This is a genomic window from Streptococcus sanguinis, from assembly GCF_020729725.1.
Classification (GTDB): domain Bacteria; phylum Bacillota; class Bacilli; order Lactobacillales; family Streptococcaceae; genus Streptococcus; species Streptococcus sanguinis_V.
This window is the reverse complement of the sequence record NZ_JAJEPA010000012.1, coordinates 115344-173014: the sequence shown is the minus strand read 5'-3', so window position 1 is coordinate 173014 and position 57671 is coordinate 115344. Positions and strand designations below refer to the sequence as shown.

Here is a 57671-nt window from a genome sequence, read left to right as displayed (position 1 = left end):
ATCTATAGTACACATCCGAGACTTTTTGCTTTCTGTATTATAAAAGAAAGTCTTTCTTTCTGCCGAAAATGGTTTGTGAAACCGATTACCGTATGATATACTTTACTTATAAATGTAACAGTTTATGTTGCTAGAATAAAGAGGAAAATCAAATGGTTGTAAAAACAGTTGTTGAAGCTCAAGATATTTTTGACAAAGCTTGGGAAGGCTTCAAAGGTGAAGACTGGAAAGAGAAAGCAAGTGTTTCTCGCTTCGTTCAAGCTAACTACACACCTTATGATGGAGATGAAAGCTTCTTGGCAGGTCCTACTGAGCGCTCACTCCACATCAAGAAAATCGTAGAAGAAACAAAAGCTCACTACGAAGAAACTCGTTTCCCAATGGACACTCGTCCAGCATCTATCGCTGATATTGACGCTGGTTACATTGACAAGGACAACGAACTGATTTACGGTATCCAAAACGACGAACTCTTCAAATTGAACTTCATGCCAAAAGGCGGTATCCGCATGGCTGAAACTACTTTGAAAGAAAATGGATACGAACCAGATCCTGCTGTTCATGAAATCTTTACTAAATATGTTACTACAGTAAATGACGGTATCTTCCGTGCTTACACTTCTAACATCCGCCGTGCTCGTCACGCCCACACTGTAACTGGTCTTCCAGATGCTTACTCACGCGGACGTATCATCGGGGTTTACGCACGTCTTGCTCTTTATGGAGCTGACTACCTCATGGCTGAAAAAGTTCGCGACTGGAATGGTTTGACTGATATTGACGAAGAAACAATCCGTCTGCGCGAAGAAATCAACCTGCAATACCAAGCACTTGGTGAAGTTGTAAAACTTGGTGACCTTTACGGAGTTGACGTTCGCCGTCCTGCTTTCGACGTTAAAGAAGCTATCCAATGGACTAACATCGCCTTCATGGCTGTCTGCCGTGTCATCAACGGTGCTGCTACTTCTCTCGGACGTGTGCCTATCGTTCTTGACATCTACGCAGAACGTGACTTGGCTCGCGGTACTTACACTGAATCAGAAATCCAAGAATTTGTTGATGATTTCGTTATGAAACTTCGTACAGTGAAGTTTGCTCGTACGAAAGCTTACGACCAACTTTACTCTGGTGACCCAACCTTCATCACTACTTCTATGGCAGGTATGGGTAACGACGGCCGTCACCGTGTTACAAAGATGGACTACCGTTTCCTTAACACACTTGACAACATTGGTAACTCTCCAGAGCCAAACTTGACCGTTCTCTGGACTGATAAACTTCCATACTCATTCCGTCGCTACTGTATGCACATGAGCCACAAGCACTCTTCTATCCAATACGAAGGTGTAACAACAATGGCTAAAGACGGCTACGGTGAAATGAGCTGTATCTCTTGCTGTGTGTCTCCACTTGACCCTGAAAATGAAGAACAACGCCACAACATCCAATACTTTGGTGCTCGTGTAAACGTACTTAAAGCCCTTCTGACAGGTCTCAACGGCGGTTACGACGATGTTCATAAAGACTACAAGGTATTTGACATCGAGCCTATCCGTGACGAAGTTCTTGAATTCGAATCAGTTAAAGCGAACTTTGAAAAATCACTCGACTGGTTGACTGACACTTACGTAGATGCCTTGAACATCATCCATTACATGACTGACAAGTACAACTACGAAGCTGTTCAAATGGCCTTCTTGCCAACTTACCAACGCGCTAACATGGGATTCGGTATCTGTGGATTTGCCAACACTGTTGATACCTTGTCTGCTATCAAGTACGCTACTGTTAAGCCAATCCGCGACGAAAACGGCTATATCTACGACTATGAAACAATCGGAGAATACCCACGTTGGGGTGAAGATGATCCTCGCTCAAACGAACTGGCTGAATGGTTGGTTGAAGCTTACACAACTCGTCTGCGCAGCCACAAACTTTACAAGAACGCTGAAGCAACAGTATCACTCTTGACTATCACATCTAACGTTGCTTACTCTAAACAAACTGGTAACTCACCAGTCCACAAAGGAGTGTACCTCAACGAAGATGGTAGCGTGAACTTGTCTAAATTGGAATTCTTCTCACCAGGTGCTAACCCATCTAACAAGGCAAAAGGTGGCTGGTTGCAAAACCTTAACTCACTTGCTAGCTTGGACTTCAGTTACGCAGCTGACGGTATCTCATTGACAACTCAAGTATCACCTCGTGCGCTTGGTAAGACTCACGATGAACAAGTAGACAACTTGGTTACTATCCTGGATGGCTACTTCGAAAACGGTGGTCAGCACGTTAACTTGAACGTTATGGACTTGAAGGACGTTTACGACAAGATTATGTCTGGCGAAGACGTTATCGTTCGTATCTCAGGTTACTGTGTAAACACTAAGTACTTGACTCCAGAGCAAAAGACTGAATTGACTCAACGTGTCTTCCACGAAGTGCTCTCTATGGACGATGCTTTGAGCTAATAAACGACTAAGGACTTACAAACCATTTGAAAGAAGATTGGGGATTTCCAATCTTCTTTTTTGTATTTCAGACTTCAAATGACTACTAACTTGATGAAATTTTTCAGAGGCTTTATGGTATAATGGTTCTATTGCTATACTAGGAAAAGGACTGGGGAAATGACAGAGAAAGGTATCAGGGAAGAAGCCAAAGATTTCAATCTGGCGGTAGATGTCATCATGCTGGCTGGGACACTGCTGCTACAGAGCGGATCCGAGACCTATCGGGTTGAAGATACCATGATTCGTATCGCTCATTCGCAAGGGATAATCGACTGCAATGCCTTAGCAATGCCAGTGGCTATTTTCTTTTCGATTGAAAATACAAATGTCTCACGGATGAAGCGTAATCTCAAGACCAACTACAATATCGAGAAGGTCTGTGATGTCAATCAGGTCTCCCGTCAGTTGGTAACAGGAGAAATCAGCCTTCAAGAGGCTTTTGATGAGCTGAATTGCCTCAAAGTTAAGGAGCTGCCCTATAACAACAAGCAACTGATTGCTGCCGCAACACTCAGTGCTCCCTTCTTCTCCATCATGTTTGGCGGAAACTTCTACGATGCTTTAGGCGCGGCCATTGCCACCTTCTTTGGCTTTGCTTTCTCTTTGTATGTTGACAAATATATCCGCATTCCTTTTGTGACAGCTTTTGCTGGAGCCTTCGTCTTCGGACTGCTGGCTCACATCTGGACGCGCTATTCCGGTTTTAACTCCACTGATGATTTGATTATTGCGGGTTCTGTCATGCCTTTTGTCCCTGGCATTGCTCTGACCAACTCTGTGCGTGACATCATGACTAACCATATCAACTCTGGGATGAGCAAGCTCTTTGAATCGCTCCTCATTACCCTTGCTCTCGGTGCAGGTACCTCTGTCGCCCTCCTTATTATGAAATAAGCCTATGACAATCTTGACATTCTTACTGCAAGCCGTTGCCAGTCTTCTGGCCATCATTACCTTTTTAATCGTTTTAAATGTCCAGCGCAGTATGCTGATTCCCGGCGGAGTGCTGGGCATGGCTATTTGGCTACTCTATCTCCTGCTCAAAGGACCGACCAATGTCATTATAGCAACCTTTGTGGCTGCTATCATTGGTTCCTGCGTCAGCCAAATTCTCAGCATCATCTACAAAACGCCTGCTGTTGTTTTTATTTTGGCTATTCTAGCCCCCTTGGTCCCAGGCTATATTTCCTATCGGACGACTGCTTTCTTTGTCACTGGTGACTATAGCCAGGCCATGATTCACGCCACTCTGGTAGTCATTCTAGCCTTGGTCATCTCGATCGGTATGGCCAGCGGCACTGTCGTACTCAAGCTCTATCACTACTTGAAAAAGCGCCAAACCAAACTCACAGCAAACAAACAGTAGAGCCATCTGCTGTTTTTATTTTGGAAAATACATCTTAAGCCTGATTTAGCTGAGATTAGATGTTTTTTGTAAGAGTTTTATTCCTAAGTATGGTAAAATAGTTTTCGGAATATACTAGAATAAAAGGATTTAAAGAGGTCTTATAATGACAATCGGAATCGACAAAATCGGTTTTGCGACCAGTAATTATGTTTTAAAATTAAATGATTTAGCTGCAGCCCGTGGGACTGATCCAGACAAGCTTAGCAAGGGACTTTTGCTCAAGGAACTTAGCATTGCTCCTCTGACTGAGGATATTGTTACCTTGGGAGCGGCGGCAGCAGACCCCATCCTGACAGCAGAGGACAAAGAAAAGATTGATATGGTCATCGTGGCTACTGAGTCAGGGATTGACCAGAGCAAGGCGGCAGCCGTTTTTGTCCACGGCCTTTTGGGCATCCAGCCTTTTGCCCGCAGCTTTGAAATTAAGGAAGCCTGCTATGGAGCTACTGCTGCACTGGACTATGCCAAGCTCCATATCGAAAAACATCCAGACAGCAAAGTTTTGGTATTAGCTAGCGACATTGCCAAATATGGCATTAACACACCTGGCGAACCAACTCAGGGAGCGGGAGCTATTTCTATGCTGATTAGCAGCAATCCTCGTATCCTCGCTTTCAATGATGATAATGTAGCTCAGACACGCGATGTCATGGATTTTTGGCGCCCAAATTACTCGGCAACACCTTATGTTAACGGGCTCTATTCAACCCAGCAGTATCTGGATAGCTTAAAGACAACTTGGACGGAATACCAGAAACGCCACAAGCTGGCTCTCAAAGATTTTGCGGCCTACTGCTTCCACCTGCCTTATCCAAAACTGGCCCTTAAAGGCCTCAATAAAATCATGGATAAAAGCCTACCTCAAGAGCAGCAAGACCAGCTTAAGGAAAACTTTGAAAAGTCAATCCTCTACAGCCAAAAAGTTGGAAATATCTATACAGGATCCCTCTTCCTAGGCCTCCTGTCTCTTTTAGAAAACTCTGACAACCTCAAGGCTGGCGATCGGATTGCTCTCTTTGGCTATGGCAGCGGAGCTGTCTCTGAAATCTTCAGTGCCAATTTGGTAGAGGGCTATGAAAAGCATCTATCCAAGACACGCCTAGAGGAATTAAACCAGCGTCAAGCTCTTTCCATCGCAGACTACGAGCGCATCTTTTTTGAAGAAGCTGAGCTGGATGCGGAAGGCAATGCCCGCTTCTCTGACTATGAAAACCAAAGCTTTGCTCTGGCGGAAATTGCAGAGCACCAGCGTAAGTACATCAAAGTTGAGAAATCATCATGAAAGTAAACTGGACTGGATTTTCCAAAAAAGCTCCTACTGAACGGCTGCAGATGTTGAAAGAAAAGGAACTTTTACAAGATGAACATTGGCAGCTGCTAGACAGTCAGCAGACTTTGCCTCTGGAAACAGCCAACCAGATGAGTGAAAATGTACTGGCCACTCTAGCCTTGCCCTACTCTCTAGTGCCAGACTTTTTGGTGGATGGCAAAAGCTATCAAGTTCCTTTTGTGACAGAAGAGCCATCTGTTGTAGCAGCGGCTAGCTTTGCGGCTAAAATTATCAAACGTTCAGGCGGATTTGAGACAGAGGTCCACAAACGCCAGATGATTGGGCAAATTGCCCTCTATCAGATTGATAATGCAGACCAAGCCATTAAAGATGTTCTCAGGAAAAAGAAAGAGTTACTGGAACAGGCCAACCAAGCCTATCCATCGATTGTTGCCCGTGGTGGCGGTGCTAGAGATCTTTGGCTGGAGCAAAAGGATGACTTCCTCATTTTCTATCTGTCTGTGGATACGCAGGAAGCCATGGGAGCCAATATGCTCAACACCATGCTAGAGGCTCTCACTCTTCCTCTGGAAGAGCTGACTGGCGGTAAGAGCCTGATGGCTATCCTATCAAACTATGCAACAGATAGCCTGGTAACAGCCCGCTGTGTCATCGACTATCGCTTTCTCAGTCGGGATAAGGCCGAGGCGGAACTTCTTGCGGATAAAATGCAGCTGGCTAGCAAGCTAGCCCAGGTCGATCCTTACCGGGCAGCTACCCACAATAAAGGCATCTTTAATGGTATTGATGCTTTGGTGCTGGCTACTGGAAATGACTGGAGGGCTATAGAAGCTGGCGCTCATGCCTATGCCAGCCGAGAAGGAAGCTACAGCGGCCTCTCTACTTGGACTGCGGATTCAGACAACCGACAGCTTCATGGTCAGATGACCCTGCCCATGCCCATTGCAACTAAGGGAGGCTCCATCGGCCTCAATCCCTCAGTGGCAGCCAGCTTTGACTTGCTGGGGCAGCCTCAGGCCAAGGATTTGGCTTCCCTCATCGTATCGGTCGGATTGGCACAAAACTTCGCTGCCCTCAAAGCCCTAGTCAGTACTGGCATCCAAGCCGGACACATGAAATTGCAAGCCAAATCTTTAGCATTACAAGCTGGAGCCCAAGGCGAAGAAATTGCTGCTGTAGCCAATCGCTTAACAGCCAAGAAGACTTTCAACCTCGCTACTGCTCAAGAAATCCTAGCTGACTTACGAAAACAGGACAAGTAAAAAGGCCATTGATGGCCTTTTTTGTATGACTTTATGCTATTTAATCTGTTCCTGAGCTTCTTTCAGCCGCCCGTAGAGTAGATAGGGTACATTCTTTAGTTCTTGCAAGTTTCGGCAGGACAGGGCGCACATGATGAGGCGCAGATCTGATTTCCAGCCTTCTACAATATCAATAACCTCTTCTACTGAGTGATTTTCCACCAAGTCCAGCATAGTGCGAGAGAGACCGACCGCCTTGGCTCCTAAGACCAGAGCTTTGACCATATCCAAAGGATGGCGGACACCTCCACTAGCCAAGAGTTCGACCTCATCACGCAATGGCTGAAGCACTAATAGGCTCTGCAGAGTAGATTGCCCCCAATCATTGAGGTAGTCACGATTGCCACCCCGCCGATTTTCAATATAGGCAAAGCTAGTGCCACCCCGGCCGGAAATATCAAAAGTCTGAATCCCCAAGGAGCGCGCTTCTTCGACAGTAGAGCGATCCATGCCAAAGCCAACTTCTTTAAGAATTAGAGGAAGATCCAGCCACTGACCATAATCAGTCAAGTGCTGGCGCCAAGAGCGAAATTCCCGCTCGCCCTCTGGCATCAGCAATTCCTGCATGAGATTGACATGGACCTGCAAAAAGAGGGGCTGCAAATCAGCTACTGCCTGCTGGGCGGCTTGAAAAGGCTTGTCCAAGCCGATATTGGTAGCCAGCAATAAATTAGGCCGACCAGTCGCCACCCGATAGGAAGAATCAGAAGGATTTTTCAAGGCTGCGCTGTAAGAGCCAGTTACAAAAAGAAGGCCGCAACTTTCAGCTACTTGAGCCAGCTTTTCATTGATTTGACCGCCTTTTTGGCTGCCGCCAGTCATGGCATTGATGTAAAAAGGAAACTCCCAGTCACAGCCTGCAAAGTGAGTAGATAGGTCAATCTCTGCCAAATCATACTTGGGCAGAGAACGGTGAACCAATTCCATTTCATCAAAACTGTTGTAACCCAGACGCTGCTCTAAGGCGTATTTGATATGGTCGTCCTTACGATTCTGGCTCATCATGGCCCATCCTTTCTCTGTATAATAGCTCAATGCCAGCTGCTTGCCAGGCTTGAATCAGTTGCTTGCTAGATGCGGCATCAAAGCTGAAAGCAATCCCGCAGTCGCCGCCACCGGCACCACTGCTCTTAGCCACACAGTCCAGTCCCTCTGCCGCTTCTTTTAAGACTTTCAGCCTGTCTGTATAAATAGCTGGACTGAGTGTTTCTAATAGCTGACTAGCCTTTTCCATACTAGACTGAATAGCGAACTTCTCTCCTGCTAATAAAGCTCTCTCCAAAGCATCAACCTGCGTCCTGCTTCCTGTCAAAAAGGACTCTGAAATAGCTGACTTGACCTGATTGACCAAGTCCTTAGAAATCGCTGGCTGCTTGGTCCAGCCAACTAGAAAATCCATGGCTAAGCAAGGCTTAATACTACGAATTTCAAAACCCCAATCCTCTGCTAGTAATTGCTGTAAATCAACTTTGCCCATACGCTTGCGGATCAGCTCTCTATCAAAAGACTGGTAGTAAATCAGATCTTCATAAGCAATGCAGGCTAGATCTCCCATGGAGCCATTGTCCCCTCGCTTTAGGAGGACGTAGGAAGCCAGTTTGAAGAGCAGCTCTGGCTCTAAGTCCAGCTCATAAAGTCCTGCCATGGCCTTGAGAGTCAGAATAACCACACTACCGCTGGAGCCAATCCCGAACTTCTTACCGTCCCTTTCCATTTTGCCACTAATCTTTAGAGAAAAAGGCTGAAGTTGGTAGCCTAAGGCTAGCAAATAAGTGTTCATAACCCCTACCGCCTCCTGAATCAAGGCATAATCAGGGTCTGACTCTAGGTTAGCGCTGTGTTCAAACATATCTGATGTCAAGCGATAGGCGGAGGCTGCCTGGATTTCCGCCGTCATATAGATAGGAATGGCCTTGATAATGGCCGGCTGACCGGTCGTCAGCACTGCATATTCACCCGCCAGATAAAGCTTGCCACAGGTTTGGACTCTTGCACTAGTTTTCATCAGACAAGTCCTTTGTTTTGGAGATAATAAGCCGGTAGTCTTTCTCAAATATAGCAACCAGATGGTCTAGGTCTTCCTCCAAGCAGAGGACCTTGACATTTGGCCCTGCGTCCATGGTAAAGTAGCAACGCTCGCCCAGCTCCCGTAGCTTTCTGACAGCATCCATAGCCTGATAAGACTCCTCTGTCAGATAAGAAAACGGCGGATAAGCTTTCTCTGTCGTAGCATGCATCCGAAGAGCATTTTCTTCAGTCAGCTGACCAACCTTGGCAAAATCATTGTCCCGCAAATAGCCTAGCATGGCCTGATAATCCAAGGCAGACTGGGCAATCCAATCTGGGAAAATGGTGGAAGTTTTGGCACAGAGCTCCATACCGTCGCGGCTGGAAATAGGCTTTTTCTCATCGTGCAGAACCAGCATAATCATGGCTAGCTTCAAATCCGTCTTGACTGGATAAATGGCCCCGCTGTCCTTATCCCAGGCCGCTAGCGGACCAAAGAAAGAGCGAGCAGAGGACCCTGAAGCAAACTTGGCCAGCTGAGCCAGCTCTTGCGTTTGATAGCCCGTCTGAAAATAAGCATTGCAGGCCTTGACTAGGGCAGATAGACCGCTGGAGCTGGAAGACAGACCCGCTGCAGTCGGCATATTGTTGCTGGTATCAACGCGGACAAAACCATCTTCTGGAGAGCGGAAACGGTCAATAATCTTACTGATTTTGGCATGTTCTGCCGGGCTTTGCAGCTGACCGTCAATATAAAACTCATCTCCAGTCGCTGAATCCGGCAAAGGACTCAGCTGCGTCTCGGTATACATATTTTCCAGTGTCAGCGAGATACTGCTGGTAGACGGAATCATCTTTTCTGCATCTTTCTTCCCCCAATATTTGACAATTGCAATATTGGCATAGGATTTGACACTTACAGGCTTTCGATCCATGTGTTAATGGCCCCTTTCTCTCTCAATAAGGCGGCTAAGGCCTCCGCCTGACTTTTTTCTCCTACAAGAGCAATGACACAGCCACCCAGACCGCCGCCGCTCATCTTAGCTCCCAAAGCTCCATTTTCAAGAGCTGCCGCTACCAGCTCATCTGCTTTCTGGCAAGAAACCCCTAGCTTGGCTAGCTTCTCATGAGCCTTGGTCATAGCTTGTCCCATTGTCATCAGGTCCTTGATAGAAATGGCCTTCTCAAGGATTTTCGTTAAATTCCCCAATTCCTGCAGCAAAGGCAGAGCCTTTTGGCCCTGACTTTCTACAGCACGGATGGCTTTGCGGGTATGACCGTGAATGCCCGTATCTGCAATGACTAAAAAGGCATCAAGATCCAGCTCAATTTCACTGAAATCAAAATTGCGGATGAATTTGATAGCCACATCGCTAAGGCAAGTCTTGGCATCAAGGCCACTGGGATTCATATGGGCAATCATCTCTGCCCGATTGGCTAGAATCTCTAGTGTCTGGTCATCTAGTTCTTCCTCAAAGTAGTCAAAGACTGCCCGAATGGCCGCAATACTAACTGCGGCTGAAGACCCCATTCCTCTCTTCTCAGGGACCATGGACTCCACCTGACAGCGAATCTTAGCCCCTTGCCGACCGAGATGTTCTAGACAGGCAAAAACAGCCATAGACAGTGTATCCTCAGCGTAGAGGGTCCAGGCCCGCTCAGATGAAAAGACCTGACAGGTCACTTCAATACGATTAAGAGGCAGGGATATGGCCGGATAGCCATAGACTACTGAATGCTCTCCCATTAAAATAATTTTACTATGTGCCTTGCCGACACCGATTTCTTTTGTCATATTCTTCTCTTGTCTGTAGATTCTCTCTATCTTATTTTAATATACTTTGGCAAAAAAAGCGATTTTTATTAAGAGAAAATCACTGGGGCTAGAGACCGATATTTATATAGGCAGACACGATAAAACTCCGGGGCTTGCAGCCGGAGTCTTTTAAAGTTCTCTTCTTATCAGGTCCATCAGCTGGTTACGATCCAAGATCCATTGAGCCCGCTCGTCTTTTTCATAGGTCCGGTTGGACAGGAAAATAGCCGCCTTTTGCTCCTTGCGATTATACATGATAAAGGTTCCCGTGTAGCCAGTGTGTTCCAGCCAGCAGCCCTCTAGATTCCAGGCTAGACTACGTCTTTTGCCTGGCTCTTTGGAAAAATTCTGGGTCAGATTGGCCGCAAAGTCATCCTGCAGATAATGTTCCAGAAATATTTCCAAATCCCTGAGACTTGAAAATAAGCCAGCACTACCAGAATGGATGCCTAGAACACGCGCCTTGGGATCATGAACCTGACCATCCTGGACACCGCGAACGGTCGGCACAGCTCCTAGAACTGGTCCAAAACTAGTCTCAGCCAAACTCCAAGGCTGGAAAATCTGACTTTGAAAAATCTGATCCAAGGCCTGACCGTAGATCTCTTCCAACATAAAGCCCAAGAGCAGAAAATTCACATCCGTATAGCGGAAGGTCTTATCTTCAAGCACTGTCAAATGATTGAGCGCTGCTTTCAACTCAGGAGCTGCCAGCTGATCACGATTGGGAATAAAGGGATCTAGTCCTGATGTGTGGGTCAAGAGCTGACGCAAGGTCACATCTTCTTGATGAAAGGCCGGATAATAATGCTGTAAGGGCAAATCCAGCTCTAGCTTCCCCTGCTCATACAAAAAGGCTGCCAGAGTACCAACTCCGACCACCTTGCTGACGCTAGCCAAGTCATAGACCAAACCCGCTTGAGTGGCCTTTCCTTCTTGCGGATCAGCTAGACCAAAGTAGAATTCCTGCCACCGGCCAGCTTGGTACAAAGCCAGACTAGCACCGGGATAGATACCGTCTTTCAGCTGTTCTTTGATTTTGCTGATGATTTTTTCTAGAGTCATGCTTCAAACCACAATTCAATCTTGCTCGAATCCTGACTCAGCAGGAACTTATCTGACTTAGGTACAAAGATTTCGTGCCCTTCAAAGACAGGACGCAGGGCAGCGGTTTCTAAACGATTGACCTGAGCTTTGAGCATGGTCAAGTCCCAAGTTAGGGCATTGTCAGTCTGCAAGTCTTGACCCTCTGCTTCTGTAAAGGTCAGAAAATCCAGCGCATTTTCAATCTTGCTGTAAAATTCTTGGGCTTCATTGGCATTAGGTACACGAATTTCTACTGTTTCTATCTCAAATTGGCTAAGGCCGATGAAGTCCTCTTGCTTTTCAAATTCAGGCGCCGCCGTGACCTCTTGCAGATTTGCTCTATTATCTTCAGCATGCAAGAGAACTAGGTCACCCTCTGGTGACAGAGCTTCAAAAGCATAGCCTTTCTCTCCTTGATACAGCTTAGTCCAAGCAGGCTTTTGGGCCAATAGAGACTCGATTTCTTTAGCATCTGCAACCTTGACAACGATTCTGGCTAATTTTTTAGGACCTTTGACTCGCCGAGACCGCATACTGGGTGATTCTTCCAGTTGCAGTTTCTCTGTCTTAGTCTGATCTCCTAAAGACAGAAAAGCCGCTTCCTCTAAAAGGGCCTTCATGCCCAGCTGATTGACAAAAAATTCTTGATTTAAATGACGATTATTGATCTTTAATACAGGGATAATTCTAATAATATGATTCGCGCTCATAATTCCTCCAAACCATTTTATTGTAATGGATTTTCATCTTTTTGACAAGAAATTATGCGCAAATAAACAATTTTTAAAACAAGAAGACCTTGGATTTATTGGTAAACGGTCTGAGCAATGACCAAACCCCTAGCGGACTCAAACTCGTACTGCAGATAGGACTGCTAGGTACCGGGCGCGATAATACCACGAATATCCAGAATATCTGTCCCAGTCTGCCCAATAATCGAATCTGCTAGCAGGCAACAGTTGGTCGACAGGACAAAATACGTCTTGAAACGACTGGTTTTAAACTTATACAGCTGCGCTCCTAGTTCATGCTTCAACTTGTAGGAGTATGTTGGCTGGCCATTTTTCAGTTCTGCTGGCGGCTCCCATTCTACTAACAGCTGATCAATTTCAGCCAGGCGCTTCTCAACCGCTTCCTTCTCCTTATCTGTCAAAGCCAGAGAATAACCAAAGAGCGTTTTCTTGCTTTCTTTTTTGCAAAGCTCAATATAGGCGTCTTTAGGAACCTTGAAGAGAACACCGTCTCCAATCATGCCCTTGCATCGCTCAGAAAAAACATCATAGCTGCCATAAGAAATCACTTGTCCCTGATAACAAATATCTACATGACCAATGCCCCCTAATAAACTTGTCTTTGAAGTATGGACCAAGACCTCCAAGTCCGCCTTTTTTTCTCTATTCTTAACAAGACTATAAACATTTTTACGATCAGAAGCTGCATCTCCCTGAATCAGTCGATTAAAGCGTTCCAGATTTTCTACCGGAATAAAGGCTGCAAAAATAATAGGTAGGTTAATACGAATTTGCCTACGCAGCCGATGTTTTTCACGGTCATTGTCGAAAAAGAGGCCATCCCGGATATTGGACATTCCCAGCATCATCAAATAGATTCCCAAAATCAAAAACTGCAAGTGTCCGTCAGTCGCAGGCGAAAGAATACTGGTCAGTCCAATCCCACCATAGAGAACGGTATCAAATAGATAGCGCAAGCCGCCCTTGACATGATTTTGCCGATAAAGCAGATAGGTCACTCCGTAAATACCGGCCGTCAAAATCTGGTAGCTACCCAAACTGATAATCACAATATTGACAGGCACATCACTGATTCGGTTAAGCCAGCTGATACCCATAGCGACTGCAATCTGAAGCAGACTATGCCAGACAGCCCCTTCTTTCTTGCGCGTAAAAACATGAAGAACAATATTTACCAAGCCAACAACTGTCAGATAAAGCGAAATAAAATCGAAGGCCAGCTGGGTAAATCTGAAGCCATTGACAATGATAATCAGGCCAAAAACAAGGGCTAAAAAACCAAAGAGTAAGGTTCTGCGGCCACTGATCTTATGATATTTTGATACTTGCATCTCCATCTTTACCTTCTCTTTCGTTCGAAAAAAGAGTTGAGGAAATCCCCCAACTCTGATCTTATGTGCTTATCCGTAGATTGTTTTAAACAAGAGGACTGCTGTGATACCTGCAAGAATCGGTGCCACAACTGGAACCCAAGAATACCACCATTTTGAATCACCCTTGTGTTTGCCCAAAACAGATTCTGGCAGGATGAAGTGGAGGATACGAGGTCCGAGGTCACGAGCTGGGTTCAGTCCAGGTCCAGTAGGGCCTCCCAGAGAGGTTACCAAAGCCATTACCAAGAAACCAAGTGCCAAGTGAGCGACTGAAAGGCTACCAACTTGGAATGGTGCAACTTGATCTTTAGCCTGAGATATTGCAGCAGCAATCTGTTCTTTAGGAACTGAAGTCCCTTGTGCTGCCATCTGAGCAGCTTGTGAATTGATAGTTGCTTCAGCTTTGCTCAACAATTCTGCTCCAAAGAAGTTCTTGGTCAAGCCCATAGCCGCAAAGAAAAGAACAAAAGAACCAACAAATTCATTGATAAAACCATTGAACAAGGCTGCTTTACGTGATTCAGGCGTGCCATGATCTAGACTAGAGATGGTAGAGAAAGTACCCAAAATATTATTAGGATTTTCTGTTCCCAAATAGTAAGGGCGATGAGTCGCAACGACCAAGGCCTGTCCGAAAATAGCTCCTAAAAGCTGGGCTGCAATGTATGGTGCAACCTGTGCCCAAGGGAAATAACCACTGACAGCAAGTCCCAAAGTAAAGGCAGGGTTGATATGGTTACCGGACACATTACCAAACATCAAAGCTGGAATCATAACCCCCATACCGTAACCGACAGCGATGACTAACCAACCGCTCTGATGTCCCTTAGTTCCTTTTAATTCAACGTTGGCAACAGCTCCGTTCCCCAAGACAATGAGGATAGCTGTTCCTAAAAATTCTGTGGCGTATTTAACGACCCATTCGAAATCCATTTAATGATACTCCTTAAATATTTTTTAGACAAAGTCTATTTTATCAAGTATAATGGATAATGTAAAGGTCATTTTTAATAAAAATAAGAAAAAGAGGGAAGAATATGCGTTTTAATCAGTATAGTTATGCAAAAACGAAACGGGAAAATATGTTGATAGAATTAGCTGAATTAGGCTTTTTTTATGACAGCAATCGCTCTGATAAGGAAAATCTTGAAGATTTTCTCCGCACCAGCTTTTTCACTTATAAAAATACAGATTATCCCTTGAAGTCCTGGGCTGCTGACAGCCAAACAGACCTGCTGAGCTTTTTCCAGTCTGACAGAGAACTGACAGCGTCTGTCTTTTACACTGTGGCCTTTCAGCTGCTTGAGTTCTCGCCCTTTATTGATTTTACAGATGTTGAGGCCTTTCGCAAAGAAACAGGCTTTCCAATTACATTTGGAGACTTGTTGGAAAATCTCTACCAGCTGCTCAACACTCGGACAAAAAATGGTAATTTGTTGATTGATAAGCTAGTCAGCGAGGGTTTGATTCCTGAGGACAATACCCACCACTGCTTCAACGGCAAGAGCCTAGCAACCTTTTCCAGCCATGATGCTATCCGAGAGGTAGTTTACGTGGAATCACGTGTGGACACTGATCGAGACGGCCGTCCGGACCTCATCAAAGTCAGCATTATCCGTCCTCGTTACCAAGGGAAAATTCCGGCCGTAATGACTGCTTCTCCTTATCATCAAGGAACCAATGACCCTGCCAGCAACAAGGCGCTTCATGATATGAATGTGGACTTAGTAAAAAAAGATCCTCATCAAATCACAGTACAAGATCCTGAGCTCAAATTGCTCCAGCTGGATTTGCCAGCTCCTACCCAAGAAGTCTCTGAAGCCGAGGAAAAATTAGGCCATATCGGCACCTACACGCTCAATGATTACTTACTGCCCCGCGGCTTTGCTAATCTCTATGTGTCTGGCGTGGGAACTAAAGACTCTGAAGGACTGATGACCAGCGGCGACTATCAGCAGATCGAAGCCTATAAGAACGTTATTGATTGGCTCAACGGCCGCTGCCGAGCCTTCACCGACCACACTCGCCAACGGGAAATCAAGGCCACTTGGTCCAACGGAAAAGTGGCTACGACCGGTATCTCCTATCTGGGCACCATGTCCAACGGGCTGGCAACGACTGGCGTAGATGGACTGGAGGTCATCATCGCTGAAGCAGGGATTTCTTCTTGGTACAACTACTATCGCGAAAACGGCCTTGTCACAAGTCCTGGCGGCTATCCAGGAGAGGATTTTGAATCCCTGACCGAACTGACCTACTCCCGCAACCTGAGGGCTGGTGACTACCTGCGCAACAACGACGCTTATCAGCAAAACCTAGAGCAACAGCGCAAAGACCTAGACCGGCAAACCGGAGATTACAATCAATTTTGGCATGACCGCAACTACCTGCTCCACGCAGATAAGGTCAAGGCCGAAGTCGTCTTCACCCATGGCTCTCAAGACTGGAACGTTAAGCCTCTCCATGTCTATAATATGTTTCGAGCCTTACCGCCCCACATCAAAAAGCATCTTTTCTTCCATAACGGCGCCCATGTTTACATGAACAACTGGCAGTCCATTGACTTCCGTGAGTCTATCAATGCTCTGCTGAGCAAAAAACTGCTGGGATGTGAATCAGACTTTAAACTGCCAACAATCATCTGGCAGGACAACAGCCAAGCTCAAAGCTGGTTGACCTTGGAAGACTTCGGTGGACAAGAGCAGAAACTTCAGCTCCAACTAGGCCAAGACTGCCAATCTATCCAAAATCAATATCCAGAAGAAGACTATAATCGTTTTGCTAAAAATTACCAAAGCTTCAAGACTGAGCTCTTTGACGGTAAGGTCAACCAGATTACTCTGGATTGGACTTTGGAAAAGGACCTCTTTCTCAACGGAGCGACCCAGCTCAATCTTCGCCTTAAATCCAGCACTGATAAAGGACTGCTTTCTGCTCAATTGCTGGACTTCGGACCAGCTAAACGCCTCACACCGATTCCGACACCGCTTGAGCCTAGAGTCATGGACAACGGCCGCTACTATATGCTGGACAATCTGGTTGAACTGCCCTTTACCGAAACACCTCATCGCGTCATCACCAAAGGTTTTCTCAACCTGCAAAACCGGACCAACCTACTGACTGTCGAAGAAGTCACTCCTGACCAATGGCTGGAATTTTCCTTTGAACTGCAACCAACCATCTATAAGATGAAAAAAGGCGACCAACTGCGCCTTGTCCTCTACACTACAGACTTTGAGCATACAGTCCGCGATAAGACCGATTATCAGCTGACTGTAGATTTGAAGCAATCTAGTTTGGATTTGCCAACAATGACATCACATTAATAAAAGAAAAAGACGCTGAAATTCAGCGCTTCAGATTAAAGACAAAGTCCTAAGAATAGAAGTTTCTAAGGGCTTTTCTTTTATTGTAGATTGAGATATTCCTCTGCATATTTTTTATAATCTGGCTTTTCCTTGCGGTTCATAGCAAAGAGCATACTGCCTGTGAGATAGTCATCGTCTGAGTCAGGAATTAGCATAATAGCAATGTTTTTATCTTTCTCAGGAAAGACGATAGAAAATGTTCCGCCATTATCTTTCCGAGTCAGGCCGTAATAACTCACTCCATTCTTAAAACCAACTGCATTTTGAGTATACTCATACTCTTCTTCGTTGACAATAATGGTCTTGTCTTTTATTTCAATGGTCTTTTGTTCACCGCTAGCATCCTGTACATTCCATTTTCCCTGAATTTTGGGACTGCCACTGCAGCCAATTAGGATGAAGAGGGATGAGAGCACTACTAACAGCAAACCTCTTATCTTCTTGTTTTTCAAGTTGTCTTCTCCTTAGTATATAGATTCCTGACCATTCTACTATAAAGGCTAAATTTTTGTCAAACCTCTTAGAAATCTTCTTGCCACTTTTCCAAAAAATGATATAATTTGAAGAGTGAAGATTACCAAGGGCTTAGCCCTTGCGAGAGAAAGGAAAGAAAATCTTATGATGAACATGCAAAGCATGATGAAGCAAGCACAAAAGCTTCAAAAACAAATGGAAAAAGGACAGGCAGAACTAGCTGCAACAGAATTTACCGGCAAATCAGCTCAAGACTTAGTCGTTGCTAAACTGACTGGCGATAAAAAGGTAGTCAGCATTGACTTCAATCCAGCAGTTGTGGATCCTGAAGATTTGGAAACTCTGTCAGAGATGACTGCGCAGGCCCTGAATCACGCGCTGGCTCAGATTGATGATGCTACTCAGAAGAAAATGGGCGCTTTCGCAGGCAAATTGCCATTTTAAGCAAGATAAATAACTTTCCAACTTGACTAAACATAAGTCAAGCAATACTCGAACCAGCAAAAAAGACTGAAGAATCTCAGTCTTTTTTGATTTATAGTTGTTCCCTCACCAGTCCACTACACAAAATTAAGCAAATCTGCTGCCTTACTCATCAAAAGCAGGGCATAGTCGGGATTGTTTTGCAGTTCCTTGATAGAGCTCTGCACCAGCTCCAAATCGTCGGTAATCATGCCATCGACACCCAAGCGGAAGGATTTACCGATACTGTCTGCATCATTGATGGTCCAGTCATAAAGCTTCTTATCTGTCGTCCATAGCTTATCGACAAAGTTTTCATCAAGGGTCGAGTACTCCATCGTATAGCCGGAAGCCTGTGTCCGTGGGAAAATAGTATTGTAGGGCAGGATAAAGAAGGTTGGTATGCCCTTATCATACTGGACTGTCTTGTCAATAACCTGATAGTCCAAAGACTGAATCTGGTGGCCATAAACCTTGATATTGGCTCCGTATTGACTAAGGAAACGGTCCATCATATCAGCTGAGTCCAAGTTGCTAGTCTTGATTTCTATCAAGAGTCTCTGGCCCATTTGATTGGCTCGTTTGAGATAAGCATCAAAGCTGGAAATTTTGGCAGTGTGTCCATTTTCTGAAATGTCTAAAGCCGTCAGCTCTTGCAGAGTCAGCTCTTGCGGTCTGGCATCGACGCCGGCCAATGCTTCTAGATTGGCATCGTGCATCATGACAAACTGGCCATCCTTGGTCTCCTGTACATCCATTTCGATATAATCTGGCTTGAGCAGGGCGGTTTTCTCTAGCGACTCAACCGTATTCTGGACACCATTTCCCTGCGAAACCCCGCGGTGAGAGATGGTCAGAGGGACGTTTTCCAAGGGCAGATTGAGATAGACAAATCCTTCAAGGGCAAAGACAGAGCTAGTGACCAAAAGGATAAACCAGCGCATGAGAGGCAGGCCTTTTCTGTAGCGGTATTCAGACAGCTTACTGTCTGTCAGAAAAGCCACAAACTTAATCAGAAAGTAGGCTACCATAAAGTAATAAGCCATCTTGATGAGACAGTAATTGACAACCGCCGCTATCAAGGCTATCTGATTGGACTGGGCATCCGCATACTGCTGCAACATCAAAATCGGAATGCTGCTTAAAAGAAAGAAGAGAAAGCTCTTGGCCAGTATCCAAAAGAGCTGCCAAGTATAGCGAATCAAGTGCCCCTTGGTCTTCTCCAAACTATACCTAATCGCGTCTCGTAGGCGGAAATGCTCAAAAAAGAGCTTGGGCAGGGCAAACATTAGTCGGACAGCTATCAAAAAAAGCAGAAAACCTAAAGCATAGATTGATAATTTCATCCATAAGGCCGTCTTGAGATAGGTCACGATAAATTCTGGAATCAAAATTTTATTCAAGTAGTAGATTTTGAGAATTTGCCGCAGAAAGGGAAAGATAAAGCCCATATACAGTGCAATAAAGAGGACCTTGCTGGGCCTAGCGTAGCGAATCAGTGAGCCGCTGTCTTTGAAACTTTTCTTAATGAACTGAAAGGCGCTGCGTTCTTCCTCATCCAGAAGATTGCGGAGCCCCATAAATATCAGTCCAATCTGAAAATAAGCGATAAAGAGATTGGCCGCAAAAAGCGCTAGAAAGGCTAAGCCAACCCAGACATTTGAAGTCAGAACTTTAAAGGCATTCGTATAAGATAAGAAGAGGTAGCCTGTCTGCTTGAGCAGAGTCTCTGCTGCAAAGGAGTTGAAAGGCACCCAGGCCAGCTCCATGAGCATAAAGACTGTGAAAAAGAGCAACAAAATTTTATCAAGATTGCGATAGAGACGTAAAAGTCCCAGTCTTTGTGATTTCATTTTCCTCCTTTATATTGTGAACGATACAAAACTTGCTAAAAAGCAATTCTTATTTAAAACAAGGTTGAGACAGATGTCCCAACCTTATTTTTATTTTCCAAATAAACGTGCCCAGAAGCCCTTGCTTTCCTGCTCCTGCACCTTTTCCTTGGCTTCATCCAACTCCAACAGCAAGGTTTCACGCTCATTCATAGCCTTAGCTGTTAGCTGCTGCTGCTGGTCCAACTGCTTGTCCTTTTCAGCAATCTGGACATCCTTAATGCGCAGCTGCTCATCTTTCTTAGCTAGCTGGCTGTCCTTGGCTTTAAGCTGTTCATAGAGACGCACAATCTCAGCATTTTTTTCGTCCACCAAGATTTCCATCAGCTCGCGTTGCTTCACATCTTCGCTAACAGGTTCATCTTCAAAAATAGTTTTCTTATAAATCTCTTCCAGCTTAATCAAGCCGCTGCGGGTCACCACCGTGACTCCTTTTTCATTCTTTTCCGTATCTTCTGGCGGCAGTGCCTTGACACGATTGTTAATCGCCTGGCGGCTAACTCCAAGAATCTCGGCTAACTCGCTGACTGTCTTTTCAATTGCCATAATTTCCTCAAAAACTTTTTCTAGTTTGTAGATACCTAAATCTTATCATATCAAGCCTTAACTGTCAAATTTCACAATATTTTTTGAGCCTGACTCCTATCTTTTCACCCCCTTTTTGTGATACAATGAGACAGATTAAGTGACTTAAAAACGAATAAGATACCACAGCCAAAATAAACAGGTAAGCAATGGCTAACTCCTAGATAATAGTAGCTGATAAAAAACTCAACATAGTCTTAGCCAAACTTATCTCTGAAAGGAAATCACAAATGAAGCATTTCGACACAATCATCATCGGAGGAGGACCGGCTGGCATGATGGCTGCCATTTCCAGTTCTTTCTACGGACAGAAGACCCTGCTCCTTGAGAAAAATAAACGATTGGGCAAGAAACTAGCTGGTACAGGTGGTGGCCGCTGCAATGTGACCAATAATGGAAACCTAGATGACCTCATGGCCGGTATTCCTGGCAACGGGCGCTTTCTTTACAGTGTCTTTTCTCAGTTTGATAACCATGATATCATCAACTTTTTTACAGAGAACGGCGTCAAACTCAAGGTTGAAGACCACGGACGTGTTTTCCCTGCGACAGACAAGTCCCGCACCATCATCGAAGCTTTGGAAAAGAAAATTGCAGAGCTGGGTGGCACTGTCATCACCAATACCGAAATCGTCTCCGTCAAAAAAACTGATGAGCTTTTCACCGTCAGATCCAGCGACCAGACTTGGACCTGCCAGAAATTGATTGTGACGACTGGTGGTAAGTCCTACCCTTCAACAGGCTCGACAGGCTTTGGTCACGATATTGCCCGACACTTCAAGCACACGGTGACTGACCTGGAAGCTGCTGAAAGTCCTCTTCTGACTGACTTTCCTCACAAAGCGCTTCAGGGGATTTCGCTGGACGATGTGACCCTCAGCTATGGCAAGCATGTCATCACCCACGACTTGCTCTTTACCCACTTTGGCCTATCAGGTCCGGCAGCTCTGCGCTTGTCTAGCTTTATCAAGGGTGGAGAAACCATCTTTCTGGATGTCCTTCCTCAGATGAGTCAGCAGGATCTGGCGGACTTTTTAGAAGATCATCGGGAAAAATCTCTGAAGAACTGCCTGAAAATCCTCCTGCCCGAGCGAATGGCAGACTTTTTTGCCCAGCCCTTTCCTGAGAAAGTCAAACAACTCAATCTCAGTGAAAAAGAAGCCCTCATCAAACAAATCAAAGAACTGCCCATCCCTGTCACTGGCAAAATGTCCCTGGCCAAGTCCTTTGTAACCAAGGGCGGCGTCAGCCTCAAAGAAATCAATCCCAAAACTCTAGAAAGCAAACTCGTTCCCGGCCTCCACTTTGCTGGAGAGGTCCTAGACATCAATGCCCACACGGGCGGCTTCAACATCACATCTGCCCTCTGCACCGGCTGGGTGGCAGGAAGCTTGCATTATGAGTGATAGGGAAAATATTTTAAAGTAATTGAAAAAACTGGTCGAAGAACATTGTACTGACCTCAAAAAGTTAGACAGAAAAATCTAACTTTTGGGGTACAGTGCACATTCTCACCAGTTTTTATTTCGCATTTGTCCGCACATAAGCAGCAATCACATCTGCTGTGTACTGGGCAGTTCCTGATCCAAATTGATCGATATTCTTCTTGAATTCTGGATTGTGGACATAGCCCTGACCGATGTGGGCAAAGACTTGCAGTGAGCAGTCAAAACCGTAAGTGCGAATGGCTTGTAAGAGACGTGTAGCCTGCTCTTGATTTTCTACTGCTTCAACTGGCAAGCCTTGCTGCATATTCTCTGCCAGACTTTGAAAAACTCGATTGAAGGCTGCGGCAGATTCTTCTTCCCGTCCATTTTGACGAGTCAGTGCTTCCGCCATGACTTCTTGACCGTATTCTTCGACAGCTTCTTGATGGTATTTTTGATTGTCTTCGTAGGTAAAGCCTGCGAATTTTTCTTTCATTGTCATTTTTCTTTCTCCCTTTTCGTCTTGAATGGTTTTTTGTAAGGTGGAAATCAAGATATCCAAGCGCTCTCTTTCCTGCTGCAAATACTCTAACTGCCTAACCAGATGAAGCAATAAGGCCTGATCGTCCTGACTCAGCAGCTCTGCTATTTTCTCCAAAGAAAAACCCAGATACTTATAGTAAAGGATGACCTGCAACCGCTCTAAATCATCTTGGCTGTATGTTCGATAGCCATTTTCTGATTTGGCGGGGACTAACAGTCCGATTTTATCATAATGATGCAGGGTTTTTACAGAGACACCTGACAGTTGTGCTGCTTCTTTGATATGGTACATGATAGACCTCCTTACTACTATAGTATAAGCCCTGACCAAAGGTCAGAGTCAAGCTTTTTTAGAAAATTTTTTAAACCTCTTTAAAGTTCCCAAAGCGTCTAGCAGTTATTTACGAGAAACCATAGCAATGAAGCCCAATTTTTCCTGATTCTTTTGGAACATCTTAAACATCTTCATAAATTGACTATAGTTTTCTTTTTTAAGGGCATTGAAGCAGATTTTCAGAGTGCCACCCAGCCCTTCGTCATATATCATGCCTCGAAGACTCATCAAGGTCATTTCGCCGACAAAGGTGTCTACACGGTCAAAAGCATGAGAACGTGCTAGCTGAATCCAAGAGCCTTCGGTTAGAGGCCCCACATTGACATTAATCGCACGAGATAGCTCTTCCCGGACATTCTCATCTTTTTGTTTGAGCATGACGTCATGTGTGAGGAGCACTCCGCCTGGCTTCAGCACCCGGTAGTACTCATCCATACATTTGGCTTTTCCCTTCTCCGTCTGCATGGTCAGCATGGCTTCATTGATAACGATATCAAACGAATTATCATCATAAGGCAGCTTCATGGCATTAGCTTGCTCAAATGTGACGAGTTCACTAACACCAGCCTTGTCTCCATTAAGCTTAGCCTGAGCCAGCGCAGCCTTATCCAAATCAACTGCAGTAATCTGGCAGCCATATCTTTTAGCCAGCTCGATCGTTGTAGTCCCCATATTGCAGGCGACTTCCAGAACCTTCTTTTCGCTGGAAAACTGCCCCTGCTCAATCAGCCAGTCGGTTGCCAGCTTACCACCGGGACGAAGGCGTTTCTTTCCTAATTTTGCTAAAAATTTATGACCTGCTTCTGCCATTTCCGAACCTCCATGATTTTGATTGCTTCCATTATAGCATAAAAGATTATATTTTCAGATAATTCTTAGAATTTAACAAAAAAAATAGACCGAATCGACCGATTCAATCTGTCTTGTATATTCTTTACAGCCCAAGAAATACAGTCAGATAGCGCAGCAAGGCTACTAAGACTACACCAAATACAACAGTTGCAATCAAGTTTTTATACTTAAAAGCCACATAGCTAGTTGGAAAAACGGCTATTAAATCCAGCCATTTAAAGATCGGCAGCTGACCTGTTTTAGCATTGGTGACACTGGATAGGATAAGGGCAAAGATTATGGAAACTGGTAGATATTTGAGGAAACGCTCTACCATGGGCGGAAGCCCCTTGTACTTGACTAGGATAAAGGGCAAAACCCGCGGAATCCAAGTGACTAGAGCTGACAAAAGAATGGCCAGCAAAATATACTTACTTATCATCCAAAATCACCCCCACTGTACAGCCTAGCAAGGTTGCAAAAAGCACCGCTAACGAATTTTGAAGTAGCATGGTCAGGAGCAAGTAGGCAAGGCCCACCACACCCAAGACGAAAAAGAGCTTCTTTATCTTGACCCGTCGCAGCATGATTGTAAACTGAGAAGAGAAGATTCCGATAAACATGGCGACTAGGGCAAAGTCCAGGCCAAAGCTCTCAGGATTGGGCAGAAGGGCACCGAGGGCTGTTCCTAAAATAGTACCCAAAATCCAAGAAGTATAACTCATGAAATTGTTACCCATCATCCAGCTAGCTGCAATCTCTTTTGTATGCACCTGCTCTCCCATCAAGACTCCGTAAGATTCATCTGTCAAAAAAGACCCAATGACAATATTCTGAGTCAAGCTAGACTTACGAAAAAGGGTCGATGCATGCAGACAGAGCAAAAGATGTCGGATATTAATAAGAAAAACAGTCAGTGCGATGGCCAAAACCGGCGCCTGCTGGGCAAATAAACCAATCATGGCAAACTGGGCACTGCCCGCATAAACCAGAATACTCATCAGCCCCATCTCCAAGGGATTCATATAGGGCGCCGCCATGATGCCGCAGGCTAGACCAATCCCAATATAGCCCAGAGCTGTTGGCACTGCTGCTTTTGCACCTTGTTTAAATGTCTGTCCGCGCATTCTTCTCCTTTACTCCATCGTTTCAAAAGCCAGACTTGGCTTAGCATTGAGGTCCAAACTGGCAAAATTTTCCTTATTCCACTCACTGACACTAGCATAAGCAATCATACCAGCATTGTCACCGCAGAGGCGAAGAGGCGGAATAATCACCTTAACATCCTGAATCTCAGCTGCCAAGCGTTCTCTCAGGCCTTGATTTGCCGCAACACCGCCCGCCACGACCAGAGTCTTGACTGGATATTTTTCCAGTGCTTTTTTAGTCTTGGCCATGAGAATATCCATAACCGCTGCCTGAAAGCTAGCAGACAAGTCTTGATTAGACAAAACCTCTCCTTTTTGTTGGGAATTGTGGTGCAGATTGATAAAGGCTGACTTGAGACCGGAAAAAGAAAATTCCAGATTGTCTTCCTTAATCATGGCCCGCGGAAAATCATAAATATCCTGTCCCTCATGAGCCAGCTGATCAATCTCCCGGCCTGCTGGATAGGTCAGGCCCATGACTCGACCGACCTTATCATAGGCTTCACCGACCGCATCATCGCGAGTTTCCCCCACAATCTTATAGTCACCAGCCTGACTAGCATAGACCAGCTCGGTATGGCCGCCACTGACCAAGAGAGCCAGCAAGGGAAATTCCAAGGGCTCCACACTCTGGGCTGCCATCAGGTGTCCAGCCATGTGATTGACTGGAATCAAGGGAATCCCATGAGCCCAAGCAAAGGACTTGGCCGCTGCCAAGCCGACCAGAAGCGCCCCAACCAGACCAGGACCATAGGTAACGGCCACTGCTGTGACCTGCTCCTCGCTAATCCCTGCTTCTGCCAAGGCCTCCTCAATGCAAACCGTAATGACCTCTACATGATGACGGCTGGCTACTTCCGGTACCACTCCGCCAAAACGCTTGTGGCTCTCAATCTGACTGGCAATGACATTGCTCAAAAGCTCGGTTTCATTCTTTAGAACCGCCACACTGGTCTCATCACAGGACGTCTCAAAAGCTAAAATATATCTATCTTTCATGGATCTCTCTTTTCATGACTATCGCGTCTTCCATCGGCGCATGGTAGTAGGCCTTCCGCCGCGCGATTTCTTTAAATTTTTCTTTTTTGTAAAATAGCAGAGCTGGCTTGTTGGACTCCCTCACTTCGAGGAATATTTCCTTGTCGGTAGGTAAAAAGTCGAACAAGGCTGTCGCGATTTTCTGCCCCTGATAGTTAGGCAATACAGCAATCTGCAGAACTTCTGCTTCAAAGTCTGTATCCTGCCAGACTAAAAAGCCGACAAGCTGACTCCCATCTTCTGCTAGCGCACATCTATTCACATTCGAGAGCAGGACCTCTTCCAATTGACCCACAGTCCAAGGGCTGACCGCATAGACTGCAAGTAAGAGCTGTTCCAGCTCTTCTGCTAGAACTGCCACGTCCACATCCGAGCTGTCGCTCCATTTTCTCAACTTAATCATAGGCGCTGAATGTAAGAATTACTGGATTCCTGGTGGGTCTTGAGCCAATTTTCCTCAGCCTCTACCCGCTTGAGGTAGTTAGGGACAAAATCATGAATAGACTGGGCTGGCAGGTCTAAACCGAGACGACCAACAGCTGCTGCGTCTGGTAAGGTCGGCAGAATGGCTGCTTGAGGAAGAGCCGCTTCAATCTGCTCCGTAAAAGCTGTCGTTTCTCCGACAAAGGTGACTGATTGGTTAGCAGCGCCAGCCATTTCCAACACCTCTGCCAAAGGCAGATGAGCTTCTGGTCGTACTGCCTGGCCTGACCGATAAAAACCTGCGTAGACATTATTTCGGCGGGCATCCACGATAGGAATGACCAAACCTTCCGCCTGCTCTGGGACTAAAGCCAGCAGACTAGACACACCGACCAGCTCAATCTTGAGGGTATGAGCCAGAGTCTTGGCTGTCGCCACCGCCATTCGCAGACCTGTGTAGCTGCCCGGACCCTGAGCAACTACGATACGATCCAAATCCGTCGGCTTCATGTCCAGACTATTCATCAGAAAATCAATAGCCGGCATCAGGGTAATGCTGTGGTTTTTCTTTATATTTAAAGTCATCTGCGCCAGCAAGGTATCGTCCTCTAAAATCGCGAGCGTCAGCGCCTTACTTGACGTATCAAAAGCTGCAATCTTCATGCTTATCCTCTATTTTTCCTCTTGCCGCCAAAGTGAGCGGCGTTTTAATTTGTCTTCGTAGAAACTATCTACCAAAAATTCTTCTAAAATCTGGCTAAAAGCCTCCAAATTAGGCACTTGCTGCGCCAAGTGTTTTCCAAAAATCGCTTCTTGCTCAGCAATCTTGGGCAGCAAATCCGCTCCAGCAGCAGTCAAGCTCAAGCGAGAACTGCGCTTGTCCTTGCTAGAAATTTCCTTCTTGACCAAGCCTTTTTTAATCAAAGCCTGCACCAAGCGACTAGGGCTTTTTTCCTCACAAATCAGGGATTCCCCCAAGCCCTTGAGAGACAGCGGAGCATGTTCGCCCAAAACGAGCAAGACCTCGCTTTGATTGGGCGTAATTCCCAAAGGCTCTAGCAACTTCCCATATTCTCTCGTCGCTAAGCTCTCTGCACTTCTAAACAAATAGCCAAATCGAATTCCTTCTGCTACCACGCTGCTCTCCTTTCAAAAATCACTTCTATACTATTTTACACTAGATTAGGTAAATTGTTGACAATTTTAGTTAAAAAATATAAAATCTTAAATAGATGATATATCATCTATTTGCAAAAGGAGGAAAAACGGATGACCCCAAACCCTACAAATCAAAAACCAGCTAGAACAATGACCCACGCTTTTGTGACTGGTGCGACCGGTCTTTTAGGAAATAATCTCGTGCGTGCTCTGCTAAAAGAAAACATTCAAGTGACCGCTCTCGTTCGCTCCGAGGAAAAAGCGCGCAAACAATTTGCCGACCTGCCTATCCAGATTGTCAAGGGGGATATTTTAGAGCCCGAAAGCTATCGTGACTATCTAGCAGGCTGCGACAGCCTCTTTCATACCGCTGCTTTTTTCCGCGATAATTATAAAGGCGGCAAGCACTGGCAGGAGCTCTACGACACTAATATTATAGGCACAAATAACCTCCTAGAAGCTGCTTACGAGGCTGGTATCCGCCAATTTGTCCATACTTCCTCCTGTGTCGTACTGGAAGGTGAGGCCAATCAGCTAATCGATGAAAGCATGTCTCGCTCAAAAGATACTCCTTTTGATTACTATCGCAGCAAGATTTTGAGTGAAGAGGCCGTTCGTGATTTCTTGGACAAGCATTCAGATGTTTTCGGTTGCTTTATCTTGCCGAGTGTAATGTTGGGTCCTAGAGACCTTGGTCCGACCTCCAGTGGGCAGCTGATTATCAATTTTGTAGAGCAAAAACTTCCAGGTATCTTAAAGGCTAGCTATAATATGGTGGATGCTAGAGATGTAGCAGATATTCATCTCCGCGCCATGAAATACGGACGCTCAAAGGAGCGCTATCTGGCAGTTGGACGGCAAGTGACCATGACAGAATTGTACCAAATACTGGAAAAAATCACTGGCGTTCCCGCCCCCAAGCGCAAGATCTCCCCTCTTTTCGTCAAAATCTATGCCCAAGCAAGTGAGCTCTACCACCGGCTCACCAAAAAACCAATTTTGGTTACCAATGAGCTCGCTCATCTCATGGCCGAAGAATATCTCAAAAGTAATTTTAGCTTTGCCAAAACCGAGAGCGAGCTAGGCGGACAGCATCGCCCTCTCGAAGAAAGCTTAGCTGACGTGGTAGATTGGTACCGCAAGCACGGCTATTTCGCCAAATAAGCAGCCCTCAAAATCAAGTGACCAAATGTTCATCGCTTGATTTTCCGCACTTCTGAATAAATATCTAAAACGGTCTCCTGAAGATGACATTCTATTCCCATCCTTTGCAAATTTCTTCTGTATCTATTTTACACTAATTCCCTTAATTGTTGACAATTAATCTTGCAAAATATAAAATAAGAGAATAGATGACATATCATCTAAATATAATTTAAGGAGAATATCCATGCCCCCAAAACACCAAAGCCGAAGTATTCACCACGCCTTCGTTACTGGCGCAACAGGTTTATTAGGAAATAATCTAGTGCAAGCCCTTCTAAAAAAAGGAATTCAGGTGACTGCTTTAGTACGCTCTCGACAGAAAGCCTTAGAGCAGTTTGGCAATCTGCCGATCCATTTCATTGAAGGAGATATTTGCCAGCCAGACAGCTATCAAAATCATATGCAAGGTTGTGATAGTCTTTTTCACACAGCTGCTTTCTTTCGAGATAGTTTGAAAGGCGGTCAGCACTGGCAAGAACTGTATAATACCAATGTGAAGGGTAGTTTGGAACTTTTTGAAGCTGCTTATAAAGCTGGCATTCGCCAGGCAATTCATACCTCATCAATTGCAGTTCTCTATGGCGAACAAAATCAACTGATTGATGAAAGCATGCTACGCAGCAGGAATACAAGCAATGACTACTACCGCAGTAAGATATTAAGCGAAGAGGTTCTCTTAGATTTTTCAAAAAAACATCCTGATTTTTTTGTTAGTTTTGTCCTGCCTGGATTTATGTTTGGCCCAGGCGATATTGGTCCCACTTCTGCGGGACAGTTGATTTTCGACTTCGTTCATAAAAAACTGCCTGGAATCATTCCCGGCAGCTATAGCGTCGTAGATGCCCGAGACGTTGCAAACTGCGAAATCCTGGCTATGCAGTATGGCCGACAAGGAGAACGATATTTAGCAGCTGGTAGGCATATGACGATGGAAGAATTATTGAAGAACCTAGAAGCGGTCAGCGGAGTTGCCGCTCCAACTAGACGGATTCCTCTTTTTCTTCTAAAGATAATTGCTCAGTCCAATGAACTATATCATCGCCTAACAAAACGGCCTATTTTGTTGAGTAAGGCTGCTGTGACCTCTACCGAAGAGGAATATCTCCGAACACATTTCAATTCTGCAAAATCCCAAAATGAGTTGGGAGCCCATTTCCGTCCCTTTGAAGAAACTCTCAAAGATGTCCTAGCTTGGTACAAAGAGCACGGCTATCTCTCATAAGATTAAAAATATCCAGAACAGGCATTTCAGAAATATAGAATCCGAATGCTTTTAGACTAAATCACTCTTACATTTTCTTATCTCCACCTTTTACTATTCCCTTATTTTATGTTATAATCATTATAATTGTAACGAATCAGGATTAATCTACTACTCAGAATTAAATAAAAGAAAACAGCTAATCAGCTGTTGTTTTCTGCAGGTTAATCATGAAAATATGAAAGGAAATGTAATGATTTACAAAGTTTTTTATCAGGAAACAAAAGAGCGCAGTCCGCGCCGTGAAAAGACACGCGCCCTCTATTTGGATATTCAAGCTGACAGCGAGTTGGAAGGTCGCATTCAGGCTCGTAAGTTAGTCGAAGAAAATACCCCTTACAATATTGAATTTATCGAGCTCTTGTCTGACAAACACCTCGAATACGAAAAAGAGTCAGGCACTTTTGAATTGACGGAGTTCTAACCCATGGCATATACCTTAAAACCCAAAGAAGTTGGCGTTTTTGCGATTGGTGGGTTAGGCGAAATCGGTAAAAACACCTACGGGATTGAATACCAAAATGAAATCATCATCGTGGATGCCGGTATCAAATTCCCAGAAGACGACCTGCTAGGAATTGACTATGTCATTCCTGACTACTCTTATATCGTGGAAAATATTGACCGCGTAAAAGCTGTCCTCATCACCCACGGGCACGAGGACCATATCGGCGGTATTCCTTTCCTGCTCAAGCAAGCCAATGTTCCTATCTATGCTGGTCCTCTGGCTCTGGCCCTCATTCGCGGCAAGCTAGAAGAACATGGACTTTTGCGCGATGCCAAGCTCTATGAAATCAATCAAAACACAGAACTGCAGTTCAAGCATCTGAAAGCTACTTTCTTCCGGACAACCCACTCTATTCCAGAACCTTTGGGAATTGTCATCCATACGCCGCAGGGTAAGATTGTCTGTACAGGTGACTTCAAGTTTGACTTTACACCAGTCGGTGAGCCGGCAGACTTGCACCGTATGGCCGCTCTGGGCGAGGAAGGTGTGCTCTGTCTCCTATCTGACTCGACCAATGCTGAAGTTCCGACCTTTACCAATTCCGAAAAAGTGGTCGGACAGTCTATCATGAAGATTATCGAAAGCATTCATGGACGGATTATTTTCGCCTCCTTTGCTTCAAACATCTTCCGACTCCAGCAGGCAGCAGATGCAGCTGTCAAGACCGGTCGTAAGATTGCGGTCTTTGGCCGATCCATGGAAAAGGCTATTGTCAACGGGATTGAGCTGGGCTATATCAAGGTTCCTAAAGATACCTTCATCGAGCCAAATGAACTCAAGGACTATCCAGCTGGCGAAGTGCTGATTATGTGTACCGGAAGTCAGGGTGAGCCGATGGCAGCCCTGTCTCGGATTGCCAATGGTACTCACCGTCAGGTTCAGCTGCAGCCTGGAGATACAGTCATCTTCTCATCTAGTCCTATCCCTGGCAATACGACCAGCGTTAACAAGCTGATTAATATCATTTCCGAGGCCGGTGTAGAAGTGATTCACGGTAAGATTAACAACATCCACACCTCTGGACACGGTGGCCAACAAGAGCAGAAACTCATGCTTCGCTTGATCAAGCCTAAATATTTCATGCCAGTCCATGGTGAATACCGTATGCAGAAAGTCCATGCAGGCCTAGCCGTTGATACTGGAGTACCAAAAGACAATATCTTCATCATGAGCAATGGTGACGTGCTGGCTCTGACAGCTGACTCAGCTCGTATTGCCGGCAGCTTCAACGCTCAAGATATTTATGTTGATGGGAACCGCATTGGTGAAATCGGAGCTGCAGTCCTGCGCGACCGTAAAGACCTGTCAGAGGACGGTGTTGTCCTGGCTGTTGCGACGGTTGATTTTGAGTCCAAGATGATTTTAGCCGGTCCAGATATTCTCAGCCGTGGCTTTATCTACATGCGCGAATCAGGTGACCTCATTCGCCAAAGCCAACGCATCCTCTTTAACGCCATTCGCATTGCACTCAAGAATAAAGACGCCAGCGTCCAATCTGTTAGCGGCGCTATCGTCAATGCCTTGCGTCCTTTCCTCTACGAAAGCACCGAGCGTGAACCTATTATTATTCCGATGGTGCTTACACCAGACGAAGACAACTAAAAAATAAGCTTTGCTAGATTTAGCAAGGCTTATTTTCTGCTTTATTTTTTGTTCGCGAAGCATGCTTGATAATCCAAGCGCAACTCGGACTCAGTTTTTCCTCTTGCCAAGTCCCAATCACCCTCTCGAATTTTTCAGGATCTTCTTTATATAAATCATTCAGATTATTAGCGACACTTTTTTGGATTGATTTATCCGCATCATCCTTTAGATTCCTTAAAATAGCGGTAAATTCATCAAAATAATCTAAGACCACAGTCTGCTTCTTAGCCCAGGGCAGTCGGATACGCATACACTCGCTGGCTAATCTGCGGACGCGCATATTCTCATCTCGGCTCCACTCTAGCAGTAAATCCATCGTAGCTTTAGGATAATTAGCCAGCAAGGGCCGCATGGAAAATTCTCCAGTAAATCGCTTGGTTAATTCCTTACTGAAGGCTGCACTCAGCTCGAATTCCTGACCTCCGTAAAGTTCTACGTATTTGCCAATCGGCCACAACCAGTACCCTTCTGAGAACATACCCAAGCCGTCCTCTAACTCCGGACCAAGTATCTGCTCAAAAACCTTCAGAGAATCAGCATAAGAAAGCGGCAAGCATTCTTTGATACTCTTTGCCAGCAACTCTTGACGCTGAGTAAATTCCAAAGCCTCTAATTCGCTTTCAACTAGAGACATAAAATGCTGAGCATCAAATTTATCTGTTACTGTTTGCAAGCGACGGCTCAAATCCTCGGCATAAACCAAATCATAATAATCTTTAACCTTTTTCGCCATGATTTTTAAATCCCCTTAACAGACTTCTCACTGCTCCTCTGACTTCTGCTTCATCCTCTTTCTCAGCTAGAAAAAGAGACAACTCATTCAAGGCACCTGAAATCATATGAGCCGCCATATCCAAATCAATAGAGATAAGTCTTCCTTCTTTAGATAAAATGTCTAATTGCTCTCTCAAATGAAAGAAAGAATTAGCCTCGTCCTGACGACGCCACTCTTTCCACTCAACGACATTGGGACCATCAAGCAAGAGAATGCGTTTATTTTCGGTCAAGGTTGCAAAACGAACAAAAGCCACACAGCCTTCCACCAACTGCTCCCAAGAATCGTGTGTTTCCAGGGCGCTTTTTTCTACATAAGACCCCAGTTCGGATTGAATTTGTGCCAGTACGGCGGTAAATAAAGTTTTCTTATTCCCGAAATGGTGATAAAGTGCACCTCTTGTCATTCCCAACTCATCTACAATTTCTTCCAAGGAAGTTTCTGAAAAAACCTTTAAAGAAAAATGTTTCTGGGCGATAGCTAATATTTTCTTGCTTGTCTCTAAGGAAGCCTGCTGTTTTTTATTCATCTTCGCTCTCCAAATAATTTGCCGCAAACTCCGCGCTAGGTGGAATTACTTGAATTACATCAACCAAAACAGAACCCGGCGCTTTCACAATGAAATGGCGCTGACCAAAATCTTCACTCTTAATGGGAAGAAGGAACTCCATTTCTTCTTGCTGACGCAATTCTTCATAAAGACAATCCACATTGTCAACTTCGATATTGATGATTAGACCACTCGCCTTAGACTGGTAGGCTTGTAGCACTGTCCCATGCTTGCTATCAATAAAAGCAAGCTCAAAACCACTCTCGATATTCTTTAAACTAATATACCAATCTGAATGGAAGGTTTCCTGAAATTGGAAATATTCAATGAAAAATTGTGCCGCTTGATGGACATCTTCGCTCATTAAAACGGGGTATAAACTGGTAATCATTTGTTCTCCTTTTCTTAAGTTCAATTTTAACATACATACTGAATGTATGCAAATAAATATTAAAAAACAGAAGCCAAATTGACTTCCATCTAATGAGACTAGCTCAGCTCAATCGCTTGATAAAATGATATTTGGTAATGCCTTTTTGCGGAACATCTGTTAGACTGGCGTAGATTTCATAGCCTTGCTTGATGTAAAAATCCCTGGCCTGATAAGATTTAGTAGATAAAGTAATGCTAGTCGCTCCAGCTTCTGCAGCCTTTTCTTCTAATTCTGCCAGCAGACTGGCTCCCAAACCTTTTTTCTGATGTTCTTTATCCACCACCAAAGCCTTGATATGAATGCTTTCCAACACCTGTTGGGCATGGAGCAAGGCGATTAACTGGCCATCTTCCTCCCGCTTTAGATAATAATCTTGAGGTTCAAGTTTTTCAAGCATGCCTGAACCAAAACAGGCTTCATATTGCTCATCGAAAACCCGCTTGATAAAATCATGAAATTCTTCCATCTTTCTCCTCCTCCACGAAAAAGCAGGGGATATGCCAATCCTCCTGCTCTAAGTTTAGTATAAATCTAAATAATTATCCACTTCCCATTGAGAGACAAAGGTTGCATAGCTAGCCCACTCGATACGCTTAGCTTCTAAGAAGCTAGTATAGATATGCTCGCCAAGAGCCGCTTTCACAACTTCGTCTTCTGTCAAGGCCTTCAAGGCATTGTGAAGAGTTGATGGCAGGTCTGTAATTCCTGCTTCCTTACGCTCCTCTGGAGTCATGATGTAGATATTCTCTTCGATTGGGGCTGGAGCTTCGATTTTATTTTCGACACCGTGCAGGCCAACTTCCAAGAGAACAGCCATAGCAATATATGGATTGGCCATCGGGTCAACGGAGCGCAACTCCAAGCGAGTACCCATACCACGAGAAGCCGGCACACGCACCAACGGTGAACGATTGCGTCCTGCCCAGGCAATATAAACTGGTGCTTCATATCCAGGAACCAGACGTTTGTATGAGTTGACCGTTGGATTCATGATTGCTGTGTAGTTATAAGCATGGTTAATCAAACCACCCAAGAAATGGTAGGCTGTTTCTGACAGCTGCATACCTTTTGGATCTTCTGGATCGAAGAAGGCATTATTACCGTCTTGATCGAAGAGAGACATATTACAGTGCATACCAGATCCTGCAATGCCAAACTTAGGCTTAGCCATAAAGGTCGCATAAAGGCCGTGCTTACGAGCAATGGTCTTCACAACCAGCTTAAAAATCTGAATCTTGTCACAAGCCCGAAGCACTTCATCATACTTAAAGTCAATCTCGTGCTGGCCGACTGCGACCTCATGGTGACTAGCTTCTACTTCAAAGCCCATCTTGGTCAGGACATTGACGATTTCCCGACGAGTATTGTCTGCCAAATCTGTCGGCGCCAAGTCAAAATAACCGCCCTTGTCATTTACTTCCAGTGTCGGATCACCATTTTCATCCAGCTTAAAGAGGAAAAATTCTGGCTCTGGTCCGAGGTTAAAGGACTTGAATCCCAGCTCTTCCATATGCTTGAGGGCGCGCTTGAGGTTGCTGCGAGGATCTCCTAGAAACGGTACATGATCCGTCGTATAAACATCACAAATCAGACCCGCTACACTGCCGTTTTCATCTCCCCAAGGAAAGACTGTCCAAGTATCCAGATCAGGATAAAGATACATATCTGATTCATTGATACGGACAAAACCTTCTATGGAAGAACCATCAAACATGGCTTTATTGGATAAGACCTTGTCAAGCTGTTCATCCGTGGCAGGAATTTCCACATTCTTCATAGTTCCTAAAATATCAGAGAACATAAGACGAATAAAGGTAACATTTTTCTCTTTTACTTCGCGACGGATATCAGCTGCTGTAATAGACATTAAATTTCTCCTTGTAATTCAAACAAAATAGCTATGGTCGACGCATCTGACCAAAGGTTGGCAGAGAAGAAGCAAAACGGCCTTGCTGCAAGATGTCATGATGCAGGGCACGGCGGACATCTTTGTCACTAATGGTCTTGCGGGACTTGGCTTCACGCTCAGCATATTTCCTCTTAATCGCAGCGATATTATGGCCTTCCGAAATATAATCCTTAATTTCTAAAAGGCGGTCCATATCATTCAAAGAATACATCCGACGATTGCCCTCATTCCGAGCAGGGGTAATCAGATTCTGGTCTTCATAATAACGGATCTGACGGGCAGATAGGTCCGTCAGTTTCATAACACTGCCGATGGGAAAGACTGCCATGTTTCGGCGAAACTCTTTTTCCTTCATTCAAATTCCTCTCTACGCACTATTATAGGACGAAATAAATCTTATGTCAAGAAATAATGTCAGATTTTCTTACACAGATTTTATTTTTTCTTTTCAAAGATGGTTCGCAGCCGATCTATATCAGAATTTACCAGAATTGCAACAAAGACTCCCATAAAGGTTTCAAAGATTCTGGCAAAGACATACAGGATGGTATCTTCCGGCCGAATGGACAGGGTAATAATCAGCATGGCAGATACCCCACCAATGACTCCAGCCTTGTTGTTCATAGCGACATTGGTCATGATTGTCAGCATGGTACAAACCGGCACCAAAAGGAGGGTGACCCAATACTGCTCCTTAAAAACACTATTGACAATGAAAAATAGCAGAGCGTAAAAACCACCGATGCTGTTTCCCAAGATTCGCGATGTTCCGAAGTGGACACTCTTATCAAAATCCTCACGAAGACTAAAGACTGCCGTCAAAGCACCGATTTGCAGGCCTTTCCAACCAAAAAGCCCAAAGAGCAATAGGATGATGAAGACAGCCAGGCCGGTCTTAAAGGTACGCATGCCCAGACGAAATTTCGATTTATCAAACTTGTACTTATTGAAATAACTCATTAGTCTCCTTCCAGGAAATCCTCCCTCTCTTCATTTTAACATATTTCGTCTCAAAAAAACTCTTTCTGCTCAGGACTTTTCCCGCACAAAGAAAAAGCCCTATCAGCTAGCGCTTCAAGAGCTATCGACTATTTAAAAGCTGAGACATTATCTGTCCCAGCCTCGTTGTTATTATCTTTAGTTTGGATAGATATAGGTAACACCACCCATAAATTCATTGGGGTTAAAGTAGCCACGATAGTTGTTAATCTGCTTTTGGCGATTGTAGTTCGCTTCCAAGACCTGGATAGAGCTGTCGCTTTGCACATCTGTCACATAAGCAACATGTCCGTATTCACCGCCATCCCAAACTGCAATAGCGCCTGCTACTGGGACATTTCCTGTTGCATAACCCTGAGCACCAGCATTGATTGCCCAAGTATTAGCATTGCCCCACCAGTTGCTCGCCCAAGGAGCCATTTCTTTCACGCCCCAGGTACATTGGCCGATTGGGTAAGAATTGCCATAATCAGTTGGCGTATTTAAGACAACATCTTCAGTATCAGATACCAAAGCAGCATCGCTTGTCGCTTCATAAGCTGGAGCACTGTATGGATTGTAAGTCTGTGCCAAAGCTGTGCCGTTGACTTGCAGCACATCTCCTGGGTTAATCGTATCAAAAATTGATTTTCCATTATTGGCAGCAAGTTCGTAAGGATTCATCCCATTGGCGCTAGCAATGGCAAAAAAAGAGTCCCCTTGCTGGACAACATAAGAATCTGCATGAACAGCTTGAGCGCCAATTGTCGCCAAAAAAGCTGTGGAAGTTAAACCAAGAGTCGCTTTAGCAAATGTTTTTTTCATAACTGTTTTTCTCCGTATAATTTGATGATAAAAAAATCATACCTCATTTACATGTCAGTTTTTTTAGAGTTATGTTTTTGTCATGTTACAAATGATTTAGACTTTTGCTACATGAGATTTTGCAGTATTTTTAAAGATAAAAAGGCTAGGGATCCCCTAGCCTCATCTAGTATCAGTCTTCTTTACCTTTCAATTTTCCTAGACCTAAAGCACCAATAATGGCTGCTAAACCTAGATATGGCAGATAGACTGCATCTTTGGCTCCCGTTTCTGGCAGAAGAGAAACAGGAATCTTTTTAGCCACTGAAGTTGGATTAGCTCTTCTTGGATCGTTTATATCTGAAACAAGCAGATGCTGTGCCTTAGGAGTGACTGTTGTAACTGTATTTGAAGCATAGACCACATGGTTGACCGTATTGATGTAGGTATTTTCAAAAGTACCTGCAGCAATCCGCTTCATCTGTAGATAGGTTTCAGCCTGAAAAGCTGAATCCAGAGAAATAGTCTCTAAGAATTCTTCCTTGAAACGAATAGAAATCAAACCTTTCTCAAGATCAACATTCGCAGCTGTATACTCAGTCAAATCTGTACCAGCCTTTATCACCTTACCATCTTTGAGCATGATGTCCACTTTGGCAAAGGTTTTGTAAGCACCCGTGTACTCATCTCCTCGTTGGTCATAATCATCCACAAAGCTATAGTCTGTCAAACCTTCAGAGTGGTTAGCAGGGATCAAGCCTCCGATGAGACGATAGTTAAAATGCCGTCCCAAAGTCAGTTCCTTGCCATCCAAGTTTTCTGCACTTGTTGGATCAAGACTCAATGTAATATCTTTTTCAGGACTGATTTTAGGAACATTGTTGACGACTACGTCTGTCGCATAACCATTTCCAAAGTCAATTTGATAAGCCCGGTTCTCGAATTTACCGCCTGTGCGGCCCATTCCTTCTTTGACTGCCATAGGACTTGTTATCGTCAAAGACTTACCTGTTACGACATATTGGTCATAAAAGGCTTGGGCATCGTCTGCTGCAAAGAGTTGGAAAGAACCTTTAACAGTGACATTCGCCTTTTGAAGGGGCTCTCGAACTGCTGCAGGGGCTTTTTCAAGGCTCTCGTAGTGGGTCACTGTCACACCTGCCACAGCCTTGCCATCTGCATCTACTAGCTTGACTAATTCCGGACGAAGTTCAAGTGCTTCTTCCGGATAGTCATCTACATAGTAGAAACCTTTTTGAATCGTGCTCTTAGATGACTTGTCACCCTTATACTGATCCAAATCCCAAGTCAGCTCGTAGTAATTGGTCGAACCAGCCAAGACTTCCTTACCATCAATCACCAATCCTGCCTTATTTTTATTGACCTTGGTTGGCTTGATGTAATTATTGCTAGGATTGTCTGAATCATCAGGCTTACCTGGCGTGGTCACGCGTACTACGTTTGAGCGGACACCATAGGCATCATTGACGGTCAGGGTGAAATTATTAGTATAAGTTGCGCCATCATTGAGTACTCGGCCAACCACTGTTGGAAAGAGCGTAGCAACTTCTTTGGTCCTATCAGCGTTATAAGTAGCTAGCGTTGCTGCAGTTGCCTTGAATGTCACCGTGTGGCTAGCCTTGTCATAACTAACATCAAAACCTGCACTAGCAGCTTTTGTTGCTTCTAAGTCAACTTCATAGCCACTTGGTAATGGATCAACAATGACAAAAGATGTCGTCTCACTGCGTCCGGCTGGAAGAGCTTCTGTCTTTAGAGCAAACTGAACGACGGACTGCTTAGCCACCAGAGTCTTATCAATATTGGCGCCTTGGTCATTTTGAATCTCTTTATGAATCTGCGGCTGAGATTGCAAGAGGTGATAATGATAGTGCACAGTCGGAGCTACTGGCGCTGCTGGCTCTTTTTGATAAACAGGCTCTACTAGTGAGGTTGGCAGTGAGCTATAAGTTGGTTCTACCGGTTTATCAGGCTCCGGTGTATCTGGTGTACGCGTCGGTGGCGTCGGCTCTTTTTCATAAGTCGGTGCTGCCGGAGGTGTTGGAAGAGCCTTCGGTGTTGGTGCAGTTGGAGCTGGATCCAAAGGCTTAAGCGCTTCTTCACTTGGCACTGCAGGAGCTGTAGGAGCTACGGGCGCTTCCGGTTCTTCTACTGTAATAATTGGCAGATCAGTCGCTCGGATATCACCATTAATCGCAAACCAAATATTTGGTTTCTTAGGAGCTAGTTTGTCAGCCCTACGTGGATCAGTAGCCTCTGGCTGGCCTAACACTTCAGAAGAGGAAATCGTTCCAATCGTCATGCTGTTGGTTGTACCAGAAATTTCTACTGCTCCTGCTCCATACCATGAATTCGGAGCATCTGTAGTATCCCAGCCAGGCACACCGCGGCGTGTATACATTGTAAAACGAGAACCGCCCTCTCCTTCTCGGAAGTTTTCAGACTCGGTCGCATAGATTTGGCCGTTCTTTTCACCAATAGATGAACCCGAAATCTTGTTGAAAGTTCCGGTATAATCTTTGGCCATTTCGATAGAGTTAGCTTCACGGTTGAGGGAAGCCACGGACATCAAAGCCTGATCAAAATTAATAGGTTGGCCTTTATCATCATAAAAGACAAATTCCGTCTTCACAAAGAGAGAGGTCGCATCTTCAAGATTTCCTGTATAAGCTGAAGCAAAAACTCCCATGGTCGGATCTTTAAAAATACCTAACCAAGCCTTATCATTGCGGAATCGGGAACTTGGATCAAGAGTATAAGTATAGACGATTTTAGAAACTTTTTTCCCTCGATAATAAGTTCCCTGAAGATTTGTATAGGTTGCTGTTGCAGACTGACCGCGGCTCAACAAAACAGAAGACCATTCAGTCGGCCCTTTACCACTTGTTACGTTAGAACTATAGCCTGCATACTTGCCAACTGTACCAAAGCTTTCCTGCTGGTTGGTCTGATAGTTAGCATTTTGAATATCCGTTACTTTGAAGTTATCCAGCTGGAAGAGTTTCTTAGAAAACTCTGCAGTTTTCTTCACAGCGGCTTCCATGCCAGCATAGCTGACGAACTCACCAGTTGTAGTCAGTGACAAATTAGCATTAGGTTCTGATTTGAAAACCAGACTTTGCGCAATCGGACGGCTCAAATGACCGTCTTCAGTCTTCTTTGTTTCTGCAATAGCCAGACCAGCCTTAATCTTGGCCTGTTCAGCATCATATTTAGCCTTATCTTGCTGATACTTGGCTAATTTTGTGTTATAGGCAGCCAAATCAACATTATACTGGGCCAGCTGAGCTTGATAATTTGCTTGGGCTTGAGCATTACGCTTCTTGATTTCTTCATTTTGAGCTGCTATAGTGGCATTCTTAGCTTGGTTCTCCGCCAGCTTTTGCTCATATTCTTTTTGAGCTGCTGCATTCGCCTTCTGAACACGATCAAGCTCACTTGCATAAGCCGCCAGAGCAGCATCATAATTAGCCTTTGTTTCTGCGTTCAGTTTTTGGATACGGGCCAATTCTGCATCGTAGGCCGCTTTAGCCACTTGGTAAGCTGCTGCATTATCTGCATTGGTCTTTTGAACCATTGCTAAATCTGTTTTGTATTTACTAAGGGCAGCTTCATAATCTGCTTTCAGCTGAGCATTTTCTGCTGTGATCCGAGCTACTTCTGCTTGATGAGCAGCCGAATCTTTAGCATATTGTTCCGCTGTCGCTTTGTTTTCTGCTGTAATCCGAACTACTTCCGCCTCGTAGGCTGATACTTTTTCTTTATACCCCTTGACCTTGGCATCAATCTCGGTTACTTGCGCTTGATAATCTGCTGTAATCTCCGATTTTTTGTCTGCTATTTCTTGAGCAGTCTGGACTGCTCCTTTGTCAACAGCTGGGTCTTTGATCACTGTCAGGCCTGCTTCTTGAGCCTTTTTGACGCTTTCATCTAAATCAGCTGTTGGAACAGTCACTGTCACACCGCCGTCTGCCTGACCTGCTTGCGCCTGGCTCTCTTTAGATGCCTGACTGGCTGGTCCTTGAGCTTGAGGCAGATTGGTCGCTGCATTTCCAGTGCCCACCATTTCAGTATTGACAGGACTATTGGTATCAGATACCACTTCATCTGCTCTTACTTGCATCGTTGACGTTAAAAAAGCCGCACCTAGAACAGCACCGCATAAAGTTTTAACAGCCTTATTTTTCCGAAAACCAAAAACTTCTTTTTTCTTCATTTTTCTCCTCCCTCTGCTAACTTTTACAGTCAGCAGTTTTCTCATGCCTTCAGAAAATCAAAAAGTAATGGGAACCTCCTGTCAGAAGCTCCATTTTAATTTAACTCTCTTTAAGCATCAGAATATATATGTATCTTAATCCTAACAAGTTTTGCCTCGTTTTGCAAGCATTTTTTGCTCCTTTTATTTACCCTGAAACAAATTTATACACTTGTATACATATTGTCTATTTTTATTCTCCTTTGCTCTATCTTTCTTTAAATGAACAATGAGAATACAAGAAAAAGACCAGCTTTCGCTAGTCTTTCCTTATTACAGTTTTGTACTTGTTCTCTACAAGATTAAAAATTCTAAACTTGCTGCTTATTTTTCAGTCAATGCTGCAAGTCCTGGCAATACTTTACCTTCAAGGAGTTCCATTGAGGCACCACCACCAGTAGAAATCCATGAGAACTTGTCTGCACGGCCAAGGTTGATGGCTGCAGCAGCTGAGTCACCACCACCGATGATTGATTTTACGCCAGGTTGTTTCACGATAGCGTCCATAACACCGATTGTACCAGCTTGGAAGTCTGGGTTTTCAAACACACCCATAGGGCCATTCCAGACAACAGTTTTCGCACCAGTCAGCGCTTCATCAAATTTAGCGATAGATTTAGGACCGATATCCAAACCAAGGAAGCCTGGATCCACTGCTTCACCTTCAGTATCTTTCACTTCAGTGTAGTCAGCAAATGCATTTGCTTCTTTAGAGTCAACTGGCAAGATCAATTTACCGTTTGCTTTTTCAAGAAGAGCTTTGGCAACATCCAATTTATCTTCTTCTACAAGTGAGTTACCGATTTCGATACCTTGCGCTTTGTAGAATGTGTAAGTCATACCACCACCGATAAGGACTTTATCAGCTTTTTCAAGCAAGTTTTCGATAACACCGATCTTGTCAGATACTTTTGAACCACCAAGAATAGCTACGAATGGACGTTCTGGAGTTTCAACTGCTTCTTGGATGTAGGCAATTTCATTTTCAAGAAGGAAGCCAGCAACAGCTTTTTCAACGTTTGCAGAGATACCGACGTTAGATGCGTGTGCACGGTGAGCTGTACCGAATGCATCATTTACGAAAACACCATCTCCAAGAGATGCCCAGTATTTACCAAGTTCAGGATCGTTTTTAGATTCTTTCTTGCCGTCAACATCTTCAAAACGAGTGTTTTCAACCAAAAGAACTTGCCCATCTTCAAGAGCATTGATAGCTGCTTCCAATTCAGCACCACGAGTGACACCTGGGAAAACAACGTCTTGACCCAATTTAGCAGCCAAGTCTGCAGCTACTGGCGCAAGAGATTTACCTTCTTTGTCTGCTTCTTCTTTTACACGTCCAAGGTGAGAGAAGAGAATTGCGCGACCGCCTTGCTCGATGATGTATTTAATAGTTGGAAGAGCGGCAGTGATACGGTTGTCATTTGTAATCACTCCGTCTTTCAATGGTACGTTAAAGTCTACACGAACGAGGACTTTTTTACCTTTCAAATCAACGTCTTTAACAGTAAGTTTTGCCATGTTACAAAAACTCCTTTTCATATTTTATACGCAACTATTATATCATATTTCCCAAAAGTTTTCTTGATATAAAGAAAATTTTCACAAAAAAGAAGCGCATAGCACTTCTTTCTCTCGAACTTTGGAATTAGAGAATGAGAAAAGAGCGCTGAGTTCATTCAGACAATAGTTAAAGCTGGATTTTTCTCTAGATTCGATAATGCAAAAAGCCAGTAAAACTACTGACTTTAACTCTTCTCATTACTAAATTGCAAAGACTTGCCCTACTGCATAGGTGACCGCCATGGTTAAAAGACCGATCACGAGGTTGCGAATCATGGCATTTTTGAGCGGTGCTTTGCCTAATCTAGCGCTGGTGTAGCCCGTTCCCAAAAGAGCCAAGGCCACGATTAGAACAGTTGCCCAGATACGGACGCTGGCTGGAAGCAGGATAATGGTAATCATAGGAAAAAGCGCACCAACAGCAAAAGCTAAAAAGCTAGAGATAGCCGCATGCCAGGGATTAGTGAACTCCTCAATCTCGATGCCATACTTTTCCGCCACTAAGGCTTCCAACGGATTTTGGAGAAAAGCCCGGTTGGTCATGAGTTGGGCAGAAGTCTCACACTCGCCATTTTGAACATAGGCAGCATAGAGAGACTGCCTAGCGATATCCGGATTTTTCTCTAAAAGCTCCCGCTCTCTGCCAACAGCAGCTTCCTCTGTATCCTTTTGAGTAGAAACAGAAACATACTCTCCACCAGCCATAGAAAAGGCACCCGCAAAGACTGCCGCCAAACCAGACAGAAAGATAATCCAGACATCGTCCGTCGCACTAGCCACCCCGATAACCACACCTGCTATGGAAATAATGCCGTCATTAGCTCCTAAAACCCCGGCCCGCAATATATTCAGCCGCCCACTAAAGTTCGTATCAATTTTATGTTCTTCCACTATTTAATTTTCTCTTTCTTTTTTATTTATAATGATTATAAATAAAATTCGGAACGAATACAAGAGGAAATCGAAAAATGAGAAAAGTTCTACTATTTAAGAGAAGAAAGGCATTGAAAAAAGAGCCGTTTTAAACGACTCCTTTCTTTATAATCACTATAATACTGTAACAAACGTATTATTTCACCACGATATTAACTAGTTTATTCGGCACACTAATGACTTTGACGATTTCTTTGCCGGCGATTTCGGACTTGATTTTCTCATCTGCCAGAGCGATTTCCTGCAGTTCCTCACGGCTCAAGTCCTTAGCTACGACTAGCTTAGCACGGACTTTACCCTTGATCTGAACTACGATTTCGACCTCTGCTTCGACCAGTTTGCTTTCGTCATAAGTTGGCCAAGTTACATAGGAAATGCTCTGGTCTGTTTGAGCAACTGCCTGCCAGAGTTCTTCAGCCAAGTGCGGTGCAAAAGGCGCCAGCAATTGAATGAAACCTTTAGCATATTCGACATAGAGTTTTTCTTCCTTGTTGGCTGCATTGACAAAGATCATGAGCTGGGCAATGGCTGTGTTAAACTTGAGCTCCTCAATCTGCTCTGTGACAGACTTGACTGTTTCGTTGTATACCTTGTCGAGAGCACCATTGTTATCCGCAACGATTTCTTTACTTGTAATCAAACGGTAGACACGATCTAGGAACTTACGGCTGCCTTCCAGACCTTCCTCACTCCAAGCGATAGACGCATCCAGCGGCCCCATGAACATTTCATAGACACGCAGTGTATCGGCACCATATTGCTCCACTACATCGTCTGGATTGACCACATTCTTCAGAGATTTAGACATCTTGGCAGGTGCTTGCTCCAACTCTTCTCCAGTTTCGATATTGAAGAAAGAACCATCGCGTTTTTCCACCTTATCAGTCGCGACAAGTGCTCCACGGTGATCACGGTAGCTAGTCCCCAAAATCATTCCTTGGTTAAAGAGTTTTTGGAAAGGCTCTTTGGTCGGAACCACTCCAAGATCATAGAGAAATTTGTGCCAGAAGCGAGCGTAGAGAAGATGGAGCACAGCGTGCTCTGCGCCACCGATATAAATATCAACTGGCAGCCAAGCCTTGAGCAGCTCTTCGTCTGCTAATTTCTCATTGTTGTGTGGGTCAATGTAACGCAGATAATACCAGCTGGAACCAGCCCATTGAGGCATAGTGTTGGTTTCGCGGCGTCCTTTGACACCATCTTCCCGAGTCACTTCCAGCCAGTCAGTCAGATTGGCCAGAGGGCTTTCACCGGTACCAGAAGGGCGGATATCCTTGGTTACAGGCAAGATAAGTGGCAATTCATTTTCAGGAACAGTCGTTGAAGTCCCATCTTCCCAATGAATGATTGGAATCGGCTCACCCCAGTAGCGTTGACGACTAAAGAGCCAGTCGCGCAGGCGATAGGTGACTTTTTCATTTCCGACACCTTCCGCTTCCAGCCAAGCAACCATCTTTTCAATAGCGGCAGCCTTGTCCAAGCCATCTAAGAAGCCAGAGTTAATATGCGGACCGTCTTCTGTGTAAGCAGCGTCAGCAACATTGCCCCCCTCTAGAACAGGAATAATCTCCAGGTTAAACTGCTTAGCAAACTCCCAGTCGCGCTCGTCGTGGGCAGGAACAGCCATGATGGCTCCTGTTCCGTAGCTAGCAAGCACATAGTCGGCAATCCAAATGGGGATTTCCTTGCCGTTAACTGGATTGATGGCATAAGCTCCTGTCCAAACACCAGTCTTATCCTTAGCTAAATCAGTCCGAGCTAGGTCGGATTTGAGGCTGGCTGCGTGTTTATAGTCTGCAACTGCTTGAGCTTGTTCGGCACTTGTAATGGCATCAACGAGAGCATGCTCTGGAGCCAAAACAGCATAGGTCGCACCAAAAAGGGTGTCCGGACGAGTCGTAAAGACGGTGAAGTCCTTGTCTATGTCCTTAATCTTGAAAGTTACATTGGCACCTGTTGATTTACCAATCCAGTTGCGCTGCATATCCTTGATAGACTCTGGCCAGTCCAGCTCCTCCAAGTCATTGAGCAAACGTTCTGCATAGGCTGTGATTTTCAACATCCACTGACGCATAGGTTTGCGCACAACTGGATAACCACCGCGCTCAGATGTGCCGTCTGGCAGGACTTCCTCATTGGCGATAGCCGTTCCCAGCTCTTCAACCCAGTTTACTGGCACTTCAGCTTCATAAGCCAGGCCTTTTTCGTAAAGCTTGGTGAAAATCCACTGGGTCCACTTATAATAGCTAGGGTCAGTTGTATTGATCTCCCGGTCCCAGTCATACGAAAATCCTAGAGCATTGATTTGACGCTTAAAATTGGCAATATTTTCTGCTGTAAAGTCAGCTGGGTCATTGCCTGTATCCATGGCATATTGCTCAGCTGGCAGACCAAAGGCATCCCAGCCCATAGGATGCAGGACATTATAGCCCTGAGCTCGCTTGTAGCGGCTAAGGATATCTGTCGCCGTGTAGCCCTCCGGATGCCCTACATGGAGCCCCGCTCCTGATGGGTAAGGAAACATGTCCAGCGCATAAAAGTTAGGCTTGTCCTTATCCGTACCTGTCTTAAATGTATGGTGCTCTGCCCAATATTTCTGCCACTTGGGTTCGATTTCTTTGTGATTATAATAAGCCATTCTTTTCTCCATTTTTTGTACTGTTTCTATTATACCATTTTCAAGGGATTTTGAAAGATGGAATTTCATGACTGCCAGACACATCAGCCAAAGGGGCTCTCCACCAAAAAACAAGCCACGCTGTCAACCCTGCGGTTGGAAGGTGGCTTGTTTTGTATTTTGCTTTTATTTATCCATATCCCTGACATATTGGTCGACTGCCAGGATGGCACCTGCAATGTCAGAAGCTGAAATCTCAAATGGCATCTGATGGATAGTTTCACCCTCAATCGTCGCTTGCTGACCAACTTTGAGTAAATCTTCATAGCTAGCATTTTCTAAATGCATTTCTTTCAGAGTTGTCGGCATACCGATTTTTTGATAGAAGCGAATATATTTTTCCAATTCTTCTTTAGATCGATTTTCTAAGAAGAGCTGGGTCAAGGTTCCATAGGCAACTTTTTCACCGTGGGTCAGGTGGTGAATATCACCTGTGAGAGCTGTGAAGCCGTTGTGGATAGCATGGGCTGCTGCTAAACCGCCGCTCTCAAAGCCGACGCCACTGAGAAGGGTATTGGCCTCAATGATATTTTCCAGAGCTGGGGTCACGACTTTCGCTTCACAGGCTGCGATAGCCTGCAGGCCATCTGCAAACAATGTTTCTTCACACTTCTTCGCAATTGCTACACCAGCTAAGCTCTGTCTTTGTCCCAGCATGGTAGTGCCATTTTTTTGCTGAACAGCACGCGCCTCTACCCAAGTCGCCAAGCCATCTGCAATCCCAGAAGCTAGAAGCCGTTTTGGCGCTCCAGCAATCACTTTCGTATCCACCAAGACGAGTTCAGGATTTTTACTATAGAAAATATACTTTTCAAAGGCGCCGTCTTCTGTATAGATAACAGAAAGTGCTGACGTTGGGGCATCTGTAGAGGCAATGGTTGGCGCAATGACCACAGGACGTCCTAGTATATCTGCAATCGCCTTCGCACTGTCAATGGTTTTTCCACCACCTAGGCCAATAACCAAGTCTGCTCCGTCTTTTTCAGCCAGAGCAACGACCCGATCAATTTCAGCATCAGAAGCTTCTCCGTTAAAAGCGACATGCAGCACATGAAAGCCATAACGGGTAAGGTAGTCATTGAACTTTTCCCCAACAATCTGGTAAACCACATCATCACAAAGCAAGACTGGATGGCTGCCTAACTGAAGAATCTGTTTTGCATTTTCAAACAGGGCATTTTCTCCCTGAATATAACGAGACGGGCTTGCAAAAATTCTCATAGAACACCTCTTTCTTTTTTATAGATAGAGCATTATATATGCCTTTTAAATGTATTCCTGATTGTGAATTGCTGACCAGTCAGCGGCAAAGTCATCCACTGCCTTAGCGATAGATGGCATGGCAAAGGCTGCTGCAAAGATATCTGGTCCAGCTGTAATGGCTTGGGCCCCATCAGCAAAAGCACGATTGATTTGTCCAACATTCTTAAAGGAAGCTGCCAATATTTTGCTGGCGGAATGATCCCGCTCAATCGCCTGAGCCAGCTGGCTGATGACAGCATCTGAATCAATATTGAGATTTTCCATGCGGTTATAGTAAGGAGCAAGGTAATCAGCCCCTGCTTCAATGGCTAATAGACCTTGAAAGGTTGTATAAATGGCTGTCGCTGTAATCTTGTAACCTTCTGGTTTAAGAGTTTTGATAGCTGCCAGTCCAGCTGGTGTGACCGGAACTTTAATGTAGACAGCATCGCCGCATTTTTTTCGAATTTCAGCAGCATCTTTCAAGATTCCCTCATAATCCTTGGCAACAACCTGCACATGGATAGATGGACCTTCTCCTATGATTTCCCGAACGGCGCGAATCCGTTCAAAGAAATTTATTTTTCCTTCTTTTTTTGCGATGGTCGGATTAGAAGTCACTCCCGCCAAGGGGAGGACTTCCGACCATTTTTTTATCTCCTCTAAATTTAAGGTATCAAGCATGAATTCCATAAATTGGACCTCTTTTACAATGTGTGCTCCGTACGTCCAATAATATCATCTTGTGTCGCCTTGGAAAGCACATTGAAGAAAGCAGAGTAGCCTGCAACGCGAACAATCAAATCGCGGTGTTTTTCAGGATGCTTCTGAGCATCAATCAAGGTTTCCCGAGAAACGACATTGTATTGGATATGATAGCCATGCAGACGGTTAAAGAATGTACGAAGCAAGGCAATAAGTTTCACTTTATCTTCTTCCTTAGACAGGGTCTGAGGATTGACTTTTTGATTGAGCAGAACGCCTCCTACGATTTCGTCTGTCGGTAATTTGGAAACAGATTTCAATACAGAGGTCGGGCCGTTCTTGTCCATATTGTGGGAAGGAGAGCAACCTTCAGCGAGCGGTGTTCCGGCATTGCGGCCATCTGGTGTCGCCAAGGTACCGCGACCTTGACCTACATTTGCTGAAATAGAAGATGTTCCAGAGTAGCGGATACCGCCAATTGGACCACGGCCATAACGGGTATTTGGATACTTAGCGATTTCATCCACATAAATATCATAAGCATCTGTCACTAGCTTATCTGCGTAATCATCATCATTACCATATTTCGGTGCATCATGAATCAGCATCTCTTGAATTTCTTTACCACGCTCACCTGCATAGTCTGTTTCAAGTGCATGCCAGAGTTCAGCCGGAGTCAGCCTGCCTTCTTCAAAGACCAGCTTTTTGATAGCCGCCAGTGAGTCTGATAGATTGGCAATACCGACTTGAAGACCGGAAATATAGTCATAGACTGCTCCGCCTTCTTTCAAATGCTTACCGCGTCCGATACAGTCATCTGTCAAAGCTGAGCAGAGAATATCCGGAACTTCTCTTTCAAGAGATAGGTCAATAGAATTTTCCACGATGACACTCATGCGGGTCAAATGGCGCAAGGTCTTGTCCCAAGCCGTTTGCAGCTCAGCAAAGCTCTTCATATCTTTAAAGTGACCGAAGCTTGGTGCAAAGCGCTTGCCAGATGCCGGATTAATCCCATCATTCATAGTAATCAGGAGCACCTTAGGGAAGTTCATGTAGCTCATACCTGTGCAACGGTAGCCCCATTTACCAGGCACAGCAGTTTCCACACAGCCGATAGCACTGTAATCGTATGCATCTTCTTCCAAAACGCCTTTGGCGATAAAGGACGGAATGATGATTTCATCATTATTGAAAGCCGGCATACCGAAACCAAGCTTCATGACTTCGATACACTCATTCATAAAGCGAGCATCTAAGCCTGCATGATAACGAACAGTCAGATTCGGCTGAGGAAGATGAGTTTGAGCTACAGATTTCAACACAAGGTAGGAAAGCGGGTTGACTGCATCTCTCTTATCTCTCGTTTGGCCACCGATTGTCACATTTTGATAAAGGGGACTGCCCGCAGATGAGAATGTGTGGGCCTGGCTGCGCACTTTATTAATGGTAATCGTCTTAATCCAGAGATTGGTTAAGCGTTCCACAATACTAGCCTCTGTCTCACGTCCAGCTTCCAAATCTGCCTTGACATAAGGATACATGTACTGGTCAAAGCGTCCATAAGAGAGTGAATGTCCGTTGGACTCAATCTGAAGGATACACTGGATAAACCAAACAGACTGAACAGCTTCAGCAAAGGTTGATGCTGGCTCGTACGGCACTTTAGAACAGATTCTAGCGATTTCTAAGAGCTCTTGACGGCGCTTAGGCTCTGCTTTTTCAGCTAGCTGATTGGCTAAGACTACAAAACGCTCCGCATAAGCTTTCACAGCATCTACTACGATGAAAATGGAATCATAGAAGTGGTATTTGTCAATACTAGCCGGATCGGTCAAATCCAAAGCTTCCTTAGCTGCACGAGCTTTTTCTTCAAAACCTTTCAGTCCATAAGCCAAAAGTTTTTGATAGTTGACCGCCAAGTGGGCGTCTCCAGAGTTCATCTTTCCTTCCATACCAAAGAAGCCAGTTTCCATATAAACCTGAACTTCCTCTGGAAGCAAAGCTCCAGCTCTCGAACGGAGGTTATTATTTTCCCAGAAAGGAGCGATGCTGCGGAGCTGCTCTTTGGTTTCCTCTGTAATGTAGAAGACGTCTCCGTCCCGCTTCTCAAAAAGATCTAGTTCATTGAGTACAAACTCTAAAGTATACTCTGGGAAGATAGGCGCATCTTTATTAGATGAAGCCTGATTACCGACAATCATCGTTTCATCTTCGATATAAAGCGTCATATTCTCCAAAATCTCTTTGAGCATGTAAGCACGTTTCAATACATTTGGTTTTTCCTTATGCTTATCATAAGCCTTGGTAGCTAGGACAGCACGCTCTGCATCAATATAGGGCTTTTTATTTAAAACATCTTCCCGATATTTATTCATCCGCTCTGTTAAGCTGCCAAAATAGTCTGTTTTTATTGTTGTTTTTTCTACTTCTTTTACTTGGATCATTTGGTCACGACCTTTCTTATGAAATTTAATTTATTTCTTTCGTAACTATTGTAACATGCAAAATCCTAGAATTCAATCATTTATAGGCGATTACTGAATTAAAGATTTTTTGCACATTTGTGCCATCTGAGCCAAGAAACTTTTGTGTTTTTATCCAACAAAATCAGATTATTCTTCATTTTTCAACTCGTTATTGTAGGCAATCTTATCCTGAAACTTCACAAATGGGAAATAGACAAAGGCGGACATAGCTAGAATGACAATTTGAATGACTGCTCCTTGCCAGCCAGCGACCATAAAGCCAGAAATGATTGCCGGTGTACTCCAAGGCAAAGTCACACCAGCGAATGGCTGCATAAAGCCAACCGCAATCGCCATGTAGACAATCAAAGCAGCTAGAACCGGTACCAAAACGAAGGGCAGGAACATGACTGGATTCATCACAATCGGAAAACCAAAGACAACTGGTTCATTGACATTGAAGATTGCTGGGAAAGCAGCAACTTTCCCCAGAGCCTTATACTGTTTGGACTTGGCAGCAAAGAGCATGGCCACGACCACTCCGAAAGTAATACCAGAGCCCGATAGTATAAGAAAGCTATCCAAAAATTGTTGGGTCACAATATGAGCGCCTTGACTAACGGACAGCTTATCTGCAGCAAGCAGTGCCTTATTGGCATCTAGATTTGACAGTAGCAAAGCTGTTACGACACCATTGACAACGGACTGACCGTGGACGCCGAACCACCACAGGAAAGAAATAAAGAAAGCAATACCGATAGCTCCATACAGAGAGCCTGTCAGACCTTGCAGAGGCACCTGAATGACATCGTAAATCATCTCAATAAAGGTACCGCCACCTGTCACTATCTTGGCAATAATATAAACAAGCATTGACAGCAAGAAAATAACGAAAGCAGGAATCATGGCTTCAAACTGCTTGGCAATCGCTTGAGGAACCTGCTCTGGCATTTTGATGACAATATGCTTTTGAATGAAAATCGTATAGATACTGCCAACTGCCAGACCAATGAGAATGGCTCCAATGATTCCTTGTCCGCCAAACCAGACCTTGGCAATCGCATCTGCAATCGCCTCACCCTTTTCTGGTATGTAGGAGGATTTCAAAAGGATAAAGAAAGAAGAAAGAGACAGCACCCCTGCCGGCAGAGGCTCTACACCGCTGTTCTTGGCATAAGAATAGCCGATTGAAAAACAAGAAATCAGCCCCATAATGGCAAAGGTTCCTGAATAAACCTGCATAAACGGTTCTGTCCAGTCAGCCCCAAACACACCAGCAATGGCTTGATTTAGACCTTCAAACGGCAATTGCCCTACAATCAAGAATAGACTTCCCACAACTGTAAGAGGCAAAATTGCCAACATACCGTCTTTTAAGGCGATAATCCCGCGCATATTGACAAACTTCATAATCGGCGCAATGATTTTTTGAGTATCCACTTTAGACATAACGAAGCTCCTTGATTTTAATGTTTATCCAACAAACTCAAAGCGAGGTTTAACACTTTTTCGCCATCTAGCATACCGTAATCAGCCATCGGAATAACTGCAATCGGAGTATGGCAGCTGTCGCAAATAGCTGTAGATTTGTCCAGAGTATAAGCTACCTGCGGGCCCAATAAAGCGACATCCAGATCCGCTGCATAATCAGCCAACTTAGCCTGAGAGTAGGCTTCAATCTCAGCTTCCAGCCCTTTTTCAGCTGCAGCTATTTTCATATTGTTGACCAACATTCCTGTTGAAAAACCTGCCGCGCAAAACAAACCAATCTTAACCATCTTTTCATCCTCCTGATGATTTATTTTTCCCCTTGTAATTCTCTTCTCAAGTCGATGATTTCTTTGATGAGGTTAATCTCTGTAATGCTAGTCATCAAATGATCTTGAGAATGAACAAACAGTGCTGTAATCTCTGTTTTCGTTCCTCCAGCTTCCTGAGCTAGGAACTTGGTCTGCAAGTTATGGGCCTCTAACAGCGCCTTATCTGCCAGCTCAATCTGCTCATCGCATTCTGAAAACTTACCATCTTTAGCTAGTGATAAAGCTTGATAAATATGCTGCTTGGCATCACCAGCGTCTAAGATAAGACCCATGATAATTTGATCTGCTACAATCATTTCCATATGTTACAATCGCTCCTATCTTTATGATTAACAAAAACTTGTTCTTTTGTTTGAAAGTGATTTATTTTTGTTTGTAACTAGAATGTATCACCTTTATCTCAGTCCGTCAATATATTATAGAACAAATTAGCTTATTTAAATTATTTTGCACATTTGTGCAGAATAAAAACTCCCCCCATAAAGGACAGTTCTGTACAGCTGTATTCATCTGCGATTCAAAGGCACTCTATTAGATAAGAACGATAAGCAGATTCGGCACAAAAAAGAAGCAGCAGCTATTTGCTTCTACTTCCTCATATATGCTATTTTAAGAAACAGAAACTTATCTTTTTATACGGCCTTCTCAATTTCCTTTGCTATTTTACTTTTCCACAATTTCCTCTGGAGGATGTATTTCAATAAAACAGCAGGATTCAGACTGTAGGATAATTGCCATTTAAAATAATTAATCCACTCGATGACAGCAAAAAACCAAATTGCTAAAGAGATTATGGATGTGGGAAATTCACTGTAATTTAACATAATTATCAGGGCCCCTACACCTAGTAAAATAAGGTCTAAGATCTTTAGTATTCTGTAAATCTTGCCTGTATATCTTTCAGCAAATCCTGGATTGGAAATCCTTTTTATCAAAATCCACCAGAAAACAGAGCCCTGTATCAAAATAAAACTCAGTACAAACAAGGAGAAAGAAATAGAAATCAAAGCTCCAGTAGTAAGAATCCATTTTTTGAGAAGGAAAAAATTCATCCAAAATACTAGCACAGCGACTAGCTCTCCTGTGGCTAAACTAGTCAATTTTTGTTTCATCGGCTTTTTCAATTCAACAATCCACCTCCATACATAGCTGCTAATCCACTATTAAAAATGGGATCCTAAATTACGTCTTGGAAATCTCTTGCACATGAGATTCCACTGACATTAAGAAGTGAAGAAACTCCTATCTCCGTCCAAGTCAAGCATTTTTAGAATCGTCGCTTCATCTGTCACCAAATGATTAACATAGCCAGCTCGCAACACTGCTAAGATGGCAGCAGACTTTTGACTGCCATAGGCAAAGGCTAGGCTAAGCGGCACTTTTTTCAAATTTTCCAAAGAGATGGCAATCGTTCTATTTTGCAAATGCTGGTAGACCATCTCCCCTTTTTTATTAAAGAAGCGGCAGCAGATTTCTCCGACAGCATCCTGGCTCTCTAGAGCAAGAAAATCCTCTGAGGTCAGCATGTCCAGCCATTGGCGATTTCCCGTGTCAACCTGCCCTCCAATACCAACTACAGCCACATCTAGCTCCTGCCAGCTGCTTTTTAGATCTTCAAAATATTTAGAAGCCAATATTCCATTTGTCAGTTGCTCGTTCTCCTGAATAATCGTGGAATTCATAAAACGGCAGTCCCCATGGTATTTTCCAGCCATGCTATAGATGAGGGTATTCACATGGTAGCGTGCATGGATATGACTGGGACCACCGGCCAAAGGAAAGAAATGGACATTTGTCAAATGCTTGCTGCTAGAGTGCTCTACTAAAAGGCTCAAGCTCTTTCCCCAAGAAAATCCCACTTTATCATTGTCTTTAATCAGGCTGAGTAGCATACCCGCAGCAGCTTGAGCCAACCTCTCTTCCAGGTCTGCTGGAGATTCATCTACTAAGTTACTGACAATTTCGATTCCCTTGAGCCCGTATTTTTCTTTTACATAGTTTTCTAAGTGGAACAAGCGAGTATCAAAGTCTTCAATCTCAATCTTTACAATGCCCTCTTTTTTAGCTTCTGCCAGCATTCGGCTGATGGTGGTGCGATAAATCCCTGTCTCAGCCGCAATGTCAGACTGGCTTCTTTCTTCGATATAGTAGAGATAAGCAATTTTTGCCAATAGTTTTTTTCTTTCATTTTTCATCTTATCTCCTTCTCTGCTAGATCAGAGTCAGCTTGATATCCGTAGCTTTCAAGCGCTCAACAGCCTCTTTAGGAATTGCCTTGTCAGTCACCACTTGGGCAATCTGCTTGAAGCCGAATCTCTTAACCGTTCCTTTTCTGGTAAACTTGCTTGAATCCGTCAAGACAATCATCTGATCAGATGCTTCTGACATATACTGCACAACCTCACTCCGCATCAAATCCTTGCCTGTAAAACCTAGATTTTCATCATAGCCATCTGTTCCGACAAAGGCATGTTCTACATGGAAAAAGCGAATCATTTCCTTGAGAAGAGGCCCTACTGTCACCTGCGAATCTTTCTGAAATTCTCCGCCCAGCAAGATAATTTTACAAGAATCAGTTTGTTTTATATAATCTGCAATAAAATAAGAATTGGTAATAATCTTGACATTCTTCTTCGTTCGGCAGATTTCCTCAGCTAGTAAAGCACAGGTCGATCCAGATTCAATCATAATGGTTTCATTATCCTGAACGATTTTTGCTGCTTCCTGGGCAATTCGGCGCTTGGTATCATAATGAAAGGAAAGCCTAACATTCAGATCATCGCCGCTATTTAAAACAGCATAGCCATGCTCTCTACGCAGCAGACCTTTGGTTTCCAGCTTATCCAAGTCCTTGCGAATCGTTACTTTGGACACTTTTAAGCGGTCAGACAAAGTATTGACATCGATTCGTTCAAATTCAGACACTAATTTCACAATTTCATCTAAACGTTCCATTCTATCACCTCTGCTATTATTGTAACAAAAGACACCTTAAAAATAAAATAAAAAATACTTTCATTCGTAATTGTTTTTCTTTCTAAAATAAGTTATAATGATTGTATCCAAAGGAGGCCTGAGTATGGAAACAACAAAAGGAATTATTTTCAACATCCAACATTTCAGTATTCATGATGGACCAGGGATTCGTACAACGGTTTTCCTCAAGGGCTGCCCTCTGCGCTGCCCTTGGTGCTCCAATCCAGAATCACAGCAGCTCAAACCCGAGCCTATGCTGGATGCTACTACCAAAAAAAGCATCACTATGGGGGAGGAAAGAAGTGTCGAGGAGATTATCAACGAAGTCCTAAAGGACAGAGATTTTTATGAAGAATCTGGTGGCGGCCTAACCTTATCTGGCGGAGAGATTTTCGCCCAGTTTGAATTTGCCAAGGCCATTCTCAAAGCGGCTAAGGAAAAAGGGATTCATACCGCTATTGAAACAACTGCCTTTGTAGAACATGAAAAATTCGTGGATCTCATCCAGTACGTTGATTTCATCTATACCGACCTGAAACATTATAACTCTGTCAACCATCGCAAGGTGACTGGAGTAAAAAACGAATTGATTGTTCAGAATATCCACTACGCCTTCACTCATCAAAAGACGATTGTTTTGCGCATTCCTGTCATCCCAGATTTTAATGACTCTTTAGAAGACGCGGAGCAGTTTGCGACCCTGTTTAATGAACTATCCATCGATCAAGTCCAGCTGCTGCCTTTCCATCAATTTGGCGAAAATAAATACAAATTACTTGGCCGAAAGTATGCCATGGAAGATGTCAAGGCCTTGCACCCTGAAGACTTATTTGAATACCAAGATGTCTTTTTGAAGCATGACATTAATTGTTATTTTTAGTCTTTAATTTTCAAACACTAAAAAACAAGCTACGCTTTCAGCCCTGCGGTTGAAAGGTGGCTTGTTTTGTTTATTCTCCAAACAGTTGGAGTTTGCTTTCAATTTCCTGATAGACCAGACTAGACTGCATACCGACGGCTGCAGCGCTATCGCGACAATACTGGAGCAGGAAAGTGTAGTATTTGTAGTAGAAGCTCAGGTCATAGCCCAGCTTCCCCAAAATGGCTAGCTGCTCCTCAAAACCTACAATCAAGTCTCGGAACCACTGCTCATTCCAAGTCATGGAGATGCTATTTGGCCGCAAGCGATAGTAATAGAGCGGTTCATTGAGGTAGATAATCTTCTCTGACTGAAGGTACAGCTTATAAGTTGTGAAGGCATCTTCGGCCACTCGGCCGACTGGATAGCGCACTGTATCAAAGAGCTTACGTTTATAGAGCTTGGCCCAGGCACAAAGAAAGACACCGTCTAGCATGCGCCGTCTAGGGTACTCCTCGATTATCTCTTCTCGCGTATAGAGGGTTTCAAAATGCTCTGTCGAATAGTAGAGGAAGGCTGAATCCTCAGCACGGAAACTACAGTGGTGACCAATGGCAATGTCCGCATCATACTCCTTGAGCTTTTCATAGAGGCGGGCAACATGCTGCTCAGGCAGCCAGTCATCCGAATCCACAAAAATCAAATAGTCTGCACTAGAGTGCTCAATCCCTGTGTTGCGGGCACCGGACAAACCTTGATTGTCCTGATGAATGAGACGAATCCTCGTATCCTGATCAGCTAGCTCTTGGCAAATCTGACCAGAAGCATCTGTTGAACCATCATTGACTAGAATAATTTCT

53 protein-coding genes and 1 pseudogene (1 of these 54 only partly in view) are annotated in these 57671 nt (G+C 44.3%); 13 read left to right on the top strand and 41 right to left on the bottom strand.

Annotated features, from left to right (window positions below; genetic code table 11):
* Window positions 1-152 precede the first annotated feature (152 nt).
* The 5 genes from pflB to K4I03_RS06200 all read left to right on the top strand — a co-directional run bounded on the left by pflB (window position 153) and on the right by K4I03_RS06200 (window position 6471).
* On the top strand, window positions 153-2468 hold the full coding sequence (pflB, locus tag K4I03_RS06220; RefSeq protein ID WP_002896602.1) for a formate C-acetyltransferase: 2316 nt from the start codon (window positions 153-155) through the stop codon (window positions 2466-2468).
* A gap of 159 nt (window positions 2469-2627) precedes the next feature.
* Window positions 2628-3404, top strand: coding sequence for a threonine/serine exporter family protein (locus tag K4I03_RS06215; protein WP_002903742.1), 777 nt, complete (start codon window positions 2628-2630; stop codon window positions 3402-3404).
* 4 nt (window positions 3405-3408) lie between these two features.
* Entirely contained in the window at window positions 3409-3876 is a 468-nt protein-coding gene (locus tag K4I03_RS06210) for a threonine/serine exporter family protein (RefSeq protein ID WP_002903393.1), read from the top strand.
* Between the two features lie 145 nt (window positions 3877-4021).
* A complete protein-coding gene (locus tag K4I03_RS06205) occupies window positions 4022-5200 on the top strand; it encodes a hydroxymethylglutaryl-CoA synthase (RefSeq protein ID WP_227964057.1) in 1179 nt (392 codons plus the stop codon).
* Entirely contained in the window at window positions 5197-6471 is a 1275-nt protein-coding gene (locus K4I03_RS06200; RefSeq protein ID WP_227964056.1) for a hydroxymethylglutaryl-CoA reductase, degradative, read from the top strand. Before K4I03_RS06205 ends, K4I03_RS06200 begins: the two co-directional genes overlap by 4 nt.
* Before the next feature lie 36 nt (window positions 6472-6507).
* Here the strand turns inward: K4I03_RS06200 and fni are convergent, their stop codons facing one another.
* From fni to gla, 8 genes and pseudogenes are all read right to left on the bottom strand, one after another.
* A complete protein-coding gene (gene fni / locus K4I03_RS06195; protein WP_227964819.1) occupies window positions 6508-7515 on the bottom strand; it encodes a type 2 isopentenyl-diphosphate Delta-isomerase in 1008 nt (335 codons plus the stop codon).
* Window positions 7496-8515, bottom strand: a complete 1020-nt coding sequence (locus tag K4I03_RS06190; RefSeq protein WP_227964055.1) for a phosphomevalonate kinase — start codon at window positions 8513-8515, stop codon at window positions 7496-7498. The genes fni and K4I03_RS06190 overlap by 20 nt, the downstream gene beginning before the upstream one ends.
* The gene (mvaD, locus tag K4I03_RS06185; RefSeq protein ID WP_227964054.1) at window positions 8505-9452 is read right to left on the bottom strand and encodes a diphosphomevalonate decarboxylase; all 948 of its coding nucleotides are present in this window, start codon (window positions 9450-9452) and stop codon (window positions 8505-8507) included. The genes K4I03_RS06190 and mvaD overlap by 11 nt, the downstream gene beginning before the upstream one ends.
* Window positions 9434-10312: a mevalonate kinase gene (gene mvk, locus K4I03_RS06180; protein WP_227964053.1), complete on the bottom strand. Its 879-nt coding sequence runs from the start codon at window positions 10310-10312 to the stop codon at window positions 9434-9436. The genes mvaD and mvk overlap by 19 nt, the downstream gene beginning before the upstream one ends.
* 150 nt (window positions 10313-10462) lie before the next feature.
* Window positions 10463-11398, bottom strand: a complete 936-nt coding sequence (locus tag K4I03_RS06175; protein ID WP_227964052.1) for a serine hydrolase domain-containing protein — start codon at window positions 11396-11398, stop codon at window positions 10463-10465.
* Window positions 11395-12129 (bottom strand): CppA family protein, encoded by a 735-nt coding sequence (locus K4I03_RS06170; RefSeq protein WP_227964051.1) that lies wholly within the window; start codon window positions 12127-12129, stop codon window positions 11395-11397. The genes K4I03_RS06175 and K4I03_RS06170 overlap by 4 nt, the downstream gene beginning before the upstream one ends.
* A 95-nt stretch (window positions 12130-12224) precedes the next feature.
* A pseudogene (locus tag K4I03_RS06165) lies at window positions 12225-13508 on the bottom strand (DUF308 domain-containing protein).
* Between the two features lie 63 nt (window positions 13509-13571).
* Window positions 13572-14477: an aquaglyceroporin Gla gene (gene gla / locus K4I03_RS06160; RefSeq protein WP_002910706.1), complete on the bottom strand. Its 906-nt coding sequence runs from the start codon at window positions 14475-14477 to the stop codon at window positions 13572-13574.
* A 104-nt stretch (window positions 14478-14581) separates the two neighbouring features.
* Between gla and K4I03_RS06155 the strand changes: the two genes are divergently transcribed.
* Complete coding sequence (locus K4I03_RS06155; protein ID WP_227964050.1) at window positions 14582-16870, top strand: Xaa-Pro dipeptidyl-peptidase; 2289 nt, start codon at window positions 14582-14584, stop codon at window positions 16868-16870.
* A gap of 80 nt (window positions 16871-16950) precedes the next feature.
* Here K4I03_RS06155 and K4I03_RS06150 read toward each other — a convergent pair whose 3' ends face one another.
* On the bottom strand, window positions 16951-17364 hold the full coding sequence (locus K4I03_RS06150; protein WP_227964049.1) for a glycosyltransferase: 414 nt from the start codon (window positions 17362-17364) through the stop codon (window positions 16951-16953).
* A gap of 166 nt (window positions 17365-17530) precedes the next feature.
* On the opposite strand from K4I03_RS06150, the gene K4I03_RS06145 reads away from it, so the two are divergent.
* A complete protein-coding gene (locus tag K4I03_RS06145; protein ID WP_002919734.1) occupies window positions 17531-17830 on the top strand; it encodes a YbaB/EbfC family nucleoid-associated protein in 300 nt (99 codons plus the stop codon).
* A 116-nt stretch (window positions 17831-17946) separates the two neighbouring features.
* On the opposite strand, the gene K4I03_RS06140 is transcribed toward K4I03_RS06145, so the two are convergent.
* Window positions 17947-19701 (bottom strand): glycerophosphoryl diester phosphodiesterase membrane domain-containing protein, encoded by a 1755-nt coding sequence (locus tag K4I03_RS06140; RefSeq protein WP_002926842.1) that lies wholly within the window; start codon window positions 19699-19701, stop codon window positions 17947-17949.
* 90 nt (window positions 19702-19791) lie between these two features.
* On the bottom strand, window positions 19792-20286 hold the full coding sequence (locus K4I03_RS06135) for a DUF536 domain-containing protein (protein ID WP_002896624.1): 495 nt from the start codon (window positions 20284-20286) through the stop codon (window positions 19792-19794).
* A gap of 269 nt (window positions 20287-20555) precedes the next feature.
* Between K4I03_RS06135 and K4I03_RS06130 the strand changes: the two genes are divergently transcribed.
* On the top strand, window positions 20556-21731 hold the full coding sequence (locus K4I03_RS06130; RefSeq protein WP_002916062.1) for a BaiN/RdsA family NAD(P)/FAD-dependent oxidoreductase: 1176 nt from the start codon (window positions 20556-20558) through the stop codon (window positions 21729-21731).
* A gap of 115 nt (window positions 21732-21846) precedes the next feature.
* Here K4I03_RS06130 and K4I03_RS06125 read toward each other — a convergent pair whose 3' ends face one another.
* The 8 genes from K4I03_RS06125 to K4I03_RS06090 all read right to left on the bottom strand — a co-directional run bounded on the left by K4I03_RS06125 (window position 21847) and on the right by K4I03_RS06090 (window position 27206).
* On the bottom strand, window positions 21847-22587 hold the full coding sequence (locus tag K4I03_RS06125; protein WP_227964048.1) for a MerR family transcriptional regulator: 741 nt from the start codon (window positions 22585-22587) through the stop codon (window positions 21847-21849).
* 105 nt (window positions 22588-22692) lie between these two features.
* Window positions 22693-23439 carry a class I SAM-dependent methyltransferase gene (locus tag K4I03_RS06120; RefSeq protein WP_227964047.1) on the bottom strand — a complete coding sequence of 249 codons (747 nt, stop codon included), beginning with the start codon at window positions 23437-23439 and terminating at the stop codon, window positions 22693-22695.
* A 124-nt stretch (window positions 23440-23563) separates the two neighbouring features.
* Window positions 23564-23902, bottom strand: coding sequence for an AzlD domain-containing protein (locus K4I03_RS06115; RefSeq protein ID WP_227964046.1), 339 nt, complete (start codon window positions 23900-23902; stop codon window positions 23564-23566).
* A complete protein-coding gene (locus tag K4I03_RS06110; protein ID WP_227964045.1) occupies window positions 23892-24587 on the bottom strand; it encodes an AzlC family ABC transporter permease in 696 nt (231 codons plus the stop codon). Before K4I03_RS06110 ends, K4I03_RS06115 begins: the two co-directional genes overlap by 11 nt.
* A gap of 9 nt (window positions 24588-24596) precedes the next feature.
* Window positions 24597-25607, bottom strand: coding sequence for a tRNA (adenosine(37)-N6)-threonylcarbamoyltransferase complex transferase subunit TsaD (gene tsaD / locus K4I03_RS06105; RefSeq protein WP_227964044.1), 1011 nt, complete (start codon window positions 25605-25607; stop codon window positions 24597-24599).
* Window positions 25597-26049 (bottom strand): ribosomal protein S18-alanine N-acetyltransferase, encoded by a 453-nt coding sequence (gene rimI / locus K4I03_RS06100; RefSeq protein ID WP_227964043.1) that lies wholly within the window; start codon window positions 26047-26049, stop codon window positions 25597-25599. Before rimI ends, tsaD begins: the two co-directional genes overlap by 11 nt.
* A complete protein-coding gene (gene tsaB, locus K4I03_RS06095) occupies window positions 26046-26732 on the bottom strand; it encodes a tRNA (adenosine(37)-N6)-threonylcarbamoyltransferase complex dimerization subunit type 1 TsaB (protein ID WP_002926863.1) in 687 nt (228 codons plus the stop codon). The genes rimI and tsaB overlap by 4 nt, the downstream gene beginning before the upstream one ends.
* 9 nt (window positions 26733-26741) lie before the next feature.
* On the bottom strand, window positions 26742-27206 hold the full coding sequence (locus tag K4I03_RS06090) for a MarR family winged helix-turn-helix transcriptional regulator (protein WP_000225125.1): 465 nt from the start codon (window positions 27204-27206) through the stop codon (window positions 26742-26744).
* Between the two features lie 132 nt (window positions 27207-27338).
* On the opposite strand from K4I03_RS06090, the gene K4I03_RS06085 reads away from it, so the two are divergent.
* The 4 genes from K4I03_RS06085 (at window position 27339) to rnjA (ending at window position 31804) form a co-directional block, all read left to right on the top strand.
* Window positions 27339-28391 (top strand): SDR family oxidoreductase, encoded by a 1053-nt coding sequence (locus K4I03_RS06085; protein WP_002903702.1) that lies wholly within the window; start codon window positions 27339-27341, stop codon window positions 28389-28391.
* 226 nt (window positions 28392-28617) lie between these two features.
* Complete coding sequence (locus K4I03_RS06080; protein ID WP_227964042.1) at window positions 28618-29655, top strand: SDR family oxidoreductase; 1038 nt, start codon at window positions 28618-28620, stop codon at window positions 29653-29655.
* A 232-nt stretch (window positions 29656-29887) separates the two neighbouring features.
* Complete coding sequence (locus tag K4I03_RS06075) at window positions 29888-30118, top strand: DNA-dependent RNA polymerase subunit epsilon (RefSeq protein ID WP_048772151.1); 231 nt, start codon at window positions 29888-29890, stop codon at window positions 30116-30118.
* 3 nt (window positions 30119-30121) lie between these two features.
* Complete coding sequence (gene rnjA, locus K4I03_RS06070) at window positions 30122-31804, top strand: ribonuclease J1 (protein WP_227964041.1); 1683 nt, start codon at window positions 30122-30124, stop codon at window positions 31802-31804.
* Window positions 31805-31823: 19 nt separating this feature from the next.
* Here rnjA and K4I03_RS06065 read toward each other — a convergent pair whose 3' ends face one another.
* The 21 genes from K4I03_RS06065 to K4I03_RS05965 form a co-directional block, all read right to left on the bottom strand.
* Window positions 31824-32579, bottom strand: a complete 756-nt coding sequence (locus K4I03_RS06065; protein WP_227964040.1) for a DNA alkylation repair protein — start codon at window positions 32577-32579, stop codon at window positions 31824-31826.
* The gene (locus K4I03_RS06060; protein ID WP_227964039.1) at window positions 32563-33150 is read right to left on the bottom strand and encodes a TetR/AcrR family transcriptional regulator; all 588 of its coding nucleotides are present in this window, start codon (window positions 33148-33150) and stop codon (window positions 32563-32565) included. The genes K4I03_RS06065 and K4I03_RS06060 overlap by 17 nt, the downstream gene beginning before the upstream one ends.
* Window positions 33143-33562, bottom strand: coding sequence for a VOC family protein (locus K4I03_RS06055; RefSeq protein ID WP_227964038.1), 420 nt, complete (start codon window positions 33560-33562; stop codon window positions 33143-33145). The genes K4I03_RS06060 and K4I03_RS06055 overlap by 8 nt, the downstream gene beginning before the upstream one ends.
* Before the next feature lie 103 nt (window positions 33563-33665).
* Complete coding sequence (locus K4I03_RS06050; RefSeq protein ID WP_227964037.1) at window positions 33666-34070, bottom strand: GNAT family N-acetyltransferase; 405 nt, start codon at window positions 34068-34070, stop codon at window positions 33666-33668.
* 54 nt (window positions 34071-34124) lie between these two features.
* Window positions 34125-35471 (bottom strand): type I glutamate--ammonia ligase, encoded by a 1347-nt coding sequence (glnA, locus tag K4I03_RS06045; protein WP_002896640.1) that lies wholly within the window; start codon window positions 35469-35471, stop codon window positions 34125-34127.
* A 31-nt stretch (window positions 35472-35502) separates the two neighbouring features.
* Window positions 35503-35868 carry a MerR family transcriptional regulator gene (locus K4I03_RS06040; protein WP_072073337.1) on the bottom strand — a complete coding sequence of 122 codons (366 nt, stop codon included), beginning with the start codon at window positions 35866-35868 and terminating at the stop codon, window positions 35503-35505.
* 80 nt (window positions 35869-35948) lie between these two features.
* Entirely contained in the window at window positions 35949-36473 is a 525-nt protein-coding gene (locus K4I03_RS06035) for an FUSC family protein (RefSeq protein WP_002898470.1), read from the bottom strand.
* A 177-nt stretch (window positions 36474-36650) separates the two neighbouring features.
* The gene (locus tag K4I03_RS06030; RefSeq protein ID WP_002929078.1) at window positions 36651-37316 is read right to left on the bottom strand and encodes a COG3942 and LysM peptidoglycan-binding domain-containing protein; all 666 of its coding nucleotides are present in this window, start codon (window positions 37314-37316) and stop codon (window positions 36651-36653) included.
* Between the two features lie 172 nt (window positions 37317-37488).
* Window positions 37489-41577 (bottom strand): antigen I/II family LPXTG-anchored adhesin, encoded by a 4089-nt coding sequence (locus K4I03_RS06025; protein WP_321573157.1) that lies wholly within the window; start codon window positions 41575-41577, stop codon window positions 37489-37491.
* Window positions 41578-41895: 318 nt separating this feature from the next.
* Window positions 41896-43092, bottom strand: a complete 1197-nt coding sequence (locus tag K4I03_RS06020; protein WP_227964035.1) for a phosphoglycerate kinase — start codon at window positions 43090-43092, stop codon at window positions 41896-41898.
* 243 nt (window positions 43093-43335) lie between these two features.
* On the bottom strand, window positions 43336-44025 hold the full coding sequence (locus K4I03_RS06015; RefSeq protein WP_227964034.1) for a VIT1/CCC1 transporter family protein: 690 nt from the start codon (window positions 44023-44025) through the stop codon (window positions 43336-43338).
* Between the two features lie 178 nt (window positions 44026-44203).
* Window positions 44204-46705, bottom strand: a complete 2502-nt coding sequence (gene leuS, locus K4I03_RS06010; protein WP_227964033.1) for a leucine--tRNA ligase — start codon at window positions 46703-46705, stop codon at window positions 44204-44206.
* Window positions 46706-46870: 165 nt separating this feature from the next.
* Complete coding sequence (locus tag K4I03_RS06005; RefSeq protein WP_227964032.1) at window positions 46871-47965, bottom strand: glycerol dehydrogenase; 1095 nt, start codon at window positions 47963-47965, stop codon at window positions 46871-46873.
* Window positions 47966-48010: 45 nt separating this feature from the next.
* Window positions 48011-48679 (bottom strand): fructose-6-phosphate aldolase, encoded by a 669-nt coding sequence (locus K4I03_RS06000; RefSeq protein WP_227964031.1) that lies wholly within the window; start codon window positions 48677-48679, stop codon window positions 48011-48013.
* Between the two features lie 14 nt (window positions 48680-48693).
* On the bottom strand, window positions 48694-51135 hold the full coding sequence (locus tag K4I03_RS05995; protein WP_227964030.1) for a glycyl radical protein: 2442 nt from the start codon (window positions 51133-51135) through the stop codon (window positions 48694-48696).
* 168 nt (window positions 51136-51303) lie between these two features.
* Window positions 51304-52605: a PTS sugar transporter subunit IIC gene (locus tag K4I03_RS05990; RefSeq protein WP_002896657.1), complete on the bottom strand. Its 1302-nt coding sequence runs from the start codon at window positions 52603-52605 to the stop codon at window positions 51304-51306.
* 17 nt (window positions 52606-52622) lie between these two features.
* Entirely contained in the window at window positions 52623-52934 is a 312-nt protein-coding gene (locus K4I03_RS05985; RefSeq protein ID WP_002896658.1) for a PTS sugar transporter subunit IIB, read from the bottom strand.
* 20 nt (window positions 52935-52954) lie between these two features.
* Window positions 52955-53278, bottom strand: a complete 324-nt coding sequence (locus tag K4I03_RS05980) for a PTS lactose/cellobiose transporter subunit IIA (RefSeq protein ID WP_002896659.1) — start codon at window positions 53276-53278, stop codon at window positions 52955-52957.
* A 330-nt stretch (window positions 53279-53608) separates the two neighbouring features.
* Entirely contained in the window at window positions 53609-54100 is a 492-nt protein-coding gene (locus K4I03_RS05975; protein WP_227964029.1) for a hypothetical protein, read from the bottom strand.
* A 99-nt stretch (window positions 54101-54199) separates the two neighbouring features.
* Window positions 54200-55171 (bottom strand): sugar-binding transcriptional regulator, encoded by a 972-nt coding sequence (locus K4I03_RS05970; protein WP_227964028.1) that lies wholly within the window; start codon window positions 55169-55171, stop codon window positions 54200-54202.
* A 16-nt stretch (window positions 55172-55187) separates the two neighbouring features.
* Window positions 55188-55931, bottom strand: a complete 744-nt coding sequence (locus K4I03_RS05965; protein WP_227964027.1) for a DeoR/GlpR family DNA-binding transcription regulator — start codon at window positions 55929-55931, stop codon at window positions 55188-55190.
* A gap of 124 nt (window positions 55932-56055) precedes the next feature.
* Between K4I03_RS05965 and K4I03_RS05960 the strand changes: the two genes are divergently transcribed.
* Window positions 56056-56832, top strand: a complete 777-nt coding sequence (locus K4I03_RS05960) for a glycyl-radical enzyme activating protein (RefSeq protein ID WP_227964026.1) — start codon at window positions 56056-56058, stop codon at window positions 56830-56832.
* 70 nt (window positions 56833-56902) lie between these two features.
* Here K4I03_RS05960 and K4I03_RS05955 read toward each other — a convergent pair whose 3' ends face one another.
* Window positions 56903-57671: the 3' portion of a glycosyltransferase family 2 protein gene (locus K4I03_RS05955; RefSeq protein ID WP_227964025.1), read on the bottom strand. Its footprint extends 101 nt past the window's final position; the window shows 769 of its 870 coding nt (coding positions 102-870); its start codon lies off the right edge, out of view — the gene reads right to left on this strand; the stop codon is at window positions 56903-56905.

Bases quoted from the DNA above. Each gene is read 5' to 3' on its own strand.
- glnA (WP_002896640.1), bottom strand. From the start codon at position 35,471: ATGTCTATTACAGCAGCTGATATCCGTCGCGAAGTAAAAGAGAAAAAT.
- K4I03_RS06055 (WP_227964038.1), bottom strand. From the start codon at position 33,562: ATGATTACCAGTTTATACCCCGTTTTAATGAGCGAAGATGTCCATCAA.
- rnjA (WP_227964041.1), top strand. From the start codon at position 30,122: ATGGCATATACCTTAAAACCCAAAGAAGTTGGCGTTTTTGCGATTGGT.
- K4I03_RS06025 (WP_321573157.1), bottom strand. From the start codon at position 41,577: ATGAGAAAACTGCTGACTGTAAAAGTTAGCAGAGGGAGGAGAAAAATG.
- K4I03_RS06110 (WP_227964045.1), bottom strand. From the start codon at position 24,587: ATGCGCGGACAGACATTTAAACAAGGTGCAAAAGCAGCAGTGCCAACA.
- K4I03_RS05960 (WP_227964026.1), top strand. From the start codon at position 56,056: ATGGAAACAACAAAAGGAATTATTTTCAACATCCAACATTTCAGTATT.
- leuS (WP_227964033.1), bottom strand. From the start codon at position 46,705: ATGGCTTATTATAATCACAAAGAAATCGAACCCAAGTGGCAGAAATAT.
- mvaD (WP_227964054.1), bottom strand. From the start codon at position 9,452: ATGGATCGAAAGCCTGTAAGTGTCAAATCCTATGCCAATATTGCAATT.
- K4I03_RS06080 (WP_227964042.1), top strand. From the start codon at position 28,618: ATGCCCCCAAAACACCAAAGCCGAAGTATTCACCACGCCTTCGTTACT.
- K4I03_RS05980 (WP_002896659.1), bottom strand. From the start codon at position 53,278: ATGGAAATGATTGTAGCAGATCAAATTATCATGGGTCTTATCTTAGAC.
- K4I03_RS06215 (WP_002903742.1), top strand. From the start codon at position 2,628: ATGACAGAGAAAGGTATCAGGGAAGAAGCCAAAGATTTCAATCTGGCG.
- K4I03_RS06060 (WP_227964039.1), bottom strand. From the start codon at position 33,150: ATGAATAAAAAACAGCAGGCTTCCTTAGAGACAAGCAAGAAAATATTA.
- rimI (WP_227964043.1), bottom strand. From the start codon at position 26,049: ATGATTAAGTTGAGAAAATGGAGCGACAGCTCGGATGTGGACGTGGCA.
- K4I03_RS06175 (WP_227964052.1), bottom strand. From the start codon at position 11,398: ATGACTCTAGAAAAAATCATCAGCAAAATCAAAGAACAGCTGAAAGAC.
- K4I03_RS06115 (WP_227964046.1), bottom strand. From the start codon at position 23,902: ATGATAAGTAAGTATATTTTGCTGGCCATTCTTTTGTCAGCTCTAGTC.
- K4I03_RS06210 (WP_002903393.1), top strand. From the start codon at position 3,409: ATGACAATCTTGACATTCTTACTGCAAGCCGTTGCCAGTCTTCTGGCC.
- K4I03_RS06190 (WP_227964055.1), bottom strand. From the start codon at position 8,515: ATGAAAACTAGTGCAAGAGTCCAAACCTGTGGCAAGCTTTATCTGGCG.
- K4I03_RS06200 (WP_227964056.1), top strand. From the start codon at position 5,197: ATGAAAGTAAACTGGACTGGATTTTCCAAAAAAGCTCCTACTGAACGG.
- gla (WP_002910706.1), bottom strand. From the start codon at position 14,477: ATGGATTTCGAATGGGTCGTTAAATACGCCACAGAATTTTTAGGAACA.
- K4I03_RS06020 (WP_227964035.1), bottom strand. From the start codon at position 43,092: ATGGCAAAACTTACTGTTAAAGACGTTGATTTGAAAGGTAAAAAAGTC.
- K4I03_RS06040 (WP_072073337.1), bottom strand. From the start codon at position 35,868: ATGAAGGAAAAAGAGTTTCGCCGAAACATGGCAGTCTTTCCCATCGGC.
- K4I03_RS05985 (WP_002896658.1), bottom strand. From the start codon at position 52,934: ATGGTTAAGATTGGTTTGTTTTGCGCGGCAGGTTTTTCAACAGGAATG.
- K4I03_RS06140 (WP_002926842.1), bottom strand. From the start codon at position 19,701: ATGAAATCACAAAGACTGGGACTTTTACGTCTCTATCGCAATCTTGAT.
- K4I03_RS06120 (WP_227964047.1), bottom strand. From the start codon at position 23,439: ATGGCAGAAGCAGGTCATAAATTTTTAGCAAAATTAGGAAAGAAACGC.
- K4I03_RS06155 (WP_227964050.1), top strand. From the start codon at position 14,582: ATGCGTTTTAATCAGTATAGTTATGCAAAAACGAAACGGGAAAATATG.
- K4I03_RS06065 (WP_227964040.1), bottom strand. From the start codon at position 32,579: ATGGCGAAAAAGGTTAAAGATTATTATGATTTGGTTTATGCCGAGGAT.
- K4I03_RS06000 (WP_227964031.1), bottom strand. From the start codon at position 48,679: ATGGAATTCATGCTTGATACCTTAAATTTAGAGGAGATAAAAAAATGG.
- K4I03_RS06205 (WP_227964057.1), top strand. From the start codon at position 4,022: ATGACAATCGGAATCGACAAAATCGGTTTTGCGACCAGTAATTATGTT.
- K4I03_RS06030 (WP_002929078.1), bottom strand. From the start codon at position 37,316: ATGAAAAAAACATTTGCTAAAGCGACTCTTGGTTTAACTTCCACAGCT.
- K4I03_RS05965 (WP_227964027.1), bottom strand. From the start codon at position 55,931: ATGGAACGTTTAGATGAAATTGTGAAATTAGTGTCTGAATTTGAACGA.
- K4I03_RS06075 (WP_048772151.1), top strand. From the start codon at position 29,888: ATGATTTACAAAGTTTTTTATCAGGAAACAAAAGAGCGCAGTCCGCGC.
- K4I03_RS06145 (WP_002919734.1), top strand. From the start codon at position 17,531: ATGATGAACATGCAAAGCATGATGAAGCAAGCACAAAAGCTTCAAAAA.
- K4I03_RS06050 (WP_227964037.1), bottom strand. From the start codon at position 34,070: ATGGAAGAATTTCATGATTTTATCAAGCGGGTTTTCGATGAGCAATAT.
- K4I03_RS06135 (WP_002896624.1), bottom strand. From the start codon at position 20,286: ATGGCAATTGAAAAGACAGTCAGCGAGTTAGCCGAGATTCTTGGAGTT.
- K4I03_RS06130 (WP_002916062.1), top strand. From the start codon at position 20,556: ATGAAGCATTTCGACACAATCATCATCGGAGGAGGACCGGCTGGCATG.
- K4I03_RS06035 (WP_002898470.1), bottom strand. From the start codon at position 36,473: ATGAGTTATTTCAATAAGTACAAGTTTGATAAATCGAAATTTCGTCTG.
- tsaD (WP_227964044.1), bottom strand. From the start codon at position 25,607: ATGAAAGATAGATATATTTTAGCTTTTGAGACGTCCTGTGATGAGACC.
- K4I03_RS05970 (WP_227964028.1), bottom strand. From the start codon at position 55,171: ATGAAAAATGAAAGAAAAAAACTATTGGCAAAAATTGCTTATCTCTAC.
- K4I03_RS05990 (WP_002896657.1), bottom strand. From the start codon at position 52,605: ATGTCTAAAGTGGATACTCAAAAAATCATTGCGCCGATTATGAAGTTT.
- pflB (WP_002896602.1), top strand. From the start codon at position 153: ATGGTTGTAAAAACAGTTGTTGAAGCTCAAGATATTTTTGACAAAGCT.
- K4I03_RS05995 (WP_227964030.1), bottom strand. From the start codon at position 51,135: ATGATCCAAGTAAAAGAAGTAGAAAAAACAACAATAAAAACAGACTAT.
- mvk (WP_227964053.1), bottom strand. From the start codon at position 10,312: ATGACAAAAGAAATCGGTGTCGGCAAGGCACATAGTAAAATTATTTTA.
- K4I03_RS06005 (WP_227964032.1), bottom strand. From the start codon at position 47,965: ATGAGAATTTTTGCAAGCCCGTCTCGTTATATTCAGGGAGAAAATGCC.
- K4I03_RS06170 (WP_227964051.1), bottom strand. From the start codon at position 12,129: ATGAGCGCGAATCATATTATTAGAATTATCCCTGTATTAAAGATCAAT.
- fni (WP_227964819.1), bottom strand. From the start codon at position 7,515: ATGATGAGCCAGAATCGTAAGGACGACCATATCAAATACGCCTTAGAG.
- tsaB (WP_002926863.1), bottom strand. From the start codon at position 26,732: ATGAAGATTGCAGCTTTTGATACGTCAAGTAAGGCGCTGACGCTCGCG.
- K4I03_RS06085 (WP_002903702.1), top strand. From the start codon at position 27,339: ATGACCCCAAACCCTACAAATCAAAAACCAGCTAGAACAATGACCCAC.
- K4I03_RS06125 (WP_227964048.1), bottom strand. From the start codon at position 22,587: ATGTACCATATCAAAGAAGCAGCACAACTGTCAGGTGTCTCTGTAAAA.